Here is a 57,243-nt window from a genome sequence, read left to right on the forward strand (position 1 = left end):
ATCTCGGCGAGCAGGTGACCGTAATCGGGCTCGTCCACGCCCATCATCTGCTGCATCGCCTTCGACGACAGACCCACCTTGTGCCCGACCACCTTCGCGCCGTTGTGGATCCGGTCCCGGATATTGAGCAGCTGGATCTCATACGCGTCGACCACATCGATCCCCGGATACCGGTCGACGAGCGGGGACACCGCCACCCGATCCCGCTCCGCCCGCGCCAAATCGGCGGCGACCTCGGCGCGCACACTGGCTGTCAGCATCCTGAATTCCTCTTCTCCTCTGATGTGCTCGTCCCATGCTCGCTGTCGAGAGGGGTGGACAAGTCGTGGTCTCCCGCTGGATGGACGGGAAATCGGGATCGCCCCGGAATCGTGGCGCACACCACGACCAACACGACGGTCATCGCCGCGATGCTCACGAACACCAGATGCACAGCGGCGGACAGATTCTCCGGTGAGGGCGCCCCGGCGCCGTCGAGGCGGGCGTTGACGAGCGCACCGAACACCGCCAGCCCCACCGCGCTGCCCAGCGACCGCGCGAACAGGTTGGCCGAGGTGACGACGCCGCGTTCGGTCCACGCCGCGCTCGTCTGCGCAGCGATCAAGGTCGGCGTGGCCACCAAGCCCATGCCGGCGCCGACCACGAAACACGAGGCCGCGACCTGCCACAGCGGCGAACCCTCGTCCAGCAGCAGGGTCGTCGCCGTGCCGAGCGCCGCGACACCACTGCCGAGCACGGCGCAGGTGCGGAACCCGAAGCGCAGGTACACCTTTCCCGCCTGCGCGGCACTCAACGGCCAGCCGAGGGTGAGCGCGCCGGTGACGATGCCCGCCACCAGCGCGCTGGTCCCGAGCACGCCCTGATTGAACATCGGCACATACGTCGTGAACCCGAACAGCAGCGCGCCGCCGAGCATCGAGGCCACACTGCCGGCGATCACCACCCGCCGGGTGAACAACCACAGCGGCAGGATCGGCCGCGCCGCCCGTGCCTCGACCGCCACGAAGAGCGCGAGCGACACGGCGGCACAGGCGAACACGCCCAGCCCGGTCGGCGAACCCCACGCCCACGCCCGGCCGCCCTCCAGTAGCCCGAGCACCAGGGCCCCCGCGCCGAGCGTCAGCAACACCGCGCCCGCGTAGTCGACACGATGACGCCGCCGCGGCACCGATTCGTGGAAGTGGCGGACCAGCATCCACCCGGCCAGCACCGCGACGGGCAGGTTCACCAGGAAGATCCACCGCCAGCCCAGATAGTCGGCGAAGACACCGCCGAGCAGCGGCCCGGTCACCGAGGCCACCGCCCACACCCCGGCCAGATAGCCCTGCACCGTGGCCCGTTCGGACAGCGTGTAGAGATCACCCGCGATGACCATGGTGGTCGGCTGGATGGCGCCCGCCCCGATGCCCTGGATCGCGCGGAACACGATCAACGCCACCATGCTGGTGGCCAGCCCGCACAGCAGCGAACCGAGCGCGAACACCACGACCCCGAACAGCATCACCGGCTTGCGGCCGAACGTGTCGGCCAGCGCGCCGTAGATCGGCACCGTCACGGCCTGCCCGAGCAGATAGATCGTGAACAGCCACGGGAACAGCGCGAAATCGCCGAGGCTGTCGGTGATCGAGAGCACCGCCGTCGCCAGGATCGTCGAATCGAGGGCGACCAGGGCGGTGGCGAGCATGAGCGAGGCCAGCACGGGTCCGCGTTCGGAGCCGAAGCCGACCTCGGCGCGCACGGTATCGGTTGCCACGGCACACCTTCCGGGTCAGAAGCGGATGCGGACGCTGTCGGTGCGCGGGCGGGCCTGGCAGGCGAGGGTGTATCCGGCGTCGATGTCGTCCTGGTCGAGGACCCCGGTGCTGTCCATGGCGACCTCCCCGTCGAGCACGGTGCACGCACACGACCCGCACTCGCCCTCGCGGCACGAATAGGGCACGTCGAGGCCGTCGGAGAGCATCACGTCGACCAGGGTGCGCGAGCGCGGCCAGCGCAGGGCGTGCACCTCGCCGTCGAGCTCCACCTCGACCTCGGCCGCGTCAGCGTCCTCGGCCGGGTCGAGGGGCTCGGGCTCGGCGAACGGGTCGCCGGTCAGTGACACGAACACCTCGGTGGTGACGCGCTCACGTGGCCAGCCCGCACCGGCCAGCGCCTCGGTCACCGCGGCCATGAACGGCGCGGGACCGCAGACGAACGACTCGAACGACGCGTACGGCGCGGCGAACGCGGCCAGCCGGGCCGTCGAGGGCAGGCCCTGCAGGGACTCGAGCCAATGCGTCACCTGGAGCCGCTCCGGGTACTGCTCGGCCAGCTCGCGCAGCGCGTCGGCGAAGATCACCGAATCCGCGCCCCGGTTGGCGTAGAACAGCACCACCCGGCCGGTCCCACCGGCCAGGGCCGAGCGCAGGATCGACATGACCGGCGTGATGCCGCTGCCGCCGGCCCACAGCAGCAGATCGGTGTCGAGCGAGGCCGGGGTGAAGGTGCCCAGCGGCGGCAGCACGTCGATGGTGTCGCCGGCGGAGATGTTGTCGCACAACCAGTTCGAGCCGTAACCGTCGGCGGTGCGCTTGATCGTCACCCGCGGCGGCTCACCCGTCAGCGGGGAACTGGCCAGCGAATAGCACCGGGCGACCGGGGCGGACCGGTCACTCGGGATGCGCAGCGTGAGGAACTGGCCGGGCCGGTAGGCGAAACGATCGGCGGCGTCGGCGGGCACGTCGAAGACCAGCGAACGGGCGTCCGCGGTCTCCTCGATCACCTCCGCCACGCGCAGCGTCACCACCCGCGAGCCCCGCGAGACCTCGGCAGTCGCACTCGTCACTGGTGTCCTCCTCCGTCACAGAACCGGTGTTCGGCCCACCGTCGCAGGGGAGCGGCGGCGGTGGCGGTGTCGATCCCGGTGGACGGGAGACGGTCACGGACCGCCCGCTGACCGGGAAGACGCGGCGGACCGCACCGGCGCCGGCCCTAGCGTCGGCCCCGTGGACACTCGAACCTCCGGGGGCGCCCGATGAACCGCATGCAGAACACAGTCGCCCTGGTGACCGGCGCCGCCGGGGGCATGGGCCGCGCCCACTGCCGCCGGCTGGCCGAGGAAGGCGCCGACATCATCGCCGTCGACATCGAGGCCGCCGCCGCGGGCCTGGCGCAGACGGCCGCCGAGGTCGAGGCACTGGGCAGGCAGTGTGTGACGGCGACGGCCGACGTGCGTGACCAGGCCGCGCTGGACGTCGCCGTCGCCGACGGCGTCGCCGCGCTCGGCCGCCTCGACGTGATCGTGGCCAACGCGGGCGTCTACCGCGACCACGCCCTGTCCTGGGAGATGCCCGAGGAGGACTGGAAGCTCACGATCGACATCAATCTCACCGGCGTGTGGCACACGGTGCGCGCCGCGGTGCCCGCCCTCTCCGACGGCGGCTCGGTGGTGATCGTCAGCTCCATCAACGGCATCCTCGGCGCGGCGAACTCGGCGCACTACGCCACGAGCAAGCACGCCGTGGTCGGCCTGGCCCGGACCCTGACCAACGAGCTCGGACCGCGCGGCATCCGGGTGAACACCGTGCATCCCGGCTCGGTGGCGACGCCGATGATCCTCAACGACGCCGTCTACGCCAAGCTGCGTCCGGACCTGCCGAACCCGACCCGGCAGGACGCGGCCGAGGTGCTCGCGGCGCGCACGGTGCTGCCGGTGCCGTGGGTGGACCCGGTCGACGTGAGCAACGCCGTGCTCTTCCTCGCATCCGACGAATCCCGTTACGTGACGGGAACCCAGGTCGTCGTCGATGCCGGACTTACTCAGAAGGTGTGACATGGGACGGGTATCGAACAAGGTCGCGCTGGTCACCGGCGCGGCCCGCGGCATCGGCCGCGCGCAGGCGATCCGCCTGGCCGAAGAGGGCGCCGACATCATCGCCGTCGACGTGTGCGGCCCCGTCGAGACCGTGGTCTCGCCCGGCGCGACCCCCGCGGACCTCGACGAGACCGTGCGCGCGGTCGAGGCCACCGGCAGGCGGATCGTGCGCGCCGTCGTCGACGTCCGTGACGGCGCCGCACTGCGCACCGCCGTCGACGCCGGCGTCGCCGAGCTCGGCGGACTCGACATCGTCTGCGCGACAGCGGGAATCAGCAACAGCGGCCCGGCGCTGGAACTGACCGAACAGCAGTGGCAGACGATGATCGACGTCAACCTGACCGGCGTGTGGCAGACCTGCAAGGCCTCGGCGCCGCACCTGATCAGCCGTGGCGGCGGCGCGATGATCCTCACCAGCTCCATCGCGGGCCTGCGCGGGCTGGTCGGCGTCGCCCATTACACCGCCGCCAAGCACGGTGTCGTCGGGCTGATGCGTTCGCTCGCCAAGGAACTCGCGCCGCACCATGTCCGCGTGAACTCGGTGCATCCCACCAACGTGGACACTCCGATGATCCAGAACGACATGGTGCGCAAGGTGTTCCGGCCCGACCGGGAGAACCCCACCCGGGAGGAGTTCGCCGAGGCGGCCGTGACGATGAACATGCTGCCCATCCCGTGGGTGGAGCCGATCGACATCGCCAACGCCACCCTGTTCCTCGGCTCCGACGAGGGCCGCTACGTCACCGCGGTCACCCTCCCCATCGACGCGGGCTCGACGCAGCGCTGACGCGTGTCGGCGGTGCCGCCCCGGAGGTGGGGAATACGCTGGTGAGCGCCGTTCATCGGAGCGGTTCGGGACCGTCGTTCGCACGAGAAGCCCGCAGGGGCGGAACGGAGCACGATGAACACCCACAGCAACCCCGGCACGCGCCTCGCCGCGGCGGCGGCGCTCGCGCTCGGCATGACAGTCCTGGGCGGAGCGAGCGCACTCGCCCAGGACTGCCAGCCCTCCACGGACAGCTATTCCACCGAGGGCGCCCCGCAGGAGGGGCCCAACGGCGGGCAGCCCGAGAACCAGCAGTCAGAAGATCCGTACCGGGCCGAGAACACCTGCTAGTCACGTCCGATCGGGTGGCACGCGCGCGGACGACCGATCCCGGCGGTCCGCGCCCGTGTTTCGCCCGGGGATCAGCGGGCCGGGACGGCGGGACCGAGGTCGGCCAGGACCTGGGGGAGTGGGTGCTGGTGCAGGATGCCCAGTCTCTGGGTGGCGCGGGTGAGGGCCACGTAGAGCTCGGCCGCGCCGCGGGGACCGTCGGCCAGGATGTGGGCGGGCTCGACGACGAGGACGGCGTCGTACTCGAGGCCCTTGGTCTCCGACGCGGTCACCGTACCGGGGACGCCGGGCGGCCCGATGACCACGCTGGTGCCCGGCTTGCCGGCCTCGGCGCGCACGAACTCCGCGATGGCCGTGCCGAGATCGTCGTCGTCGACCTGGCGTGACCACGGCTGGACACCGCACGCGCGGACCGACTCCGGTGGTCGCACCTCCGGCGCGAATGCCGCGAGGACCGCGGCCGCGACGGCCATGATCTCCGCGGGCGTGCGATAGTTCACGGTCAGCGCGCGGTAGGCCCAGCGGCCCGGCACATAGCGCTCCATCACGGCGGCCCAGGACGTGGCGCCCGCCGCCGAACGTCGCTGCGCCAGATCGCCCACCACGGTGAACGACTTGCCGGGGCACCGGCGCATCAGGACGCGCCAGTCCATCTCCGAGAGCTCCTGCGCCTCGTCGACCACCACGTGGCGGTAGGTCCACTCCCGGTCCGTGGCGGCGCGTTCGGCGAGTTCCCTGGTGTCGCGCTCGAGGAAGCGTTCGGCCAGGTCCTCGCCGAAGAGCATGTCCTGGGCGAAGAGGTGGTCCTCGTCGTCCATGTGATCCGCGCGGGCGACCATGGTCTCCTCGAGCACCCGGGCGGCGTAGGCGGCCTCGGCTCTGCGCTCACGCTCCGCGGTGTCGTCGACGGGCTCGTGCGGGCCGAGCAGGTCGACGAGTTCGTCCAGCAGCGGCACGTCCGACACCGTCCAGGCGGCGCCGTCGGCACGGTACAGCGACTCGTCGGCGCCTGCGGCGCGCAGCCGCTCCCGCGACGAATACAGCTGCGCCAGCAGTGTTTCCGGTGTCAGGATCGGCCAGAGGTCGTCCAGCGCCGCGGTGAAGGCGCTGTTGTCGGCGAGCTCGGCGATCAGGTCCTCCCGCAACTGCTCCCACGCCTCGCGGTCGTCCCTGGTGAGCCAGCCCTTGCCGATACGGCCGATGGCGCGCTCGGTGAGGACATAGGTGATGATCTCGCGGAACACCGCGCGGGCCTCGTTGTGCGGTGTGCCCGAAGCCCGCGCCTCCTCGGTCGCCCACTGCGCGGTCTCGGCGTCGATCCGCACGGTGACATCGGCGAGTTCGATCGGCATCGGCTCCGCAGGCAGGCTTCGCCGATCGGCGACCGCCGCCGCGAGCACGTCGAGGATCTCCAGCGACCCCTTGTGGCGCGCCGCCGCGGGGGTGTCCTCGGCGGTCACCCGCAGTCCGGGCAGTAGCTCACCCGCGGTCGTGAACACCACGTTGGTCTCGCCCAGTGACGGCAGCACGTGCGAGATGTGGTTCAGGAAGGCCGGATTGGGCCCGACGACGAGAACGCCCTGACGTTCCATCCGTGCCCGCTGGGTGTAGAGGAGGTAGGCCACGCGGTGCAGGGCGACGACGGTCTTCCCGGTCCCTGGCCCACCCTCGATCACCAGGACACCGGGGTGATCGAGACGGATGATCTCGTCCTGCTCGGCCTGAATGGTCGCGACGATGTCGCGCATCCCCGCGCCGCGTGGCGCGTTCACCGCGGCGAGCAGCGCCGCGTCGCCCCGCGCCTCGCCGTCGGGCCTGCCCAGCACCTCGTCGGTGAAGCCGGTCACCTGCCGCCCGCGCGTGTGGAACTGGCGGCGCCCGCGCATGCCCTCCGGCGAGGCGCCGGTCGCCACGTAGAACGGACGCGCGGCGGGCGCGCGCCAGTCGAGCAGCAGCGGATCGAACTCGTCGGTCTCGTCGAACAGGCCGATGCGGCCGATGTAGCTGGTTTCCCCCGAGAGCGCGTCCAGCCGGCCGAAACACAGCCCGTTGTCGGCCACATCCAGCCGCTTGGCCTCCTTGGCCAGCGCGCGGACCTCGAAATCCCGTTCCATCGCCGAGACACCCTTGCCGCGCAAGGCCGCCTCGTAGCGCCCGCGCACCCGCGCGCGCTCGGCGTCGAGCCGCGCGTAGAGGCCGACCACGTACTGCTGCTCGGACCGTAGCTCGTCCTGATATCCCTGAGTTGACACATGCCCTCACTTTCCCGGTTCGTCCATCCCGGCGGAGCGCGACGATCACACCCGTTTCCGCAGCTCATGGGCTACGGCGGACGATTATGCGGCACGAAGGGGGCCTTGCGGCAAGGCCCCCTGTGCGCTATATGTTGGAAAGGGAAGGGAGTGTGTGTCCTCCCTCAGCTCGCCGAGTCGAGATCCTTCCGTGTCAGGAACGCCAGCACCGCCGACTCGAACTCGTCCTTGCGTTCGATCATCGCCCAGTGCCCGCAGTTCGGGAACACGTGCAGTTCGGCGCGCGGGATCGTGCGCATCGGGATCAGTGCCATGTCGAGCGGGCTCACCCGGTCGTCGCGGCCCCAGGTGATCAGCGTCGGCGCCTGCACCTTGTGCAGCATCGCCCACGGCGGCGGGGCGTCGGAGGCCTCCATCGCCTTGACCATCATCGCGAAGGCGGCCTTGCTGTACATGCGGCGGGCGCTGTCGAGGGTCGCCGGGTCGGTGGCCTGGGTCCAGCGCTCCTCGATCAGCTCCTCGGTGACCATCGCCGGATCGAACACCATCGAGTGCAGCCACTGGATCAGCCGCTCGCGGGTGGGCTCCTCGGTGAACTCCTGCAGCAGCTTGATGCCCTCACCGGGACCGGGACTGAACAGGTTGCGCCCGATCCCGCCGATGGTGACCAGCTTGCCCACCCGCTCCGGATGCGCGATCGCGTAGTTCAGCGCGACACCGCCGCCCATCGAATTGCCGATGATGTCGACCCGGTCCAGGCCGAGCGCGTCGACGAACCGGGTGACCGCGTCGAGCGCGGTGACCATCGGATGGCCACCGAAATCGTCGCTCACCCCGAAACCGGGGAATTCCAGCACCAGGCAACGGAATCGGTCGGCGAAGGTGGCCAGGTTGCCGCGGAAGTTGCGCCACCCGGTGACGCCGGGCCCCGAGCCGTGCAGCAGCAGCAGCGGGGGACCCTCGCCGGCCTCGTGATAGCGCAGCACACCGGCGTCGGTGCGGATCTCGCGCAGGGTGGCCTCGTAGCTCAGTTCGCTCATGCGTGGGTGCCCCCGTCGATACGGATCTCGGTGCCGGTGATGAACGCGCCGTCCTCGGAGACGAGCATGGCGATGACGCCGGCGACCGCGTTCGGGTCACCCATGCCCGCGCCGCCGGACTCACGCTCGGTCGGCAGCACCGGCGAGAGCTTCGAGAACAGCGCCCAGTCGGCGTCGGCGGGCACGTAACCGCCGGTGGCGTCGGTGATTCCGGACTTGATGCTGCCCGGCGCCACACACACCGCGCGCAGGCCCTTGCCGCCGTACTCGAGCGCGATGGCGTGGGTGAAGGACTGGATGCCGCCCTTGCTCGCCGCGTAGGCCGCCATGTACGGGTGCGCGAACGCCGCCGAGGTGGAGCTGAAGTTCACGATGGTCGCGCTCGGGTTGGCCAGCAGCGTGGGCAGCGCCTCGCGGACCACCAGGAAGGTGCCGGTGAGGTTCACCCGGATGATGGTGTCCCACAGGTCGAGCGAGGTCTGGTCGGTGTGCGCGGCGCGCAGGATGCCCGCCGCGTTCACCAGCGAGTCCAGCCCGCCGAGGGTGTCGACGGCCGAGCGCACGCCCGCGACCACCGACTGCTCGTCGCCGATGTCGATGATCAGGGTGGTGAGGCGGTCGGCGGTGCCGCGCTCGGCGGCCTGGGCCCGGGTGGCGGCCAGGCCGTCGGACGAGACGTCGGCGGCGACCACGCGCGCGCCCTCGTCGAGCAGTCGCAGCGCGGTGGCCTGGCCGATGCCGGAGGCGGCGCCGGTCACCAGCGTGCGGTGATTGTCGAGTCGGTTCATGGAATTCTCCTGGGGATGTGTCAGCCGAGCTGTCCGGGGACCGGCTCGTGGCGCAGCTGATCGGTGGCCAAGGTGCCCGCGCGCACGGCGTCCTCGATGGAGTCGCGCAGCGCGGAGCAGGTGGGGATCCAGCTGCTCGGCTCGCCCAGTGCCGCGCGGCGCGCGAACTCCGGGCACGCCGACTCGGCGTCGTCGAGCCACTGGACGCTGGTGTGGCTGGGGCTGAACTTCTCGGCGAGGACCTTGTTACCGCAGGTCGCGCACTGGACGGGTTGCATGGCGCACCTCACTGTTCGCCCGCGGCGTGCCGGGCGCCGAGGTAGCCGAAGACCATCGCGGGTCCGATGGTGGCGCCGGCGCCCGCGTAGTCGTTGCCCATCACCGCGGCCGAGGTGTTGCCCGCGGCGTAGAGGCCGGGGATCACCGAGCCGTCGGCGCGCAGCACCTGGGCGTCGGCGTTGTAGACCAGGCCGCCCTTGGTGCCGAGGTCGCCGATGCGCACGCGCAGCGCGTAGTACGGGCCCTTGTCGATCTCGTCGAGCGCGGGCGTCGACAGCGTCGGGTCGCCGTAGTAGTTGTCGTAGGCGCTGACGCCGCGACCGAAGTCGGCGTCGTGCCCGTCGCGGGCGAACCCGTTGAAGCGGGCGACGGTGTCGCGCAACGACTCCGGTGCGACGCCGATCGCCGCGGCCAGACCCTCGACGGTGTCGGAGACCTGCACCAGCCCGCTGCTGAGCCAGGTGTCGGGGAACTTCTGGCCCGGCACGATGCCACCGATGGGGTAGCGGCTCTTGGCCTTCGCGTCGAACACCAGCCACGCCGGATCGTGGCTGCCCGCCAGCTGGGCGTGCACGAACGTCACGTACGGCGACGCCTCGTTGGTGAAGCGCTTGCCCGTGCTGTCGACGATGATCGAGCGGGGGATCGAGCGCTCCGAGACGAGCACCTGGTTGATCCCCTCGGGGCGCTGGAACGACGGCATCCACCAGGCGTCGTCCATGAGATCGACCGCGGCACCGACCTTCTCGCCCGCGATGATGCCGTCACCGGTGTTGTCGGCGGAGGCGGCGCTGAAATTGTCGCGCCCGCCCTCGGGCAGGTACTGCTTGCGCATCGCCTGGTTGTACTCGAAGCCGCCGGTGGCCAGCAGCACGCCGTGACGCGCCCTGATCCGGAACTCGCGGCCCCCGCGCTCGGCGAGGACACCGATCACCGCGCCGGACTCGTCGGTGATGAGCGAGCGCAGCGGGGTGTCGAGCCACAGCGGCACCCCGGCATCGCGCAGGGCCAGCCGCAGCCGGGCGATCAGGGCCCGGCCGAGGGTGTCCATGTGCCTGCGCAGCAGGATCGCCTTGACGGCGCGCAGGCCGGTCAGCAGCGCCGTCCAGCGCGCCTTCCAGGTGCGGGTCACCATGTTGAGCTGCACGAAGTCCTTGGACGTGATGAACAGCCCCGGCGGCGTCGCCAAGGCGGCGGGACGCAGCAGGTGCTCGTCGGGGCCCAGTTCCTTGAGGTTCACCGGCAGCGGCTCGATGGAGCGGCCCGCCGGACGCCCGCCCGGCGCCTCCGGATGATAGTCGGAATAGCCGGTGCACCACTGGAATCGCAGGTGCGGGCTGGTCTCGAGGAACTGGAGCATGCGCGGGCCCGCGTCGATGAACGCGTCGAGGTTGGCCGAGGGCACCCGGTCACCGACGACGGCGTCGAGGTAGGCGCGCACGTCGGCGCGGGAATCGCCGAGGCCCTCGCGCAGCAACGTCGGATTGTTCGGCACCCAGATCCCGCCGCCGGAGAGGGCGGTGCTGCCGCCGAACACCGAGGCCTTCTCGATGACGAGGGTGTCCAGGCCGCGGTCGGCGGCGGCGAGCGCACCGGTCAACCCGCCGGCGCCGGAGCCGACGACGAGGAAACCGACTTCATGATCCCAATGGTGTTCGGTCGCAGTCATTCTCGCCTCGCTCAGCCGATGACCATGTCGTCCTGCGACCAGAACGCGCGCATGCTGACGATGCGGGCGTCCTCGTCGAAGGTCATGACATCGATCGGGTCCAGGGTGAAGGTCTGGTCACCGAACTCGGTGACCACGCGGAAGCTGAACGCCGCGCTGTCGCCGGCCACGCGCAGGCTGAACAGCTCGGTCGAGCGCTCCATCGGCTCGATGGCCTCGTAGAACTTGCGGATCGCCGCGACGCCGACATGCGGCTCGCTGCCGACCGGGTCCTCCACCGTCGCGTCCTCGCGGTAGAGGGCGACGATATCGGCGGCCGTGCCGCTGCCGACGGCCTCCACATATTTCCGGACCGTCGCGCGAATGTCGTCGGCTGAAGCCATCGTGTTGCTCCTGAGATGTCGAAAGGTTGGTCTGTGAACCGTGCCACATCGGGTGGCCCGGCCGGGGGCTGCCTCCCGGCCAGCGGGAAGGGTCATCCCTCCAGGATGTGGCGCACGGCGAGGTGGCTGAACAGCATGGACGCGCCGATCGGATTGCCGCCGCCGGGGTAGACGGTGCCGCTCACCGCGGCCATGGTGTTGCCCGCCGCGTAGAGGCCGGGGATCGGCTCGCCGTCGCGGCCGAGCACCCTGGCCGCGGCGTCGGTGCGCAGGCCGCCCTTGGTGCCCAGATCGGAGATCCCGAACGCGGCCGCGTGGTAGGGGCCCTGGTCGATCGCCACCAGCGGCGGCTCGCCATTCGAGAAGGCGCGGTCGTAGGCTTCGTCGCCGCGCCCGAAATCGGGGTCGACGCCGGTGGGCACCATCGCGTTGAACCGCGCCACGGTGGCCTCGAGCGCCGCGGCGGGCACGCCGATCTTCGTGGCCAGTTCGGCGAGGGTGTCGGCGGTGTGCCACAGGCCCGCCGCGACGTACTTCTCGGTCTCGACCATGGAGACGTTGGTGGCCTTGATCGGCGGCACCTCACCCTCCTTGTCGTCGTAGATCATCCAGAACGGCAGGCTCAGCCCGCGCTCGTCCATCTGCCGGATGATGTCGCGGCCGAGCCGGTCGTAGGGCGCGGACTCGTTGACGAACCGGTTGCCCTCCTGGTCGACGAAGATGCCGCCGGTGAACCACAGCGCGAACGCCGAGCGTCCGTCCGGGTGGGTCAGGCCCGGCGACCACCACGCCTGATCCATCAGATCGGTGTCGGCGCCCGCCGCGATGCCCGCCTGATGCGCCAGGCCCTGATTTCCCCAGGGCCCCATGGTGTCCCTGGCCTCGCCGGGCACCCCGTAGTGCGCGCGCAGCTCGTCGTTCTGCTCGAAGCCGCCCGCGGCCAGCACCACACCGCGGCGGGCGCGGATCGCGACCCTGGCTCCGTCGCGTTCGACGATCGCGCCGGTCACCGCGCCGTCCTCGACCACCAGTTCCACCAGCGGGGAGTTCAGGTGCAGCTGGACGTGCGGGTAACTGGACAGCGCGCGCAGCATCCGCCCGATCAGCGCCTGGCCGCCGATGAGCAGCTCGGGCAGGGGCGCGCCGAGCCGATCGGTGTCGAGCGGGCCACGCAGCGATTCGCGCAGCGGGCCCAGCTCGGCGGCGGGCAGCGGCGTCGGCATGATGTGGCGCTGCCCGTCGAGCCTGGCCTTGGGTGCCTTGCCGAAGTAATCCGGCCACGGCAGCATCTCGAACGCGAAATGATCGTCGGCTTCGAGGTATTCGATGAGGTCGCGCCCGCGCGTCACATAGGTGCGCTGCAGGTCCTCCGGCGTGCGGTCGCCCACGACGGCCCGGTAGTAGGTGAGCGCGTCCTCGAGCGTGTCGTCGGTGCCCGCCCGTTCCAGCACGGGGTTGCACGGGAACCACACCCCGCCGCCGCCCGAATACGCCGTCGTGCCGCCGAACTTGTCGGTCGCCTCGACCACCGCCACGCTGAGTCCCTCGCGCGCGGCCGTATAGGCCCCGGCCAGGCCGCCGCCCGAGCCCGCGACCAGCACGTCCACTTCGTCGTTCCAGATCACCACTGTCTCCTCCTGGTGCCACCGCACATCGCCGACGACGGTAGGGCCGGACCGGGCCGACGTGATGTGGATCATCCCGATCACCGGGACGACATCGCCGCGGCGAATGTGCCGGTCAGCGGGAAGGGGTCCTGCGCCGCGGGGCCGCGCGTCTTTAGCGTCGCCCGCAGAGAAACCGGTCTCCAGCGAAAGGCAGACACTGTGAACCCCGAGACCCCATCGGCAGCAGCGAACGACCCGGCCGACGTCGACGTGGTCGTCGTCGGCGCGGGCATCGCCGGACTGTATGCCCTGCACCGCTTCCGCCGCAGCGGGCTCACGGTGCGGGTGTTCGAGGCAGGCGCAGGCGTGGGCGGCGTCTGGTACTGGAACCGTTACCCGGGCGCGCGCTGCGACGTCGAGAGCGTCGACTACTCGTATTCCTTCGACGACGCACTACAGCAGGACTGGGACTGGAGCGAGAAGTACGCCACCCAACCCGAGATCCTCGCCTATCTCGAACACGTCGCCGACCGCTACGACCTGCGCCGCGACATCGAATTCGAAACCAGGGTCACCGATATCGTGCTCGACGAGACGACCCTGCGCTGGCGGGTCGGCACCGACACCGGCCGCGCGGTCTCGGCGCGCTTCGTGGTGCTGGCGACGGGGCCGCTGTCGAACGCCAACACCCCGGACATCGCGGGCCTGGACACCTTCGCCGGCCGGATCCTGCACACCTCGCACTGGCCGCACGAGGGCGTCGACCTCACCGGTCAGCGGGTCGGCGTGATCGGCACTGGCTCCTCCGGCATCCAGACCATCCCGTGCCTGGCCGAGCAGGCCGAGCGGCTCACCGTGTTCCAGCGCACCGCCAATTACAGTGTGCCCGCGGGCAACACGCCGCTGACCGAGCAGGATCGGCAGGCGCAGAAGGCCGGCTACCCCGAGCGCAGGCGGTTGTCGATGCTCAGCGGCGGCGGTTCCCCGCATCAGGCGCATCCGGAATCGGCGCTGGCGGTCGACGAGCGGGAGCGCCGCGAGGCCTACGAGAAGCGCTGGGCGCTGGGCGGTGTGCTGTTCAGCAAGACCTTCCCCGACCAGCTCACCGATCTCGCCGCCAACGACACCGCCAGGGAGTTCTGGGAGGAGAAGGTGCGCGCGGTCATCGCCGACCCGCGCGTCGCCGATCTGCTGATCCCGCGCGACCATCCCATCGGCACCAAGCGGATCTGCACGGACACGAACTACTACCAGACCTACAACCGCGACAACGTCGAGCTCGTCGACCTGCGCGCGACCCCCATCAGCCGCATCGACGCCGAGGGCGTGCACACCACCGACACCCATCACCCGATCGACACGCTGGTGCTCGCCACCGGTTTCGACGCCATGACCGGCTCGGTCGCGAAGATGAACATCGTCGGGCGCGGCGGGCAGACCCTCAACGAGGCGTGGCGCGAGGGGCCGAAAACCTATCTCGGACTGGGGGTCACCGGTTTCCCCAACCTGTTCAATCTCACCGGGCCGGGCAGCCCGTCGGTGCTGGCGAACATGGTGCTGCACTCGGAACTGCACGTCGACTGGGTGGCCGAGGCCATCGAGTTCCTCGACGGCAGGGGAGCGGTGGCGCTGGAGGCGCGGCCCGACGCGGTGGCCGACTGGGTGCGTGAGTGCGCCGACCGGGCGGCGGGAACCCTGATGACGCAGGCGAATTCGTGGTATCTGGGCGCCAACATCGAGGGCAGGCCGCGGGTGTTCATGCCTTTCGTCGGTGGTTTCGGGGTCTACGGCCAGATCATCGCCGAGGTCGCCGCCGCCGGGTACAAGGGATTCGACGTGATCGAGCCGTGAGGGTGAACGACGACGGGGTGGTCCGCAAGGGACCACCCCGTCGTCGTGTGTCGTCAGGCCGCGAAGCCGCCGAACCCGCCGCGATAGAACAGCAGCGGCCGCGCCCCCTCGACGGCGCGCAGCGCGCCGATCCGGGCCAGGACCACGGTGTGGTCGCCCGCGTCGTGCTCGAGCTCGACGGTCACCTCGATCGTGGCCAGCGCGCCGGCCAGCGCGGGCGCGCCGTTACCGGCCCGCTCCCAGTCGATCCCGGCGAACTTGTCCGCGCCGCTCACCGCGAACTGACGGCACAGCACGCCCTGGTCCTCGGCCAGCACGTTGACGCACAGCGTGCCCACCTCGCGCAGCCGCGGCCAGCTGGTGGAGGTCTTGGCCGGGCAGAACGAGAGCAGCGGCGGATCCAGGGAGACCGACACCACCGACTGGCAGGCGAAACCCAGCGGCCCCGTCCCGTCGTGGGCGGTGATCACCGCGACACCGGTCGCGAAATGCCCGAGCACTCTGCGCAGCTCGGCGGGGGCGGGGATGTCCGCGTCGACGACGACGTGGTCTGCATTCATGGGGGATCCTCCCGGACGGAATTCGATGCTTCCCACCATCGGTGCTGCCCGGCGCCCGGCTCAAGACGTCCTCCCGGTCAGCGGTTGCCGCGTGGACTGGACCACTGCCCAGGCTTGCTACCATGCACCGATGGCGACTCCCGACCCCGACTCCGGCGTGCCCAATCTGCCGCCGACCAGCTGGGCGGTCCTCGCCATGCTCTCCTACGAGGAAGAGGTCTCCGGCTACGACCTGAAGAAGTGGGCCGACTGGAGTCTGCGCTACATCTACTGGACGCCGTCCTACAGCCAGATCTACGCCGAACTGAAGAAGCTCGAACAGCACGGGTTCGCGACCTCGCGGCTGGATCGCGACAACGCGACCCGCGGCAGGCGGCTCTACCAGATCACCGACGCCGGGCGCGGCGCCGTCACCACCTGGTGGAACAACGCGCCCGTCGACCCGTCGGTGCTCAAACACCATGTGCTGCTGCGGGTCATGTTCGGCCACCTCGGCTCGCCCGATCGGCTCAAGCAGATCCTGCGCGACCACATCGCCGATGTCGACCGGCTGCAGAAGCACGCCGCGGTCGACGCCGAGGCCGCCAAATCCGAACCGGGCTGGGCGTACTCGCAGATCGTGCTGCAGTGGGCGCAGCGCCACTACGAGACCGAACGCGACCTCGCCGAGCAGCTGATCGACGAGATCGACGCCGCAGCGACCGTGCTGGCCGGCGCCGAGCACGACGACCGCGCCGAGTACCCGCACCCCACGCCGGGACGGTGGCGCGAGATCGAGCAGCGCGTCAACGAAGAGGGCGGGCACCCCAACGGCGACTGAGCGGGTGGGGGCAGGTGCGTGCCCCCACCCCGGCTCACTTCGTGGCGAGCCGCTCGATGTCGTCGATGATCTTGTTCGCGCCGAGCACACCGATGCCGAGCATCCAGGTGTCGTCGGCGACCTCGTAGGCACGGCCACCGGCCACCGCGGGCAGCGAACCCCACAGCGCGGTCACCCTGGCCTTGGTGGTACCGGTCGAGGAGCCCGTGTAGTCGGCGTGGAACACCACGTCACCGTTGATCTGCTCGTACTGCTCGGGATCGAGCTCGGCCATCGAGTACTTGTTCCACTCCCGCGCCGGATGCCGGAAACCGACCTGGGCCAGCAGCGAACCGGAGAACGTCTCCGGGCCGTACAGGCGGAACCGGTCCTCGGTGAAGCGGACCATCGACACCGTCTTGCCCGGCGCGCCGATCCGCTGGCCGACCGCCTTCGCGCGGGTGTCGAGCTGGGTGAGCAGCTCGGTCATCTCGGCCGACTTGCCGACCGCGGCGGCCGTCAGATTCGCCTGCTCGTGCCAGTTGGTGCCCGAGTTCTCCGAGAACACCGTCGGCGCGATGCCGCTGAGCTGGGTGTAGAGCGGTTCGTGGCGCACCTTGGTGCCGATGATCAGATCGGGGGCCAGGTTGGCGATGGCGTCCACGTCGGGGTCCTGGATGGTGCCCACCGTCGGTACCCCGGACAGCTTGTCGGCCAGATATTTCGGCGCGCCGTAGCCCATCGCGCGTTCGGTCACCGCGGCGGGCGTGATGCCCAGCGCGACGAGCGCGTCGAGGTGCGGTGAGTCGAGGACCACGATGCGCTGCGGGTTTGCCGGTACCTTCGTCTCGCCCATCGCGTGGGTGACGACCTGACCGTCGGCGACCTCGGAATCGGCCGAACCACAACCGGTCAGCGCCAGGCTCGTCGCCGCGACCAGCGCGCCGAGGGCGGTCAGCAGCCGTCGGCTTCTGCTCTTGTTGATCTCCACCCCAGTGACATTAGCCTAACCTAACCAAGGTTGCCCTCGCTTCTCGGCGGCGGGTACAGTCCCGCCGGTGCGTTCGAGTCCCTCCGCCGTGACGGCCCGCCCCGGCGCCACCCCGCTCGCGCGCGGCGGTGTCGTGCTGCTGATCTCGGCCGTGCTGCTGTTCGGCGTGTGCGTGGCCAGTCTGGCGATCGGCGCGAAATCGATCCCGATGGGCGAGGTGGTCGCCGCGCTGTTCGGGCGGGGCGACGGCAGCGTGCGGGTGATCATCGGGGACTGGCGGTTGAGCCGCACTGTCGTCGGCCTGGTCTGCGGTGTCGCGCTCGGCGCGGCCGGCGTGGTGATCGGCGCGCTCACCCGCAACCCGATCGCCGACCCGGGCCTGCTCGGGGTGAACGCGGGCGCGGCACTGGGCGTGGTGGTGGGGCTCAGCCTCACCGGCGGTCTCGGCGTCACCGGCTACACCTGGTTCGCCTTCGCCGGGGCCGGGGCCGCGGCGATCGTCGTGTATCTGCTGTCGATGATCGGGCAGGCGACGGCGTCACCCTTGCGCCTGGCGCTGTCGGGGGTGGCGCTGGCGGCGGTGCTGTCGGGGGTGACGCAGCTGCTGGTGTTCATGGACGAGGACGTCCTGGATTCCTTCCGCTTCTGGCGGATCGGTTCCCTGGCCGCGCGCGATCTCGCCGACATCGTGCCGCTGCTGCCGTACGTGATCGGCGCCGCGCTGCTGGCGTTGCTGCTGTGCCGGGCGCTCAACGCCCTGAGCCTCGGGGACCGGACCGCCGCGGCGCTCGGGGTGAACCTGGGGCGGGTGCGCTTTCTCGGCTTCGTCGTGGTCACCGTGCTGTGCGGGGCCGCCACCGCGCTGGCCGGCCCGATCGCGTTCGTCGGTCTGCTGGTCTATCACATCGCGCGCTACCTCGTCGGCGCCGATTACCGCCTGCTCGTGCCGCTGTCGATGCTGCTGGCCCCCGTGCTGCTGCTGGCCGCCGACGTGCTCGGCCGGATCGTCGCCGGGGGCGAACCCGTGCCGGTGGGCGTGATGACCGCCTTCCTCGGCAGTCCCGCGCTCATCGCGCTCATCGTCTTCAGCCCGCGGATGGGGGCCGAGTCGTGACGCTCACCCAGCTGTCCGGGCCCGGATCGCGCAGGCTCACCGCCACCGGGATCACCCCGACCGATATGGTGCTGCGGCTCGGGCGCGCCACCGTGCGGTTCGATCGGCGCGCGAGCCTGGTCACCGCCGGGCTGGTGCTCGCGGTGCTGGTGCTGGTCGCGGTCTCGCTCATGGTGGGCGAGTACACGATCGGGCCCGGCGCGCTGTGGGACGTGCTCACCGGGCAGCCGCGGCGCAGGCTCGACCAGTTCTTCGTCGTCGACCGGCGGCTTCCCCGCGTGCTCGTCGCGGTCGGCGTGGGCGGTGGGCTCGCCGCCGCGGGCGCGATCTTCCAACGGCTGTACCGCAATCCGCTGGCCAGCCCCGACATCATCGGCTTCACCGACGGGTCGGCGGTCGGCGCCGTCCTGGTGCTGATCACCTTCGGCGGCACGCTCGGTATGGGCGCGCTCGGGGCCGCGCTCGGCGCGCTGGTCACGCTGGCGGTCATGGCCGTGCTCACCGTGCTCGGTGGGCTGCGCGGGACCCGGCTGGTGCTGGTCGGCATCGCGCTCGGCGCGCTGTCGACCTCGGCGACGTACTACCTGCTCAGTCAGGCGTACCTGCCCTCGGCCGCGGTGGCCAACGCCTGGCTGATCGGCTCGCTCAGCGGCCGGGGATGGGGGCAGGTGCTGGTCATCGGCATCGGCCTCGCGGTGGTGACCCCGGTGCTCGTCGTGCTCGACCGGACGTTCCACGCCCTCGACCTCGGCGACACCGTCGCCACCACGCTGGGCGTGCGCGGCGGCCGCGCGCGGATGGGGCTGATGGCCGGGGCGACCGTGCTCGTCGGCCTGTCGGTGGCCGCGGCCGGGCCGATCGCGTTCATCGCCCTGGCCGCACCGCATCTCGCGCGCGGACTCACCCGTACCTCCGGCGCCGCGATCTTCGCCGCCGCGTGCGTCGGTGCGCTGTTGCTCGGGGTGAGTGATCTGGTGGCCGAACACGCCTTTCCCGCCCCCGTGCCCGTCGGCGTGATCACGGTGAGCATCGGCGGGGTCTTCCTCATCTGGCTGCTGGTACGAGAGGGTCTGCGCCATCGTGTCTGAAACATCCACCGGGACGGTCGAATCCACCGGCGACGAGCAGGGGCGGGCCCGGCTGCGCGGCGCGTCGGTGCGGGTCGCCTACGGCGAGCGGACTGTGCTGCACGAGGTGGACATCGCCGTGCCCGACGGGCGGTTCACCGTCATCATCGGGCCCAACGCCTGTGGGAAGTCGACCCTGCTCGCGGCCCTCGGGCGGATCCTGCGTCCCGGCGCCGGCTCGGTGATCCTGGACGGCAAGGACATCCACCGCTATTCGACCAAGGAGACCGCGCGCAGGCTCAGCCTGCTGCCGCAGACGCCGGGCGCGCCGGACGGGATCGTCGTCGGCGACCTCGTCGCCCGCGGCCGCTACCCGCACCAGGGGCTGCTGCGCCAGTGGTCCGACGAGGACGCCGCCGCGGTCGAGGAGGCGCTGGCCGCGACCGGCACCACCGACCTGCGGCACCGCCGGGTCGACGAGCTGTCCGGCGGGCAGCGCCAACGGGTCTGGATCGCCATGGTGCTGGCCCAGGCGACCTCGATCGTGCTGCTCGACGAGCCGACCACCTACCTCGACATCAGCCACCAGATCGACGTCCTCGACCTGTGCGAACGGCTGTACCGCGACCACGGCCGGACCGTCGTCGCCGTCCTGCACGACCTGAACCTGGCCTGCCGCTACGCCACCGACCTCATCGCCATGCGCGACGGCCGGATCATCGGCCGGGGCGCGCCCCGCGAGCTGGTCACCCCGGAACTCGTGCGCGAGGTCTTCGATCTGGACTGTGTGGTCGTCGACGACCCGATCACGGGATCGCCGATGATCGTGCCGGGTCGGCGCGGCGCCTCCTAGGCGGGTCCGCCGACAGCGTCGGCTCCGCGACGGCAGGCTCGGCGCCGAACCCGGCGCGAGCGGTCGGGCGAGTTCGATGGTGAACGGGCGCAGGAGATCTGGGCTTGCGTTGGAGTGAACTCCAACTCCTACAGTTCGTCCCATGACCACAACTCAGCAGCTCAACGACATCGACGACCGGTTCGAGCGCGGCTCCGCGCTGCTCCGGCACATCGGCGGACCGGACGGGGCCGCCGTGCTGGACAGCCTGGCCGACATCGCCCCCGACGTGGGCAGGCTCACCGTCGAGTTCGGCTACGGCGACATTCTCGCCCGCCCCGGGCTGCCCCTGCGGGAACGGCAGCTGGCGACCGTCGGCGCGCTGGCCGCGCTCGGCCACGCCGCCCCGCAGCTGCGCTGGCACATCGACGGCGCGCTCAATGTCGGCGCCACCCGCACCGAGATCGTCGAGGTGCTGATCCACGCCAGCGTCTACGCCGGTTTCCCCGCCGCGCTGAACGGGCTGCGCGTCGCCGAGGAGGTCTTCGCGGCCCGCGTCGACCCGGCCGAGGAGCCGGCCGCCGCCGTCCCCGAGGGCGACCGCTTCGCGCGCGGGAGCGCGGCACTGACCGCCATCGACGGCCACGCCGGCGAGCAGGTGGTCGCCTCGCTGGCCGACATCGCCCCCGACTTCGCCCGCTACGTGGTCGAATTCGCCTTCGGCGACATCTACTCCCGGCCCGGACTCGACTTGCGGACCCGCGAGCTGGTGACGATCGCGATGTGCACCGTCCTCGGCGTCGCACCCCAGCTCGGTGTGCACATCCACGGTGCCCTCAACGTGGGCGCGACCAGGGCCGAGATCGTCGAGGTACTGATCCAGATGATCGGCTACGCGGGCTTCCCCGCCGCGCTCAACGGCATCGCGGTGGCGCGCGCCGTCTTCGCCGAGCGCTAGCCCACCCGCTGGTCGAGGACGTCGCGGATCATCGCCCAGACCTGGGTGCGGGCGGTGGCGGTGGCTTTCAGGGACGGGATGGTGAGGAAGCCGTGGAACAGGCCGTTGTAGCGGCGGTGCCGGACCGGGACGCCGTCGCTCGCGAGGCGCTGCGCGTAGGCGTCGCCCGCCGAGCACGGCGGGTCCAGTTCGGCCGTGATCACCACCGCGGGCGGTAGCTCGGCCAGGGTGGCGGCGCGGGTGGGGACCAGGCGGACGTCGTCGGTGCCGTCGGGCGCGTAGTTGCGCCAGTACCAGCGCATGGCGCTGGTCGTGTTGTAGTGGCCGGTGCCGAAGCGCCGGTAGGACTCGGTGTCGAAGTCGTCGTCGATCACCGGGTAGATCAGGATCTGGGCCGCGACCGGCGGGCCGCCGCCGTCGCGCACCGCGATCGCGACCGTCGCCGCGAGATTGCCGCCCGCGCTGTCCCCGGCCAGCGCGATCCGCGTCGGATCACCGCCGTACTCGCCCGCGTGCTCGGCCGTCCAGCGCAGCGCCGCGAGCACGTCGTCGTGCGCGGCCGGTGCCGGATGTTCCGGCGCGAGACGGTAATCCACCGACACCACCACCGCGCCGACGCCCGCCGCCATCGACCGGCAGAACTCGTCGTGGCTGTCCAGATCGCAGAACACGAAGCCGCCACCGTGCGCGAACACGATCACCGGGAGCGCGGTCTCCGGGCCGTGCGGCCGGTACACCCGCACCGGCAGGTCACCGCCGGGCCCCTCGATCGTGAGATCGCGCGCCAGGCGCATGTCGGGAAGCCGCTGCAGCGGCGCCCTGCGGCCCAGGATCGCGGCCCGCACCTCGGCCGCCGTCATCGTCGCCACATCGGGGAACCCCGCGTCGAGCGTGGCGAGCATGGCCGCCACTTCCGGATCGGGAACCGCACCGGGCCCACTGGTCGGGAATTCGCGCACAGTCACTGGTCCTCCTGGCAATCGGCGACGGAATCGGCGTCGAGGCACGTCGTCCGGCCACCGTAGGTGCCCCTGTCCCCACCTGAACCGCGTTCTCCCACTGGGCGGAAACCCGGCCGTGGTCACAGCACTGTCATGCGTGCCGCCCGCGGCGGCGGGTATTCCTCGGTGATGGCGGCATCGCAGCGATCCGGCCGGATCCCGGCGTCCGGTGCCGCCGGTCGAGAAGGGAAATGCGTTGCCGATTTCCACCGATGAATCGAAAACCCGAGACCCGAACAAAGGCTACGTCGCCCTGCTGGGCTGGAGTCTCAACGCCGTGGAAGCCGTCGATCGCTTCGATCGACGCTATCTCGTCGTCGCTCCGGACTGGGCGGAGCCCTATTGCAGAGAACACGACATCCCTTACATCCCCTGGGATTTCGAGCGGCTCAACGATCGCTCGATGGAGATCGCGGAGACCCTGCGCGACGAAGGCGTCGATGTCGCCATTCCGATCTTCGAGGAGACGGTGGAATGGGCGGGCGCGATCAACTCCGTGCTGCTCGACAATCCGCGCCTGCTCGGGCAGTCCATGCTGCTGCGCGACAAATCGCTGATGAAGCGGCGGGCACAACTCGGCGGCATCCGCGTCGGCATCTTCGAGGAGGCGCACGAACGTGACGACGTGATCCGCTTCCTCAAAAGGGTGAATCAAACCCTGCTCAAACTCGACGGCGATCCCAACGATCCCATCCACCTCAAGGCGTTCGACAAGGCGGGCTGCCTCGGGCACCGGATCATCCGGACCCCGGACGAGGTCGACACCATCCCCGACGACGAGTTCCCCATGCTGATGGAATCGCACCTGGACGGCTGGGAGTTCGCGGTGGAAGCGTGGGTGCACAACGGCCGCATCTGCTTTCTGAACATCTCGGAATACGTGACGCTCGGGTACTCGGTGTTCGTCCCCGCGACGCCGGAACTGGAGAAGTACCGGCCCGAGATCACCCGGCAGGTCGAAAAGCTGATCAAGACCTTCGACATCGACTTCGGATTCCTGCACCCCGAGTACTTCGTGACCAGCGACGGCGAGATGTATTTCGGTGAGGTGGCCTATCGTCCGCCGGGTTTCAAGGTGTTCGAGCTGCTGGAGCGGACCTACGGTTTCAACGCCTATCACGCGCTGGTGCTGGCGTTCGACCCGAAGACGACCGAGGAGGAGATCGCGGCGTTCTTCCCGAAAGAGGTGGTGGACGCCACCGGGCACGCGGGGTGCTTCGGCGTCTATCCGCGCCGACGCGTGGTGAGCCGGTTGTCGGTGCCGGAGGAGACCGAGGACCACGACTACTTCGAATCGCACGAACTGACCGCCCCGCTGACCGAGAAGGTCACCAAACGCACGGCGTACGGCAATCACTGGGGTCTGCTCTATTTCTTCGGCGAGGATCCGTACACGTTGCGGGATCTGCTCAAACGACAAGAAGAACTCGATTTCTACGTCTGATCGGTCGCGGCAGCGGCGGTGCACAGGGAAGGCTCGGCGATGAGTCCACAGAGCGGCAGCGAGGCGGCGCTCGACAAACGCCTCACCACGTTGGATCAGGCCACACGAGCCCTCTCGGATGCCGGCGATTTCGGCAAGCAGGTCAAACTGCCCAGGGTGCTGGACGCGTTGCGGCGGGTGTTGCTGCTGCCCGGCGGGTGCGCGGCACTGCGCGCCCGCGCCGAGCAGCTCGAGGCGGCGGGCTTCTACCTCGGTACGGACTGGGCGCAGCCGCAGTTCCTCATCCCGGCGCTGAGCACCGGCTCGCTGCGCAGCGCCAACGCCGACACCGTCGTGCTGGAGGCGGTGAGTGACCTGCGCCTGCTCGCCGTCGCCCAGGGGGACTACCGGCATCCGCTGATCTCCGCCGAACAGGCCGCCGACCATCTGTCCCAGGTGCTCGCGGTGAATCTGTCGCTGCTGTTCGTCCCGCCCACCGAAGCCGAACGCGCGCAACTGGGCCGGATGGCGCAGGTGTCGCGCGAGCTGCTGGTCTTCCTCGTCGGCGAGATCGGGTACGAGAAGGTGCTCGAGAACCTGGTCGACGAGATCTGGCGGATCCTGCGCCAGCGGCCCATCCAGGTCGACGCGGTCAAGCGGATGATCACCCAGATCGCTGTCGCGCGCGCCGATCCCGACGTGGACCTCGGCGCGAGTGGGCTCGGCGCGGACCGGCTGATCAGCAGCCTCTACGGCACCACCGAGGGGTGCAGGGAGGACCCCGGCGTCGAGGTCTACCGCACGCGCCTGGAATCGATGGACGACAGCGCGCTGCAGTACGAGGCGACCGGCTTCGCCCGGTCGATGCACGACACCGGACTCGTCTCGCCGTATCACGCTGTCCTGCTGCGGTTCCTGTTGACCAAGGGGGAGTACCTGCTCGGCGAGGCGATGGGGCTGTCCAGTACCGGTCGCGACAGTCTGCTGTGCTACCACGAACTGGTGCGCGCGCTGATCGAGCAGGCCGTGCACGTCGAAACCGCCCAGTGCGTCTACGGACTCGCGCTGCTGCTCGAACGCCAGATCCTCGCGCAACCGCCGGTCGCCCCGGCGCTGTGGCGGCAGCTGGCGCTGCGCCTGTCCGAGCATTCGCGGCAGCGGTTGACCGAGGTGTTCGGCCCGGCGCCGGATGCCAGGGCGTGGCTGGTGTCGGGTGTGCTGTCGGTGCTCGGCCTGCCGCTGGGGATCGGCCAGGGCGACAATCCCACCTGTCAGTCGGCGCGGGCGCTGTCGATGTGGGCCTACAACGATCCCGACTACCTCTTGCAGACGGTGGTGTGGGCGGCGCGCGACGACGAGATCGTCATGCATTTCGAGGGGCAGCCGATCTCCTCGCGCGCGGGCGGCGACGGCCTCGCCGCCGCGGTGCAGCACGATCTGGACCCGGTCTCCCTGCTCGTGGTCCCGCACCTGGACCGCATCTACGCCGAGATGGGGCGGCGCTGCCTCGGCCGCGACGGTGATCCGCACCGGTGGATCAATCCCGAGTTCCACGGGTGGTGGTCCGGCCGGGGCTTCCGGATCAATGTCGACGTCGCGACCGGTCAGCTCGTCGAACTCGAGGAGTTCCAGCGCCACTTCTACGCCAGCTACCACCCCTACTACAACGGCAACCAGCCGGTGATCCACCCGCAGCCGGCCGGCATCGCGGTGACCGACAGCGCCGCGCGGTTCGTCGGCTGGCACGCGATCACCGTGCTGCGGGTGGCGCTCGACCCGCAGCAGCAGATGCGGGTGTACTTCTACAACCCCAACAACGACAGCGGGCAGGACTGGGGCGACGGCGTCGTCGTCGGCACGGCCGGGCACGGCGAGCGCTTCGGTGAGGCGTCACTGCCGTTCGAACAGTTCGCCTCACGGCTCTACATCTTCCACTTCGATCCGCTGGAGCCCGGCGAACTCGCGGCCGTCGACCGCGCGGAACTCGACCGGGTGACCGGCTACGTCCACCGCAGCTGGGGCGCCGATCGTCTGCCCGCGCGGCCGGGTGGCGCCGAGTAGGTCTAGTGCCGCGCGGGTACTCCCGCCGCGCGGGTACTCCCGCCGGGGTCGTCACGCCGGTGGCGGTTCACCCTCGAGTCGCCGAGCGCGGCGTGTGCGACTCGGCTGCACGAGCCGGACGTACGCGCCGCCGAGTCCTCGTGCGCGCGTTCGGCTTCGTTCGTCGAGGTCCAGGACAGCCGCCACCGTCGCCGGGCCGAGCACAGCCGTCATCCGGTGGTCGACGTCGTAGACGATGCGCCGGGACCGCACGGCATGGACCGCGAGCAGGGTGAGTGCGCCCGGCACCAGCGCGAAGACGGTGGCCTGCCAGCTCGGAGTGCCGAACGGCAAACCGAGCATCGTCGTCGAGAGACCCCAGGCGAACAATGCGGCGATGATGGGCTGGAACCGTCCCGCGTCGTGCAGGTCCAGGGCCAGGACTGCCTGGCCGAGGGCGCCGCGCCGCTCCTCGGGCTCGAGCGTTTCGTAGGCGGAACCGACGATCAGGACGGTGCCCTCCGCACGCACCTGCGGCCGCATCCCGTCCGCGCACCACGACGGCACCGGGCCGAGCTCGACGCGCGGCGCCGCCACCCCGAAGCGCGACGCGAGTTCGGCCGTCCGCGTGCCGATTTCCTCTGGATCCACCGGAACATGATGTACCAGGAGGTCGCCGTGTGCTCGGCGAGCGTGCGGCGGTGGGTCCGGGGCGGCCGGGGACGGTCTCCCGCTGGGCGGGCACGGCCCGACGGGACCGGCGCGGGCGTGCCTACCGTCGGTGGATGGATGACGTGAAGGTCTATGTGATCGATACGGTGGTGACGAAACCGGGGCGGGGCAAGGACTTCGTCGACGCCTATCTGCGGGACTACGCGCCCGGTGCCAGGGAGCGGGGGATGGTGCTCGAGCGGGTCGTGGTGAGTCCGCCGATGTGGCTGACGGGGGAGTCGAACACCGTGACCGCGACGTGGGCGCTCGACGGTGCCGCCGGCTGGTGGGCGATGACGTGGCGCGGGCGCGGGGACGAGGCGGTGCGCCGGTGGTGGGCCGACGCGGCGAAGTTCGTGGTCGAACGCACCAGGTCGACGGCCGCGGCCGTCGCCGATATCGAGAGGCTCGCCGATGTATGAGGTGGTCCGGCTGATCCATTTCGCCCCGGGTGCCGACCCGGCGACAGCCGAGCGGTGGACGAGCGCGCTCCGTACCCTGCTGCCCGGGGCCGCGCGCACCCTGGTCGAGCCGACGTTGACCGGAGTCCGCAACGGCGGTGATGTGCTGGCGCACTGGTGGTTCGAGGAGGCCGGGGACTGGGCACCCGGCGCCGGACAGGTCGCCGCCGCGCTCGAGGATCCCGTGGTGGCCCATGTCGACGGGGTCGAATACCTCGGCGGGACACGCGGTCTCGCCGAACCCGGCGCCACCGGCACGGTGCACCGGGTGCTGCTACTGCGCGTCGCGCCGGAGACCTCGGGGCCGATCGTGCGGCGCTTCGAAGCGGACCTGCTACGCATGCCCGAGCATATCCCGACCATCCGCACCTGGCAGTTGAGTCCCGTTCTCCGGGCCACCGGAACCTCGCCCTGGACGCACGTCTGGGAGCAGGAGTTCACCGACCTGGACGGCCTGAACGGGCCCTACCTGATGCATCCGGTGCACTGGGCGCTCGTGGACCGGTGGTTCGATCCCGAATGCCCGGAGATGATCGTGCGCGACCGGGTCTGTCACAGCTTCTGCCGCAACGCCCCACGGTCCTGATCGCCGCCGTCGGCCCCCGGTCGACGGCGACGCCGGAATCACGCGGAGTGCGAGACCCGCTGCTCGGGGTGCGGCCGGGTGGTCGGGCCGACGCCGAGCGGGCGGGCGTGCTGCAGCGTGGGATGCACGCGCACCCGGCCGTCGTCGACGTGGCGCCAGATGTTGAGCGCGGTCGTGCGCACGGCGGCGGCCAGGCGGTGATCGATGACCATCCGGTCCACCGGCCCGCACACCGACACCGCCGCGACCGCGACCTCGCCGGGATCGCCGATCGGCGCGGCCAGACAGCCGAATCCGGGCAGCGACTCCTCGCGCTCGACCGCGACGCCGTGCGCGCGCACCTTGTCCAGGGCGGCGTCGAGCTGGGCCCTGGTGGTGAGCGAATAGCGGGTGCGCGTGCCGGTGAGCCCGCCCATCACCTCGCCGACCCGGCGCTCGTCGGCGTAGGCCAGGATCGCCTTGCCGACCGCGGTGTAGGCGGCGGGACGGCGACCGCCCACGCGGGTCGGCACCGAGAGGTCGCCGCCGATCTTGTCCAGGTACACCACGTCCGGACCGTCGAGGACGGCCAGGTGCACGACGAACCCGGTGACCCGGTGCAGCTCGTGCAGGAACGGCATCGCCGCGCGATGCATCCGGTCCTGGTGCACCGCGAGCGAGCCGAGCTCCATCAGGCGGATGCCCAGCTCGTAGTCGCGCCCTTCCCGGCGTAGCCACCGGAGTTGCACGAGCCGTTCCAGCATGCGATGCGCCGAGGACCGGGGGAGACCGGTGCGCCGGACGATCTGGGCGAGCGTGAGCCGGCCCGGACCGTCGAAGGCGTCGAGCAGCAGGGACGCGCGATCCAGGATCGCGCTCGGGGTTGTGGCCTCGGCCTGGATGACCATGAGATCTCCATTTCGGATCTACGTGCTGATGCCCACTCGCATATTTCGATTAGGCATATGACTATTCATACCATCTGTTGTGGTCGTTGTCACATGAATGGGCGTGTCGATCATGAAAACGGCCCCCGGCCCGAGCGGTGAGGCTCGGGCCGGGGGCCGTGGCAGAGGTGCGCGGAACTACATCGCCGCGAGCGGCTCGCTCCCGGACCAGTCGTGGCCCCAGTAGCTGTCGGCGGTGATTTCCTCAGCGGTGTAATAGGTTTCGTCGACCCGCATGCCTTCGGTGCCGAACTCGATGTCCCAGCCGCCGGGCGCGCGGACGTAGAACGAGACCATCTTGTCGTTGGTGTGCCTGCCCAGGGTGGACGAGACGGAGAAGCCGTCCTTGGTCACCCGGTCCAGCGCCTGGCCGACGGCGTCGAGGCTGTCGACCTCCACCATGATGTGCACCAGGCCCGGCGCGCCGCCGTGCGGCGCGGGACACAGCGCCAGGCTGTGATGGCGCTCGTTGACGCCGAGGAAGCGCACCCGCATCGGCCCGAACTCCGGCGGCGCCGGGATCCGGAACGCGCCGCGCGGCAGGAACCCGAGTACCTCGGTGTAGAAGCCGAACGCGCCGTTGGGGTCCATCGTCGGCAGCACGACATGGCCGAGGCCCTGGGCCCCGGTGACGAACTTCGCGCCGAACGGTGTCACCACCGGGCTGTGGTCGAGGACCGCGCCGTGGAAGATCTCGAGAGTCGCCCCGGTCGGATCCTCGAAGGTGATGACCTCCTCGACCCGGCGGGCGTCGGCCTCCTCCACCGAGAGCGGCTTGACCGCGATGCCGGCCGCCGTGACGGCCTCCTGCACCCGCACCAGCGCCGCGTGGTCGCGCACCTCCCAGCCGATCGTCACGATCGCGTCGGTGTCGCCCGGCACGACCGTGATGCGTGCCGCGCGCTCGTCCATGCGCAGGTAGAGCGCGTTCTCGTCCGGTCCGCTGCCCTCGGCGAAGCCGAGGACGTCGAAGGCGAAGGTGCGCCAGCGGTCCATGTCGGCCGTCTGGATCTTGACGTAGCCGAGGCCCTTGATGTCAGTCATTGTCGGTGTGTCCTTCGTGGTGTTCGGTCAGATCATCGAGCGCAGGTTGTCGGCGGGCTCGATGCCGAGGGAGCTGAGTGCCGCGGCGTGGTACACGGTGCTGGGCACGTGGATGGCGTGGGCCAGGCCCACGTGCGCGTCGCGCCAGAAGCGCTGCAGCGGCTTGTCCATCCGCATGGCGTTGCCGCCGGAGCGGGCGAAGATCTGGTCGACCGCGGTGACCGCGCGCCAGGCCGCGCGGACCTGGGTGCGCCGGACCGCGGCCCGCTCGGCGAAGCTGATCTCCTTGCCCGCGTCGACCAGGTCGAAGATCCGGTCGACATTGCTGAGCAGTTCCTGGCGGGCGGCGTTGATGTCGGCGGCCGCCTCGCCGATGGCGAAGAGCACGTACGGGTCGTCCTTGACCGCGGTGCCCTGGGCGCCGACCCGGTCGCGCTGGTAGTCCAGATGCGCGGCCAGCGCGCCCTCGGCGATACCGACCACGGCCGAGCTGATGCCCAGCGGGAACATCGTCGACCACGGCATCTTGAACAGCGTCTCGGTGACGCCGTACTCGCGCTGCGCGGTGCCGTCGATGACGTGATCGCCGTTCATCACCCGGTAGTCGGGCACGAAGGCGTCCTTGACGATGATGTCCTTGGAGCCGGTGCCCTTGAGGCCCACCACATTCCAGGAGTCCTCGACGATGGTGTAGTCCGAGCGCGGCAGGATCATGTGCAGCATGGTCGGCGGCAGCGCCATCTTGCCCTCGGGGTCGCCGAGCATGGCGCCGAGGAAGATCCAGTCGCAGTGATCGGTGCCGGAGCTGAACTGCCAGCGGCCGTTGAAGATGTAGCCGCCCTCGACCGGCCGGGCGATGCCGGTCGGCGCGTACGGCGAGGCGATCCAGGTGTCGTGATCGTCGGACCACACCTCGTCCTGCACCTTCGGATCGGCGAAGGCCAGCTGCCACGGATGCACGCCGACGATGCCGGTGATCCAGCCACTGGCCCCGTCCAGCGCCGCCGTCGCCATCACCGTCTCGGCGAACTCGCGCGGGTGCGCCTCGAACCCGCCGTACTTCTTGGGCTGCAGCAGGCGGATCGGGCCCGCCTCCTTCAGCAGCCGCGCGGTGGCGTCGGGAAGCTGGCCCAGCCGCTCCGCCTCGGGAGCCTGATCGCGCAGCTGATCGGCGATCGCGGCGATGTTGTCGAGAACCTTGGTCATCGCAGGTCGTGCTTTCTGTTCGTGGGGGGGTGGCGGTCAGGACATGGTGTTGATGACGGCGCCGCGGGCGATGTTGTCGGCGACCTCGGCTTCCCAGCTGGTCACCGCGCGCTCGGTGTCGATCTCGAACTCGAAGCGCTTGGTCATGTCCTCGGTGACGTCCTCGACGTCGACGTAGAACTGCTTGTACCAGCGGCGCAGCTGGTAGACGGGGCCGTCTTCCTCCGAGAGCAGCGGATTGTCGATGGGCGCCTTGTTCTTCCAGATCTCGACGTCCTGCTCGAAGCCGTACTCCACGCCCTGGGCGAACTGGGCCGCCATCGCGGTGGCGTCCTCGTCGGACATGCCCTCGGGCTTCTTCACCATCGCGCCGTACTGCAGCACGAAGGCGTTCTCGCTGACGGGGTAGTGGCAGTTGATCAGCACCGTCTCGATCGTCATGCCGTTGGCCTCGCTCCACAGCCAGTCGATCATGTACGACGGGCCGAAGTACGAGGCGTCCGAACGCAGGGTGGAGTTCGGATCGTCGTAGCTGGTGCCGACCTCGATGTCGTGGCGCGGGGTCGACCGCATGTACTGCGTGGCGACGTGGCCCTCGAAGACGTTCTTGAAGTAGCGCGGGAAGGCGTAGTGCACGTAGAAGAAGTGCGCCATGTCGACGACGTTGTCGACGATCTCGCGGCAGTGCGAACCCTCGATGAGCATCGAGTTCCAGGTCCAGTCGGTCCATTCCGGGGTGCCGTAGCCCTCGATCTCGGGGATGGTCACCTCGTCGGTGGGCTTGCTGCCCTGCGGGTCGTGCCAGATGTAGAGCTGGCCGTTGCGCTCGAGCGTCGGCCACGACCGGGTCTTGGCCAGCGGGGGCACGCGGCGCGCGTAGGGGATCGCGGTGCACTTGCCGTTGCCGCCCCAGCGCCAGTCGTGGAACGGGCAGGCGATCGAATCGCCCTTGATGGTGCCGTGGGCGAGGTTGCCGCCCATGTGGCGGCAGAAGCCGTCGAGCACGTGCAGCGCGCCGTCGGTCTCGGACTGGAACACCACCAGGGTGGTGCCGAAGGCCTTCACCTCGTGCGGCTTGCCGTCACGGAACGACGAGAGCAGGCCGAGGCAGTGCCAGCCGCGAGCGAACCGAGTCGGCGCCGCGGCGGCCTCGATCTGCCGGTAGTCGGCGGTGGCGTCCAGCGATCGGCCGTTCGGCGTGTTCTCCGGCATCGAAACCTCCATGTATCGGACGGAGTGGGGATGAGCTGCGCCGATGGTCGCGCTGTCGCGGGGTGGTCGGCGGGCGGAGTTCCCGGTCAGCGGACATGTTTTCGTGCCGAATGCCCGGTGTCCCGATGAGCGGGAGCGGAACCGGTCACACGGCGCCGGCGCGCCCTACCGTGACGGCACCCGCCTGAGAGGAGTGACGATGCACAACGTCGCCGTGGTTCTGGAGACCGAGGCCATCCGGCTGTTCGCGGAGTCGGCGCGCTCCGATCATCCGGCCTACCGGCTCGCCGAGCGGCCCGTGGTGCCGCCGACCTTTCTGCCCGCCGACGCCTCGGGCGCCGCGCGGACCGAGACCGATCACCGGTTCTTCGGGCCGCCGCCGCGCGCGGGCGACCGGCTCACCGCGGTGCGCGCAGGCGGCGATCCGGCGAATCCGGCCGCGATCACCGCGGCGGAGTCGCTGACCCGCTACTTCGACCGCACGGGCGGCCTCGTCGCCGAGTCGTGGGCCGGGGCGGCCCAGGTCGGCGGGCCCGCCTCGCCGCAGGCCGCCGCGCTGCTGGCCACCTACGCCACCGACTGGCTCGGCGCGGAGAACATCCGGCGCTTCCGTACCAGGGTGGTGGGCGAACTGCCGCCCGGCGACGTCATGAGCTGCTCGGGACACATCACGCAGAGCTATGCGCAGGACGGGGAATCACGCGTCGACGTGAGCCTGTGCGGCGTCGATGCCGCGGGCCGGGTGGTCGTGCGGGCGTGGGCGAGCTTCGCGCGCGAGTGACCCGCGTCGACCTGAACCACCGTCCAGATTCTTCGGGGCGAATCCGTGGATTCGCCACCGTGAAGCGGCCGGGGATGGTGTGGTGTTCATAATGCACATCGACGTTCGGAGGTAGTACGACATGACGCGACGCTACGAAGGCAAAGTCGCCTTCATCACCGGCGCGGCCCGCGGACAGGGCCGTGCCGAGGCGGTGCGCTTCGCCCAGGAGGGCGCGAACATCATCGCGATCGACGCGTGCGCGGAATTCGCCAGCACGGCCTACGCGGGCGCCACCGAGGCCGACCTGGCCGAGACGGTGCGGCTGGTCGAGGAGACCGGCGCGAAGATCGCGGCGAGCAAGGTCGACGTGCGCGATTTCGACGCCCTGTCGGCCGCGCTGGCGGCGGGGATCGAGCAGTTCGGGCGCCTCGACGTGGTCGTCGCGAACGCGGGCATCTGCTCGGCCGCGCTGTCGTGGGAGATCACCGCCGAGCAGTGGCAGGAGACGGTCGACGTCAACCTGACCGGTGTCTTCCACACCGCGAAAGCCGCTGTGCCGCACCTGATCGCCCAGGGCGAGGGCGGCGCGATGGTGTTCACCAGCTCGGTGGGCGGGCTCAAGGGTATTCCCTTCACCGGTCACTACGTGGCGACCAAGCACGCCATCACCGGCCTGGCCAAGACCATGGCCAACGAGCTCGGCGCGCATCGCATCCGGGTCAACACGGTGCATCCGGCCGGCGTCGCCTCGGGCATGCAGCCCAACGACATCGGGCCGCTGCTGGAGGAGTACGCGAGCACGCTGGCGCCGATCTTCATGAACTCGCTGCCGGATTACATCATCGAGCCGGAGGAGATCGCCGCGACGGTGGCCTGGCTGTGCTCGGACGACGCCGCGAAGGTCACCGGCGCGCAGATCCCGATCGACATGGGCAATCTGAACCGCTGACCCGATTGGTATTTTTATACCGACGCCGCTAGCCTGGTATGAAAATACCAACTGGAGGCGTGATGGTGGAGTTGAAGTCGCCCGCCGAGCTCGAACGGATGCGGGTGACCGGGCGGTTCGTGGCCGACGTGCTGGCGGGCGTGCACGCGCGCGCCGCCGTCGGCGTGAACCTGCTCGAGCTCGAAGAGTATGTGCGGGAACGGATTCGCGAGCGCGGCGCGGTGTCGTGCTACTGGGACTACGCGCCCTCGTTCGGTCGCGGACCGTTCCGCAACACCGTGTGCCTGGCGGTCAACGACGCGGTGCTGCACGGCCTGCCGCACGACTACATGCTGCGCGACGGCGATGTGCTCACCGCCGATCTGGCCGTGACGATCGACGGCTGGGCCGCCGATTCCGCGGTGACCACCATCGTGGGCACTCCCGATCCCGCGGACGCGCGGCTGGTGCGGGCCGCCGAGGAGGCGCTGGCCGCCGCGATCGCGGTCGCGCGGCCGGGCAACCACATCGGGGACATCTCCGCCGCGATCTCCGCCGTCGCCCGCGCGTACGGCTATCCGGTCAACACCGAATTCGGCGGCCACGGGATCGGCCGGACCATGCACGAGGATCCGCACGTGGCCAATCACGGCCGCGCGGGCCGCGGATTCCGGCTGCGCCCCGGGCTCGCCCTGGCGATCGAGCCGTGGTTCGCGGCGACCACGGACAAGGTGGTCACCGACCCGGACGGCTGGACCATCCGCTCCGCCGACGGTTCCCGCTGCGCGCACAGTGAGCACACCGTGGCGATCACGGACGACGAGCCGATGATCCTGACGCTGCGGGACTGATCAGGCCGATTCGGCGATCCGCTCGGCGCGATAGACCTCGGCGAGCTCGGCGAGCGGGATGTCGAGGGCCTCGGCGAGGCCGACGACGGTGCCGAAGGCGGGCGAGGGCAGGCGCCCGGATTCGATCTTGCGCAGCGTCTCCGGGGAGATGCCGGCGGCCTGGGCCACCGCGGCGAGCTCGCGGTCACCGCGCGCGGACCGCAGGCGGCGCCCGAGGCGGCGACCTGCTTCGACCTGGGCCGGGCTGAGGGGGAGACGCACCATGGCACCGAGCGTAAGGCGGGTATTTAAATACCGCAAGCGGCCGGTAGTGCCGATCCGGTGGAGCGGGCGCTGAGCACGCACGCCTCGCTCGGCAGGTTCTACTGTCACCGAGCGGCGGAGAGGGCGATGTGTGTGGTGCCCGCTCGCCGGGGGCCGAGCTGGTCAGCGGGCGGGCTGGGCGAGGAAGGCGCCCTCGATGAGGACGGGGACCGACGGATCGGCCTCGAGTTCCGACGCGAGCGCGACATCGTCGGCGAAACCGCCGAGGGCCAGCTCGCGTCCGGACGCGCAGTCCCCGATCGCCGCGGGCACGTCCGGCGTCGCGGCGAACGACGCCGCGGCAGTTCGTGCTTCGGGCGAGGGGTCGGTGGCGCCGAGGTCGAGCAGGGCGGCGGCGACGGCTCCGGCGCCGAGCCAGTCCTCCAGGGCGGGGCGCACGACGCCGCTGCCCGGCCAGTGTTCGCCGGCCGCGACGATCGCCACCGGTCGCGCGGGCGTGCCCCAGCCCCGAGCGCGAAGCCAGGCGGCGACCGCGCGATGGTTGCGCAGGCAGCCCGCGACCACCGGCACCCCCGTGACCCCGGCGGCGATGGTGGAACCGTTGGGGGAGGGGAGTACGAGCCGCTCGGTGAACGGCGCGCGTCGCAGCGTCGCCGGGGACAGCGACCAGGGGTTCTCAGCGCCGACCTCGCGACGGCCGACGGCGAGCGCGGCATCGTGCAGCGCGGCGAAGGTTCGAGCCGAATCATCGCGCCACCGATAGGGGAACACGACCGTGCCCGCGCCGGTCGCGATCGATACCGAGGTGGTGAACGACAACACGTCGATCACCACCACGGCGGCGGCTCCCGGCCCGATCGCGGCAGCGCCCGTCGCGCCCCACTCGACTCTGATCCCGAATCCCCGCTGCCGCGACCACTCCGGTACCGACATCGAACCCCCCACCCTCTCGGTCGACCGCGGTCGGTCCACTCCGTACAGCATGGCCGACCTCCGGTCCGTTCGCCGAGGGGCGATCCTCGGCGGCGGTCCGATTGCGACGTCGGCCGCATGCCGGTCGCTCCGATCCCGAGTTCCCGCCGCCGCGACCGCGCCGGTGTAGACGGCATCCGACCTCGTTGTCGGAGAACGGCCTTGGGGGAAGGGACTTCAGTCCGTAGGGGTGGTGGCGGTGAGCCAGGTGGTGAGGAGGTCGGAGGCGGCGGCGTCGGTGGACAGGGCGGCGCGTTCCGCTGGTGTGAGGTCGACAGTGTCGAGCTCGGACTTCCAGTGGGCGAGGCGCTCGGGGTTCTCCGTCGCCACCGCCAGTTCGGCCAGGGCGGCGTAGGCGCGGGCGCGATCGATCGCGGCGGCCGAGGCGCCGAACCGGCGCAGGCCCGCTTCGAGGGCGCGGGTGGCGGCGCGGTCGTCGTTCTTGAAATCGCGCAGGATGCGGGCGTTGTCGAGGACGCGAGCCAGGCCCGCCAGTGCGCGTGAGCCGCCGTACTCGACGTCGTCGGGTTCGCCGCGCTGGATCACCAGCAGGGTGTTGCCGACCGGATCGACCAGGGAGAACCGCGACTGACCGGGCCGGAACCGCGTGATGCGAGGACAGCCCTTGGCGGGGACCTTGCCGTAGTGGGCGCGCAGCGCCGCGGTGAACTCGGCGTGCCGGGCGGCGACGTCGTCGACCAGCAGCAGGGCGCCCACGTGCTCGGTCGGCAGGTCGAGACCCGGGGGTGCCGGCGCGAAGTGCAGTGCGCACCCGTGCCCCTCGATCGCGCCGTAGACATAGGGCCGGGTCTGCTCGTCGACGACGGTGTAGCCCAGCGCCCGGTAGAAGTCGAGGGTGCTGGGCAGATCACCGGCCCACAGCAGTGGTACGGCGGTGTCGGTCATGGCTGGCCTTCCGGAGAACGGGTCGGACGGCTCCGAGGTTAAGAAGAATTCCGCGTATCCGCCCGTACTGTTTTCGGCGTCCCGAGCAACCGTGCGATCGCCACGTCCGCACCGTCGGTCCCGATCCGCGGGCCGACCGCACGGGCCGTGGCCGCCGTCGCCGGTGTCAGGGCGCGGGCGAGCGCCGTGCCCAGCTCCGACACCCGGGCGGCCGTCTCGCCGAGGTCCAGTTCCCGCACGCGGCGGGCGTAGTAGAACTGGTCGAACATCTGTGGCACCACCACCTGCGGAACGCCGGCGCGGGCCGCGGCCGTGGTGGTCCCGGCGCCACCGTGCTGGATCACCGCCGCGACCCGGGGCAGCAGCGCCTGATGGGACACCTCCCCGATGGACAGACAATCCGGCTGATCGTCGAGGGGGCTCAGGTCCGCCCAACCGCGGCTCACGATCACCCGTCGGCCGAGTGCGCGGGCGGCCTGGATCGCCTCGCGAGCCAGGCCTTCCGGGGCCCGGGCGCTGCCGAACCCGAGGTAGACGGGTGGATCACCGGCATCGAGGAACGCCTCGAGCCCGGGATCGAGCGGTCGGGTGTCGTCGACCAGCCAGGCCCCTGGCTGGAACACCGTGAGATCGGGGCCGCCCGGCCATGGCGCCAGCACGGGATCGGCGGCCAGCCAGGGATGATCGGTGAACAGATGATCGCGGACGTCGTCGACCTCGCCGAGCCCGCGCCGGGCGCGCGCGGCATTCAACGGCGCCCGCCACACCCCGTTCCACATCGCGCGATCCCGCTCCCACGCGGTGGCGTTGTCGCCGTCGCCGACGGCGTCGCCGAAGACCGGCGGCGCGTGCTGGGGCGACGGCAGGGTCATCGGCGCGAACGCCACATAGACGTAGGGCACGGCCAGCGATTCCGCGATCGACCGCGCGGCGATCGCCAGCCCGCCGCCGCCGACCACCACGTCACACCCGGTGGCCGCCCCCACCGCCTCGAACTGCGCGGCCACCGTGCCCTCCACCAGCAGGCGGCGCTGCTCCGGCGTCGGCTCCGCACCGGGCCGGGCGGTGCTGCGCAGGGTGGGTCCGACCGGCACGTACTCGACGCCCAGCGCCGACGCCCGGCCCGCGAAGTCCGGCGGCGCGCACAGCACCGCAGTATGGCCGAACTCGCGCAGCCGCCCGGCCAGCGCGAGCATCGGCTGCGCCTCGCCACGTGAGCCGATGGTCGTCAGGAGAACCCGCATGTCACGCCCCGTTCTGCGCCCGGATCTCGGCGCGCGGACAGCGATTCTGCCCGCTACCCCCGGCCTTGCGGCAAGCCCCGGTGCCCGGTAGACGATGAAAGGGGAAACACCGCCGGGCCGAGATCCCGCGCGAGCGCTAGGCTGCGGGCATGACGAACCGACTCGGCGAACTGCAAACAGCGAACTACGTGCTGCTCACCACTTTTCGCAAAGACGGCTCGCCCGTCGGCACTCCCGTCTGGGCGGTCGCGCACGACGACAAGCTGTTCGTCTGGACCGTCACCGACAGCTGGAAGGTCAAGCGCATCCGGCGCAATCCAGAGGTGACATTGCAACCGTGCAACGCGCGCGGAGTGGCACACGGTGCCATTGTCGGCGGCACCGCGCGGATCCTCGACGGCGCCGAGACCGAACAGGTGCGGTCGTGGCTGCGCCGCAAGTACTGGCTGACCGGCCCCTTGGTGATCCTCGGCAGCAACCTGCGCCGCGGCAAGGACGGCACCATCGGCATCGAGATCACTCCCGCCTGAGGCGCCGGGATCGCCGAAGCAGTATCCAGTACCGAGGGTATCGGATAACGTGGGGCTCAGCGGACTCTCCGAAGGGACTCACATGGCCAAGAATCGCGCCGTCATCGTCGCGGGCGCGCGCACCCCGTTCGTGCGCGCCTTCACCGACTTCACCCGCCTCGACAGCATTGATCTCGCGGGCGCCGCGGTGCGTGGCCTGCTCGAACGGACCGGGATCGCGCCGGGCGAGATCCAGTCCATCGTCTGGGGCGGGGTCGTCCTGCCCAGCCACGCGCCCAACATCGCGCGCGAGGTGGCGCTGGACCTGAACCTGGATTTCGGGTGCGAGGGCTACACGGTGACCAGGGCGTGCGCGTCGGGCCTGCAGGCCGTCACCTCCGCGGCCGCCGCGATCGAACGCGGCGAATACGACATCATGATCGCCGGCGGCAGCGACTCCACCAGCAACGCCGAGATCAAGCTGCCGCAGAAGGTCGTCCACGCCGTGGCCCCGGTGGCGCTGGGCAAGCCCAAGCCCAAGGACTACCTCGACGTGGTCCGCCAGCTGGCGCCGTTCACCGACATCCTGCCGCGCCAGCCCAAGATCTCCGAGCGCACCACCGGCGAGGTGATGGGGGAGTCGGCCGAGAAGATGGCCAGGATCAACGGCATCTCCCGTGCCGACCAGGACGAGTTCGCCGCCCGCTCGCACCACCGCGCCGCGGCCGCGATCGCCTCCGGCCGCTTCGACGACGAGGTGGTCCCGCTGACCACCCCCGCGGGCACCCGGATCGAGACCGACGGCCTGGTGCGCGCCAACACCAGCGTCGACAAGCTCGCCGGCCTGAACCCGGTGTTCGCCAAGGGCGGCACGGTCACCGCGGGCAACGCCAGCCCGCTCACCGACGGCGCCTCCGCGGTGCTGCTGATGAGCGAGGAGAAGGCGCGCGCCCTCGGGTTCACCCCGCTGGCCGCCTTCCGCTCGTGGAGCTTCGTCAGCGTCGACCCCGCCGACCAGGTGCTCATCGGTCCCGCCATCTCGATGCCCCGCGCGCTGGACAAGGCCGGGATGTCGCTGGCCGACATCGATCTCGTCGACATCCACGAGGCGTTCGCCGCCCAGACCCTGTCGGTGCTCCGCATGCTCGAGAGCACGGAGTGGGCCAAGACCCGCCTCGACCGCGACGAGGCCGTCGGCTCGGTCGACCTCGACAAGCTCAACGTGCACGGCGGGTCGATCTCGCTCGGCCACCCCTTCGGCGCGACCGGCGCCCGCATGGTGACCACCATGGCCAACGAACTGGCCCGTACGGGCAAGGAAACCGCCCTGCTGGGGATCTGCGCGGCCGGTGGCATCGGTGCCTCGGCGGTGCTCGAACGCGTGTGAGCCGGCACCGGGCAGGCCACGCGCCTGCCCGGGGACCGTGCCCTAGGTCGCCTGGCTCACCGACGACATGTGGAAGTCCGGGATCCGCAGCGGCGGCATCGCGGTGCGGGTGAACCAGTCCTTCCACTCGCGCGGCAGCGTGATCTCGGTGGCGCCCGCCTCCGTGGCCCGGCGCAGCAGATCGAGCGGGCTCTCGTTGAAGCGGAAGTTGTTGACCGCCGCGGTGACCCGGCCGTCCTCCACGAGGTAGACCCCGTCGCGGGTGAGGCCGGTGAGCAGCAGGGTCGCCGGGTCGACCTCGCGGATGTACCACAGGCAGGTCAGCAGCAGGCCGCGTTCGGTGCGGGCGATCATGTCGTCCAGCGTCGCGTCGGAGCCGCCGGTGAGCAGCAGGTTCTCGCCGGGAAGGGTGGCGGGCGCGTCGAATTCGGCCGCGGTGGCGCGGGGATAGACCAGCGACTCGATGACGCCGGAACCGATCCAGTCGACCCGCCGGGCGGACAGGCCGTTGTCGAAGACCGACAGCGACTCCGATGACGAGGGGGTCGCCACGAACGGCCGGTACTCGAGCCCGCTCGCGGACGGATCCGAGTACAGCGTCAACGGAATGTCGTTGAGCCGCTCACCGATCCGGGTGCCGCCCGCGCGGGCGAAGGCCGTGTGGCCCTCGTGCGCGCCGCGCCCCTCCATCGACCAGGCCAGATAGATCATCAGATCGGCCACCGCCGAGGGCGGCAGCAGCGTCTCGTAGCGCCCCGCGGGCAGGTCGACGCGGGTGGCCGACCAATCCAGGCGGCGCGACAGTTCGGCCAGCAGGCCCGGGGTGTCGACATCGGTGAAGTCGGCGGTGCCGACGCCCACCCAGGCGCTCGCGAGATCCTTTCCGGCGCCGCGCTTTCCGTTGATCTCGACCGATCCGGTGGGCTGGGTGAAGCGGCGGCGGATGCCGGTCGAGGTGCCCAGCCAGGTGGTGTGCACCTGGTGGTGGGCGAAGCCGTAGAGCCGGTCGGCGCCGTCGAAACCGGTCGACAGGTCACGGGCCAGCCCGGTGAACACCTCGATCTCGGTGGCGCCCGGCGCGTGCTCCCAGGTCGCCGAGTCGTCTTCGGCCGGCGAGAGCAGCGGCATCGCGTCGCGCGCGGGCGTCGCGGTGCGGGCGGCCTCCTCGCTCGCGCGGACCACGGCCTCGATGTCGTCCGGATCGACGCTGGTGGAGCTGATGCTGCCGACCCGCGCGGCGTTCGGGCCGTCGCGGAACACCGAGATCACCGCCCAGTCCCGCGACACCGAGGATCCGTTGGTGGTCATCGAGTTCCCGGCCCAGCGCAGCGAGGCCTCGTGCGCGTCGGTGACGATCACGATCGCCTCGTCGGCCTTCGACGCGGCCAGTGCCCGTTCGACCACCGCGCCCGCGGGGAACACACCCGATTCGCTCACTGACCGGCCTCCGTCCGGGTGTTGAGAACATTGACCCCGCGCACCAGCACCGACGGGCAGCCGTGGCTGACGGCCGCGACCTGCCCGGGTTGGGCCTTGCCGCAGTTGAACGCGCCGCCCAGCTGCCAGGTGCTCGGCCCGCCGACCGCCTCCATCGACCCCCAGAAGTCGGTGGTGGTGGCCTGGTAGGCGACATCGCGTACCTGCCCGGCCAGTTCGCCGTCGCGGATGCGGAAGAACCGCTGCCCGGTGAACTGGAAGTTGTAGCGCTGCATGTCGATCGACCACGATTTGTCGCCGACGATGTAGAGGCCGTCCTCCACTCGCGAGATCAGCTCGGCGGTGCTCGTGTCGCGCTCGGGGTCCGGTTGCAGCGACACGTTGGCCATCCGCTGGATCGGCACGTGATGGGGGGAGTCGGCGTAGGAGCAGCCGTTGGAGCGGTCCAGGCCGAGCCGGGGCGCGAAGACGCGGTCGAGCTGATAGCCCACCAGCACACCGTCGCGGACCAGGTCCCACTGCTGCCCGGCCACGCCCTCGTCGTCGTAGCCGACCGTGGCCAGGCCGTTGACCTGCGTGCGATCCCCGGTGACGTGCATGATCGGCGTGCCGTAACGCAGCGTCCCCAGCTGGTCCGGCGTCGCGAACGAGGTTCCCGCGTAGGCGGATTCGTAGCCGATGGCCCGGTCGTACTCGGTCGCGTGGCCGATGGACTCGTGGATGGTGAGCCACAGGTTGGTCGGATCGATCACCAGATCGGTGGGCCCGGCGACCACCCCGGGCGCCTTCACCTTCTCCGCCAGCCAGCCGGGGATCCGCGCGAGTTCGTCGGCCCAGTCCCAGATTCCGTCGGCGCCGGTCACGTACTCCCAGCCGCGCCCCGCCGGCGCGGCCAGCGTGCGCATGGTCTCGAACACCCCCGACGCGGAGTCGACGGTGATCGCCTCGAGCTGCGGATGCAGGCGCACCCGCTGCTGGGTGATCGCCGATCCGGCGGTGTCGGCGTAGAAGACCTGCTCCTTGACCTGCAGCACCGAGGCCGTGACGTGGTCGACCCCGTCGGCGGCGGAGAGCCGCTCCGAATAGTCCTGCAGCAGCGCCACTTTGTCGGCCGTCGGCACCGCGAACGGATCGCGCTCGTAGGCCGAGACCCAGGAGACGTCGGCGTAGCGCGGCTCGTCGGCCAGCTCCACCCGCTCCCGGTTGAGCGCGCGCAGGGCCGTCGCGACGGTGACCGCGCGCCGCGCCACCTCGGCCGCGGTGTCGGGCGTGAGCGCGGCGTGCGAGGCGAAACCCCAGGTGCCGTCGACGATCACGCGCACGGCCAACCCGAGCTCGGTGGAATCGGTGACAGCCTCCACCCGGCCGTCCCGCAGCCGGATCGACTGGGTGAGCAAGCGATGCACGCGCAGATCGGCGTGCTCGGCGCCCGCCGCCCGCGCCGCGGTCAGCGCCGCGTCGGCCAGCGCGCGCAATCCGAGCGCGCGGAACTCGTCGTCCACTTCCCTGGAAGTCGTGGTGGTCACCCGGCCTACGCTAGCGTGAAACACCGGTTCCGGCAGTCACAACCGTGACGCGCTGACGCGGTCCTCCCGCGGCGGGCCGCGCCGATGCCGTAGGGTGCCCGCCGTGCCGCCATCCGCCCTCCGCGATCGAAAAAGGGAACGAACCCGCCGTGCGATCCTGCTCGCCGCCGTCGGATTGTTCGAGGCCAGAGGCTATGAGGAGACGACGGTGGCGGAGATCGCCGCCGAGGCCGAGGTCGGCACGCGGACCTTCTTCAACTACTTCGCCAGCAAGGAAGAACTGCTCTTTCCCGAACCCGACGAGCGGGTGCGCGCGGCCGTGGCCGCCATCGCCACGCGGCGGCCGGGGGAGCGTCCGGTGGAGGTGCTGCTGCGGGCTCTGCGCGCCGCGGGCGACAACCCCGGCGAGCATCTGGTCGACGACCTGAACGGCCGCATCGCCGCGCTGCGCGCGCAGGTCTCGCGGACCGTGCCCGCGGTGAGCGGCCGCGCCGCGCACGCCCAGCTGGTGGCCCAGCGCGAGATCGCCAGGCAGTTGCACGCCGCGTTCCCGCACGAACTCGACGAGGTCGGCGCCGCGGCACTGGTCGGCGCCGTCGTCGGCGCGGTCTCGGGGGCGCTCACGGTGCTGTTCCAGCAGCCCCACCACGGGATCGAGGACGGCGAGCGCCTGCACCGCAAGATCCACGAGACCACCTCGCGGGTCCTGCAACCGTGGCTGGCCGCCTCCGCCGAATCGCGGAACTAGCCGAACTGCTGCCAGCCCAGCCGGACGACCATCACCACGACCACGACGAGCAGCACGATCCGCACGAACCCGGCGCCCTTGGCCAGCGCCATGCGCGAACCGACGAGCGCGCCCGCCACATTCGCCACCGCCATCGCGGCGCCGAGGCCCCACAGCACGTGCCCGGTGGTGCCGAGGAACAGCAGCGCGCCGACATTCGATCCGCAGTTGATCACCTTGGCCATCGCCGCGGCGCGCACGAACTCGGTGCCGAGCAGGGTGGCGAAGGTGATGATCAGGAAGGTGCCGGTGCCCGGCCCGAGCAGGCCGTCGTAGAGGCCGATCAGTCCCGCCGCGAGCGCGACCACGAGGATCACCTTGCGCCGCGTCGGCGGGTGGGTCGCCATCGTCATCCCGACCGAGGGACGCAGCGTCACGAACACCGCCACCGCGACCAGCACCACCATGACCAGCGGAATGAACAGGTCCCGATCGATGAGCGAGACCGCAGCCGCGCCGCACGCCGCGGTGATCGCCGCGATCACCGCGCCCGGGATCAGCACCTTCCACTGCATCGGCACCTTGCGGGCGAAGGTCAGCACGGCCGTCGCCGTGCCGGAGAGCGCGGCCAGCTTGTTGGTGCCGAGCGCGGTCTGGGGGGCGATGCCCGGCGCCACCAGGAACAGCGTGGGCAGGATGATCAACCCGCCACCGCCGACGACCGCGTCGACCCACCCGGCCGCGGCCGCGGCCACCAACAGGACCGCCCAGTCTCCTAGTTGCATCGGCCAAGAGAATCAAGATCGCGGCCGGAAAGCCAGTTCATTCATGTCGGGACGGGCTCACGCGAGCCTCTCGTGCCAAGCTGGTCGGGTGCGCCGGTTCAGTCTGTGGCTCCGCGGACGGCCCATCGTCGCCGATTCCGTCCTCGCCGCCTGCCTGCTGATCTTCGACGCCGCCGGCGTGGGCGACGAACCACACAAGGCCGTCTACCTGGTCTTCTCGGCGATCCTGCCGCTGCCGTTGATCCTGCGCCGGGTGTACCCGCGCGCGGTCGCGGCGGTGATGTTCGCGCTGTCGCAGGTGTGCAGCGTCACCGGCTATGTGCTCGGTCAGGACACCTCCGATCACGTGGCGCTCATCGGGCTGGGTGTGATGCTCTACACCCTGGTCGCCTATGTCGGCAGGCGCGAGGGACTGATCTACCTGGCGTTCCTCGGCGTCGACGTGGTGACCTCGGTACTGTTGCTCGACACCCCCAAGGGCGGCGACCTGATCCTGGTCGCGGTGATCTACGCCCTGTGCTGGACGCTGGCCGAGTTCAACGGCGCCCGCCACGCCTACGACTCGGAGGTCGCGGCCCGCCTTGCCGTCGCCGACTACGACAAGGAGCGCCGCGCGCACGAGGCCGTCGCCGCCGAACGCACCCGCATCGCCCGCGAGCTCCACGACGTGGTCGCGCACGCGGTCAGCGTCATCATCGTGCAGGCCGACGGGGCGAAATACGCCCTGCGCCAGGACCCGGACGCGGCCGAACGCGCGCTGGCCACCATCTCGGGTACCGGCCGCGACGCGCTGCGCGAGCTGCGCCGCACGGTCGCCCTCCTGCGGACCGAGCACGCGCCCGAACTGCTGCCCCAGCACGGCAGTGCCGGGATCGCGCGACTGGCCGAGATGATGCGCGACGCCGGCCTGGCCGTCGAGCTGGAACTGACCGGTGAACTCGACGACATCACTCCCGAGGTCAGCCTCGGCGTGCACCGCATCGTGCAGGAATCGCTCACCAACACCCTGCGGCACGCGGGCGCGACCCCCAAGGCGGTGGTGCGGGTGCACCGGCGCGAGGACGACATCCGGATCGAGATCGTCGACAGCGGCGGCGTCCCCGTGGTGGACACCGGCATTCCCGGCACCGGCATGGGCCTGGTCGGGATGCGCGAACGGGTGGCCGTGCTCGGCGGCACCCTCACCGCGGGCCGCACCGAGGACGGCCGGTGGCGGGTGCGAGCCACCCTCCCGTTGCGCGCCGAGGCCGACTGATCCGCCCGCTAGGGTGAGGCCATGCCGATCAGCGTGCTCGTGGTGGACGATCAGGAACTCATGCGGATGGGTCTGAAGATGGTCCTCGGCGCGCACCCCGACATCGAGGTCGTGGGTGAGGCGGGCAACGGCGACGAGGCGGTGCTGCGCGCGACCCAGCTGCGCCCCGACGTGGTCCTGATGGACGTGCGGATGCCCGTCGTCGACGGCGTCACGGCGACCGGCCGGATCGTCGCGGCGGGCGACGGCGTGCGCGTCCTCGTGATGACCACCTTCGACCTGGACGAACACGCCCTGGGCGCGCTGCGCGCCGGCGCCAGCGGGTTCCTGCTCAAGGACACCCCGCCCGAGGACCTCGTCTCCGCCATCCGCAGCGTCGCCGCCGGGGACGCCGTGGTCTCCCCGAAGGTCACCAAGCGCCTGCTGGACCGGCTCGTCGCCGAGGACCCGGCCGGGCTGCGCGATCCCGGCGTCCTCGACGTGCTGACCGCGCGCGAACGCGAGGTCCTCGAACAGATCGCGGCGGGCCGCTCCAACGCCGAGATCGCGGCCGCGCTGTTCCTGTCGGAGGCGACCGTGAAGACCCACGTCGGCCGGGTGCTCACCAAACTCGGGCTGCGCGATCGGGTGCAGGCGGTGGTGCTGGCCTACGAGACCGGCTTGGTCCGTCCCGGCGGCTGAGCGCGCCCCGGGAGAAAAATCGGGCGCTCGCGCGTTGAGTGGAGTAGATCGTCCGAAAGGATCGCCATGACCGCCCTGCTGTTCGTGCTCTACCTCGTCGTCGAGATCGCCGCGTTCGTCGGCCTCGCCCAGCTGATCGGCGCGGGCTGGGCGCTGCTGGTGCTGATCGCGATCTCCGGCGTCGGCCTGCTGCTGCTCGGCGCGCAGGGCAGGCGCGTCTTCGACCGGTTCCGCCGGGCCGCGCGCGGCGAGGTCACCGCGGAGAGCGCGGTCGCCGACGGGCTGCTCGTCGCCACGGGCTCGGTGCTGCTGTTCGTGCCCGGCCTGGTCACCGGCGTCGTCGGGCTGCTGGCGCTGTTCCCGCCGACGAGGGCGCTGCTGCGGCCGGTGCTGGAGAAGCTCGGCACCCGCCGCTTCGGCCCGCTGCCCTCCTTCGCGCCCTCGCCGTACCGCGGTGTCGTGGTCGATGCCGACGGCGACGTGGTCGACGGTGACGTCGTCGGCCAGTGGTACGACGACGGCCACACCGGCCTGCGGCCCGCCCTCGGACCGGGCAGGCCGCAGGATGCCGCGCCCTGGCGGTGAAAGGTCTACAGTGTGCCGATGGCCACCGAGCAAGTCACCATCGAGGTGAGCGCGGAACTGGCCGACGCGGTACGTAGGGCGAGTGCCGCTGCCGGACAGTCCATGTCGGATTTCACGGTCGCCGCGTGGCGACTCGAGCTGATCGCCGTCGAAGCGGGCGGGCACGCCCCGGCGGGGCTGCGCGAGGCGGACCTACGCGCCGTCCTGTCCCTGCCGACCTGACGATCGGCCGATACGGCAGACTGGGTGACCGTGAGTACCCAGTTGCTGATCGGCGGTCGTTTCTACAGTTCCAGCTCTCTGGACGCGACCGCGATGGCGGTCACCGACGGCACCGTGGTGTGGCTCGGCGCCGAGGCGCCGGGACGGGCGATGCATCCCGACGCCGAGATCGTCGACCTCGACGGCGCGTTCGTCGCGCCCGCGTTCGTCGACCCGCACGTGCACGTCACCGCGCTGGGTCTGCAGCTCATCGGGCTCGATGTGCGCGGCGCCGCGTCGCTGGGCGAGTTGCTCGCCGCGGTGCGCGCGTACGCGGCCGCACACCCGGACGGCGTGATCGTCGGGGAGGGCTGGGACGACACCGCCTGGCCCGAACAGCGCCCGCCCACGCTCGCCGAACTCGACGAGGCCGCCGGGCCCGGCCGCCTGGTGTACCTCGCCCGCGTCGACGCGCACTCGGCCGTGGCCTCCTCCGCCCTGCTCGACGCGGCGGGCAACCTCGGCCAGGGATACCGCCGCGGCGAACCGCTCCGCGCCGACGCGCATCATCGGGTGCGCGGCGTCGCGCTGGCGAAACTCGATGTCGCGCACCGTGACCGGGCCCGCGCCGCGGCGCTCGACGCCGCCGCCGCGCACGGCATCGTCGCCGTGCACGAATGCGCGGGGCCCGACATCTCCGGACGCGACGACCTGCGCGAACTGCTCGCCTTCGAGCACGGCGTCGAGGTGCGCGCCTACTGGGGCGAGGCCGTGCGCACCGCCGAGCAGGCCCGCGCGCTGGTCGACGAACTCGGCGTCGCCGCCCTCGGCGGTGACCTGTTCGTCGACGGCTCGCTCGGTTCGCACACCGCGCTGCTGCGCGAGCCCTACGCCGACGGCAGCGGCTGCGGCAAGAACTTCCTCGACGGCGACGCGATCACCGCGCACGTGCGGGCCTGCACCGAGGCGGGCATCCAGGCAGGCTTCCACGCCATCGGCGACGCCGCCATGGACCTGGTCGTCGCCGGATTCGCCGCCGTCGCCGCCGAACTCGGCGGACCGGCCGTCGCCGCGCGCGGGCACCGGATCGAGCACGCGGAGATGACCGACGCCGCCGCCATCGAGCAGCTCGGCGCGCTCGGGGTGATCGCGTCGGTACAGCCCGCTTTCGACGCCGCCTGGGGCGGCGCGGACGGCATGTACGCTGCCCGCCTCGGCGCCGAGCGGGCTGCCACCCTGAATCCGTTCGCCGCGATGGCCGCCGCGGGCGTCTCCCTCGCCATCGGCTCGGACGCGCCGGTCACCACGCTGAACCCGTGGGAGCAGGTCAGGGCGGCGGTGCACCACCGGACCCCCGGCCACGGGCTGTCCCCGCGTGCCGCCTTCGCCGCCGCCACCAGGGGTGCCTGGCGGGCGGGTGGCGTGCGCGACGGCGTCGCGGGCACCCTGGTCCCCGGCGCCCCCGCCTCCTACGCGGTCTGGGACGCGGGCGACCTCGTGGTCGCGGCGGCCGCCGACACCGTCCAGCGCTGGTCCACCGACCCACGCTCGCGGGTCCCCGGCCTGCCCCGGCTCGACCCCGGCGCGGACCTGCCCACCTGCCTGCGCACGGTGCGCAGCGGCACCACGATCTACTCGGCCTGACGCCGTGCCCCTCGCCCGTGCCGCGGGTCCGGCGTCTTTCCACCCGATCGCGAGACCCGTGGTCTGTGTACCCGACGCGATGTCCGGCCGGTCCGGCCCGCGACGAGTGCCGGCCCAGGGAGAACGCGGCACGATCGGTGGGTGCCGGACCGGCTGCCGGGACCGGCGGCTCCGGTCCGACCGCCGGAAGCCGGTCGCTGGCGGCGACCTCATCAGCCGGCCGCACCCTAGCCAGCACGTCGACGAAATACGGAGTCCGACATCATGATCCACCCCGCCACCGAGCCAGGTTCCGGCTCGGCGACCGCCGATTCGGTGGACCGGTCACGGGCACTCGGCGCCCGCGGCTCCGGCATCCTGTGGCGGATGCTCGCGGCCACCGTCGGTGGGCTGCTGCTGTTCGCGAGCTTCCCGCCCCGGCCGTGGTGGTTCCTGGCGCCGGTCGCCGTCGCGCTGCTGACGGTCGCCGTGCGCGGACCGGGCAGGCTCCGTGGCGGGTTCGGCTACGGCATGCTCGGCGGGCTCGCGTTCTTCGTGCCGCTGCTGCCGTGGACCGGCATCTACGTCGGGCCGCTGCCCTGGCTGGCGCTCTCGACCACCTGCGCGGTGTACTTCGGGCTGTGGGGCGTGCTGGCCCGCCGGCTGGGTGAGCTGCCCGGCTGGCCGGTCTGGGTCGCCCTCGCCTGGACCGCGACGGAGTGGGCGCGCTCGAGCTTCCCGTTCGGCGGATTCCCCTGGGGCCGTATCGCTTTCGGTCAGGCCGACGGCTGGTACCTGCCGCTGGCCGCCTACGGCGGCGCACCGCTGGTCGGTTTCGCCGTGGCACTGACCGGCACCGCGCTCGCCGCGCTCGCGCTGCGCGTGCGGGCCTGGGCCAGGACACCCGCGCCGCGCCCGCGCGACCGCGCCACCCGGGTCGGATTTGCCACGGCCGCCGCCGCTGTGGCTATCATGCCCCTCGCCGGAGTGATCCTCCGGCCGACGCTGCCCGCCCCGGACGACGGCACCCGGACGATCACGGTCGCCGCGATCCAGGGCAGCGTGCCGCGGCTCGGTCTCGACTTCAACGCGCAGCGGCGCGCCGTGCTGGACAACCACGTCCGGCGCACCGAGGAACTCGCCGCCGCCGTCGACCGCGGCGCAGCGGCCCGGCCGGATGTGGTGATCTGGCCGGAGAACTCCTCCGATATCGATCCACTGCGCAACGCCGACGCCGCCGCCGAGATCACCGAGGCCTCGGAGCGGATCGGCGCGCCGATCCTGGTCGGCGCAGTCCTGGTGAACGGTGACCGCACCACCACGAACTCGGTGATGGTGTGGAACGGCGCGCAAGGCCCGGCCGACCGGCACGACAAGAAAATCATCCAGCCCTTCGGTGAGTATTTGCCGATGCGGAGTTTCTTTCGGTTGTTCTCGTCCTATGCCGATCAAGCCGGACATTTCGTCCCGGGAAATGGTGACGGTTCGGTAACGGCCGCCGGAATTCCGATCGGTGTCGCCACCTGTTACGAGGTCGCGTTCGATCGCGCGTTCCGGCAATCGATGGACTCGGGCGCTCAGTTGCTCACCGTGCCGACCAACAACGCGACCTTCGGGATGAGCGAGATGACCTACCAGCAACTCGCGATGTCACGGGTCAGGGCGGTCGAACACGGCCGAGCTCTCGTGGTCGCGGCAACCACCGGGGTCAGCGGAATCATCACCGCGGACGGCACGCTCACGCAGCGGACCCGGCAACTCGACCCCGCCGCGCTGGTCGCCCAGCTACCATTGCGCGACACGACGACGATCGCGACACGGATCGGCGCGGCGCCCGAAGTGGCGTCCGTTATCCTGACCGCGATCGGCGTGGCGCTGACGTTTTTCCGGCGTCGCCGAGTGAATCAGGCGCAGGTTTCGCGAAGCTCGCCGAATTCTGAATAAGCGGTTTGTTTCAACCCGGGGGAAGCGGCCGAAAGTTGCCGTCATAGGGGTCCGATCCACAGCGCTCGAAACAAATCCACATCGGTAGCCATCCGGCTGCCTCAGTACTCCGAATCAATGGGCGTGGATAGCCACGCCCTGGGCCGTCGTGTGCCCGGGCGCTGCTCGGGGAGTTGTGACACAAGGCAGAACGGAGTGCTTGATGAGTTCATTGGCCACCGACCGCGTCAGCTCCAGCGTCACCGACGACGATCCGGGCCAACCGTTCGCTCTCTCGCCCGGTCAGACGGCCTTGTGGTACGCGCAACGGATCAGGCCCGACATCCCGCTCACCATCGCCCATTACGTCGAGCTGCACGGTGATCTCGACGTCGGTCGGCTGCTGTACGCGGTCGAACGCTACGGCGCGGAATCGCAAGTGGGACACGTGCGTCTCCTCGAGATCGACGGCGTCCCGCATCAGCGCGTCGACCTGGGCTGGCGGCCGGGCTGGGCCCGCATCGACCTGCGCGACGAGCCCGACCCGCGCGCGGCCGCGCTGCGCTGGATGAACGACCACGCCAGCACGCCCATCGACATGGAGCGCGAACCGCTCACCGTCAATGTCGTGTTGCGAGTCGGTGACAGGGACTGGTTCTGGTACGAGCGCGGTCACCACATCGTGATCGACGGTTACGGTGCGATGAACGCCCTCTCCCGGACCGCCGAGATCTACACCGCCGTCGGCGAACAGCGCGAACCGTCGGTCTCCCGCGCCGCCGCGCTCGTCGATCTCTACGCCGACGAGTCCCGCTATCGCGAGTCCAGCCGGTTCCTGGCCGACCGCGAGTACTGGATGACCCAGCTCGACGGCGTCGGCGAGCCGATGACCCTGTCCTCGGTCACCGCCACCGGCGACACCCACGATCCGGGCCGCCACCGCGCCACCGCGGTGCTCGACCCCGACCTCGACTCGCTGCTCACCGAGGCGATCACCACCCACGGCTCCGCCAATTCGGCGCTCATCGTCGCCGCGCTGGCCGCTTACGTGCGCACCGTCACCGGCGACCCGGACGTCGTCCTGAGCCTTCCGGTCTCCGCGCGTACCACCGTGGCGCTGCGCCGCTCGGCGGGCGTGGTCTCGAACGTGGTCCCGCTGCGTGTGCGCTTCGACGAGCACACCACCGTCGCCGACGTGGTCCGCCAGACCGAACTGCAGATCACCGGCGCGCTGCGGCACCAGCGCTACCGATCCGACGACATCCGCCGCGACTGCGGCTACTCCCGCGACGCTCGCGGCTTCTTCGGCCCGATGGTCAACATCATGCTGTTCCACGACGAGCTGAAGTTCGGCGACATCGCGGGCCAGCTGCACGTGCTCGCCACCGGACCCGTCGAGGACCTCTCGATCAACATCTACAACGGCGACGGCGGACGCATCCAGCTCGACTTCGAGGCCAACCCCAAGCTCTACGGCGAGGCCGAGGTGGCCGCGCACCACGGTCGCTACCTCGACTTCCTCGCCCGTTTCCTGGCCGCCGAACCCACCACCCCCACCCGCGCGCTGGCCGCGATCACCGAGGCCGAACGCGCGACCGTGCTGCGGGAGTGGAACGCCACCGAGATGCCGGTGCCCGAGGGCACCCTGGTCTCGCTGTTCACCGACCAGGTGCGCCGTGGTCCGGGCGCCGTCGCGCTCGAATTCGGCGACAGCGTCGTGGAATACGCCGAACTCGACCGCCGGGTGAACCGGCTGGCGCGCGAACTCGTCGCGCGCGGCGCCGGCCCGGAGACCACCGTCGGGCTGTGCCTGCACCGCAGCATCGAGCTGGTCGTGGGCATGTACGCGGTGCTGGCCACCGGCGCCGCCTATCTGCCGCTCGATCCCGAACACCCGGCCGACCGGATCGAGGCGGTCGTGTCGCAGGCCCGCCCGGTGTGCGTGCTCACCGCCGCGCGCGATCAGGTGCGCCTGCCCGGCGGGGTGCCGCGGATCGATCTCGACACCCTCGATGTCAGCGGACGCGACGCGGGCCCGCTGACCGATGCCGACCGGCGCGCGCCGCTGCGCCCCGAGCAGCTGGCCTACGTCATCTTCACCTCCGGGTCGACGGGCAAGCCCAAGGGCGTCGGCGTCACCCACGCGGCGATCGTCAACCGGTTGCGCTGGATGCAGGCCGAGTACCCGCTCGACCGGACCGACGCCGTGCTGCAGAAGACCCCCGCCACCTTCGACGTGTCGGTCTGGGAGTTCTTCTGGCCGCTGCAGGTGGGCGCCCGCCTGGTGATCGCCGCGCCCGACGGGCACCGCGATCCGGCCTACCTGGCCCGGGTCATCACCGAGAAGTCCGTCACCACCGCGCATTTCGTGCCGTCGATGCTCTCGCTGTTCGTCACCGACCCGCGGGTCGCGGGCGGCGCCGGGCTGCGCCGGGTGTTCTGCAGTGGCGAGGCGCTGCCCGGCGCCACCGTCGCCGACTTCCACGCCGCGCTGCACGGCCCCGACGGCGGCCCGGAGCTGCACAACCTGTACGGCCCCACGGAGGCGGCGGTCGACGTCACCTACTGGCCGTGCCCGGCCGGGGCGACCACGGTCCCGATCGGCTCCCCGGTCTGGAACACCCAGACCTACGTCCTGGACCCGCAGCTGCGGCCCGTGCCGCCGGGTGTCGTCGGTGAGCTCTACCTGGCCGGCGCGCAGCTCGCCCGCGGGTACCTCGGCCGTCCCGATCTGACCGCCGACCGGTTCGTCGCCAACCCGTTCACCCCGGGTCAGCGGATGTACCGCACCGGCGACCTGGCGCGCTGGCAACTCGACGACGGCGTCCTGGAATACCTGGGGCGCACCGACTTCCAGGTGAAGGTCCGCGGGCTGCGCATCGAGCTCGGCGAGATCGAGTCGGCGCTGCTGGCCCAGGACGGTATCGCCCGCGCGGTGTGCGTCGCCAGGACGGGCCGCACCGGCGACGACGAACTGGTGGCCTATGTGGTGGCCGCGCCCGGTACGCGCGCGCCCGAACCCGCCGCGCTGCTCTCGGCGCTGCGGCGCGGCCTGCCGTCCTACATGGTCCCCTCGGCGCTGGTCGTCCTCGACGAGCTGCCCCTCAGCGCCAACGGCAAGGTCGACCGCAAGGCGCTCCCGGAACCCGAGATCGGCGTCCGGGTCACCACCGGCGCCGCCGCCCCGCAGACCGAGCTGGAATGCGCCCTCGCCGAGATCTTCACCGAGGTGCTGGCGCTGGACGGGACCGCGATCGGCGTGGAGGACAGCTTCTTCGACCTCGGCGGCAACTCACTCGTCGCCGCCCGCGCAGTCGCGCGGATCAACACCATCCTCGACGCGAACCTCACCATCCGCGAGCTGTTCGAGGCCTCGACCATCGCCGCGCTCGCCGGGTACCTCAGCACCCACCGGTCCGAAACGCCCACGCCCAAGCTGGTTCCCGCGGTGCGCCCCGAACGTGTCCCGCTGTCGCTGGCCCAGCAGCGGCTGTGGATCCTCAACCGCTTCGCCGAACACGCCGCCGCGTACAACATGCCGCTGGCCCTGCGGCTGACCGGCCGCCTCGATCTCGCGGCCCTGCGAGCGGGCCTGCGCGACGTCCTCGACCGCCACGAGAGCCTGCGCACGAGTTTCCCCGAGGGCCCGGACGGCGCCTACCAACTCATCCACCCGGCCGCCGCGGTGGCGCCGGAGCTGGCGCCGATCGACGTGGCCGCCGCCGATCTCCCCGCGCTGATCGGCGAGGTCACCGGCCGCGGCTTCGACCTGCGCACCGAGACCCCGCTGCGCGTGGCCCTGTACCGGGTCGGCGCCGAGGACCACCTGCTGCTGGTCGTGCTGCACCACATCAGCGGTGACGGCTGGTCGGTGGCGCCGCTGGCGCGCGACCTCATGACCGCCGTCGCCGCCCGCGCCGAGGGCGCCGCGCCCGCGTGGACGCCGCTGCCGGTGCAGTACGCCGACTTCGCGCTGTGGCAGCGCGAGCTGCTGGGTGAGGAGACCGATCCCGACGCGCCGCTGGGCAAACAGCTCGGCCACTGGCGCGACACCCTGGCCGGGTTGCCCGATCAGCTCGACCTGCCGCTGGACCGGCCGCGGCCGCTGCAGCGCGGAACCCACGGCGACACCGTGGAATTCACCATCGACGCCGAGCTGCGCCGGGCCGCCGGGGAGCTCGCGACCAGTCGCGGGGTCAGCATGTTCATGGTGCTGCACGCCACGCTGGCGACACTGCTGTCGCGGCTGTGCGCCGGCGGCGACGTCACCATCGGCACGCCCATCGCCGGTCGCTCCGATCCGGCGCTGGACGACCTCGTCGGCATGTTCGTCAACACGCTGGTGCTGCGCACCGAGGTCGACCTCGGCGCCGGCTTCGACCGGATGCTCGACCTGGTGCGCGAGACCGACCTCGACGCGTTCGCCAATCCCGACGTACCGTTCGAGCGGCTCGTCGACCTGGTGAACCCCGAACGCTCGACCGCGCGGCACCCGCTGTTCCAGGTGATGCTGTCCTACGACCGCACCCCCGACCTGCGCATCGACCTGCCCGGGGTCGCCGCCGAGCTGGTGCCGATCGAGGCGGGCGTCGCCAAGTTCGACCTGCAGCTCGAGGTCCGCGACAACCACGACGACGGCCCGCTGCACGCCGAATTCGGTTTCGCCACCGACGTTTTCGATCGCGCCACGGTCGAGGCGATCGCCCGCCGCTTCACCGCGCTGCTGGCCGCCGCGGTGGCCGACCCGACCACGCCGACCGGTGACCTGAACCTGCTCGACCGCCGCGAGATCGCGCGGCTGGTGCCGGTCGCCGGCGCGCCCGCCGAACCGGCGGGCACCCTGGCCCGCCTGCTGGGGGACACCGCGCAGCGGCTCCCGGACTCGGTCGCGGTGCGCTACCTCGGTTTCGACACCACCTACCGCGAGCTCGACGAACGCTCGAACCGGGTGGCGCGCAGCCTCATCGCGCACGGCGCGGGCCCGGAGACGGTGGTCGCGGTGGCGCTGCCGCGCAGTCTGGAATCGATCGTCGCGATCTGGGCGGTGGCCAAGACCGGCGCCGCCTACGTCCCGGTCGACCCGGCCTACCCGGCCGAGCGCATCGCGCACATGATCGGCGACTCCGGCGCGATCCTCGGGCTCACCCTGCCCGAGCACCTCGCCGCGCTGCCCACCACCACGGGTAAGCACCGCAGGGCGCCGGAATGGCTGGTGTTCGGCACCGCCGACTTCGAATCGGACTGCGCGCGCCGCTCGGCGACCCCGGTCACCGACACCGACCGCAGGCACCCGATGCGGCCGGGCCAGCCCGCCTACCTGATCTACACCTCCGGCTCCACGGGGACGCCGAAGGCCGTCGTCGTCACGCACGCGGGCATCGCCTCGCTCGCCAGCGAGCAGACCCAGCTGTACAAGGTCACCGATGCCGCGCGGACCATGCACTTCTCCTCGCCGAGCTTCGACGCCTCGGTGCTGGAACTGCTGCTCGGCTTCGCCGCGGGCGCCACCGTCGTGGTCGCCCCCGCCGACCTGTACGGCGGCGCGGAACTGGCCGCGTTCCTGCGCTCGGAGCGGATCACCCACGCGTTCATCACCCCGGCCGCGCTGGCCACCGTGCCCGCGGGCGAGTTCCCCGAGCTGGGAACGGTGATCGTCGGCGGCGAGGCCTGCTCGGACGAGCTGGTCGCGGCGTGGGCGCCGAAGTACCGGATGCACAACATGTACGGCCCCTCCGAGGCGACCGTCGCGGTCACCGCCAGCGCCGCCATGGTGGCGGGGGAGCCGGTGCCGCTGGGCGCGCCGGTGCGCGGCATGCGGCTGTTCGTACTCGACGCCCGGCTCCGGCCGACGCCGCCGGGCACACCGGGCGAACTGTACGTCTCCGGGCCGGGTCTGGCCCGCGGCTACCTCGGCAAGTCCGCGCTGACCGCGCAGCGGTTCGTCGCCAACCCGCACGGCCGGGTCGGCGAACGGATGTACCGCACCGGCGATCTCGTGGTCTCCGACGCCACCGGCAGGCTGCGCTTCCTCGGTCGCGCCGACGACCAGATCAAGATCCGCGGCTTCCGGATCGAGCTGCGCGAGATCGACCACGTGCTGCGCGAACATCCGGGCGTGCGCTCCGCGCTGACCGTCGTGCACGTCGACGAGCAGGGCCAGCAGCGACTCGCCTCCTACGTGACCGCCGATCGGCCGGTCGAACCGGCCGCGGTCCTCGACACCGCGCGCGGCAGGCTGCCCGGGTACATGGTGCCCGCCGCGCTCGCCGTGCTCGACCGGATGCCGGTGACCCCGGCGGGCAAGCTGGACCGCAAGGCGCTGCCCGCACCGGAATTCACCGTGACCACCACGACCAGGGCGCCGCGCACCCACCTCGAGATGCGGGTGGCGGCGGTGTTCACCGAGATCCTCGGCAGGCCGGTGCCCGGCGCGGAGGACAGCTTCTTCGAGATCGGCGGCAATTCGCTGCTGGCGACCAGGCTCGCCGCGGCGCTGCACGCGGACTTCAGCGTCGACCTGCCGGTCCGGCAGATCTTCGAGGCGCCGACCGTGGCCGGGATCGCCCAGCTGATCACGGAAGCGCCCCGGACGCAGCGGGTGGCGCTGGCGGTACACACCCCACGCCCGGGACGCATACCACTGTCGCTGCCGCAGCAGCGGCTGTGGTTCCTCAACCGATTGTCCCCCGAATCGAGCGCCTACAACATCGCATTCGTCTTGCGAATCGGCGGAGATCTGAACGTCTCGGCCCTGCGCGCCGCCCTGGCCGACCTGGTGGAGCGGCACGAGGTGCTGCGCACCGTGTTCCCGGAGGACCTGTCCGGTCCGCAGCAGGTGGTGCTGCCCGCGCCGGGGAACGTGCCGCCGCTCGAACTCGTCGACAGCGATCCCGACCGGGCCCGCGC

Annotated in this window: 50 protein-coding genes and 1 pseudogene (1 of these 51 only partly in view); 26 read left to right on the plus strand and 25 right to left on the minus strand. The window is 71.1% G+C overall.

Features of this window, described 5'->3' with window-relative positions; genetic code table 11:
* The 3 genes and pseudogenes from DFR69_RS27505 to DFR69_RS27515 form a co-directional block, all read right to left on the minus strand.
* A pseudogene (locus tag DFR69_RS27505) lies at positions 1–260 on the minus strand (2-keto-4-pentenoate hydratase); the annotation flags it as partial.
* Entirely contained in the window at positions 254–1,753 is a 1,500-nt protein-coding gene (locus tag DFR69_RS27510; protein WP_110040567.1) for an MDR family MFS transporter, read from the minus strand. The pseudogene DFR69_RS27505 and the gene DFR69_RS27510, both read right to left, overlap by 7 nt.
* A gap of 15 nt (positions 1,754–1,768) precedes the next feature.
* Positions 1,769–2,824, minus strand: coding sequence for a ferredoxin--NADP reductase (locus tag DFR69_RS27515; protein WP_110040568.1), 1,056 nt, complete (start codon positions 2,822–2,824; stop codon positions 1,769–1,771).
* Between the two features lie 189 nt (positions 2,825–3,013).
* On the opposite strand from DFR69_RS27515, the gene DFR69_RS27520 reads away from it, so the two are divergent.
* From DFR69_RS27520 to DFR69_RS27530, 3 genes are all read left to right on the plus strand, one after another.
* Positions 3,014–3,811 carry a mycofactocin-coupled SDR family oxidoreductase gene (locus DFR69_RS27520; protein WP_110040569.1) on the plus strand — a complete coding sequence of 266 codons (798 nt, stop codon included), beginning with the start codon at positions 3,014–3,016 and terminating at the stop codon, positions 3,809–3,811.
* A gap of 1 nt (position 3,812) precedes the next feature.
* Entirely contained in the window at positions 3,813–4,640 is an 828-nt protein-coding gene (locus tag DFR69_RS27525) for a mycofactocin-coupled SDR family oxidoreductase (RefSeq protein ID WP_110040570.1), read from the plus strand.
* Positions 4,641–4,754: 114 nt separating this feature from the next.
* Positions 4,755–4,970, plus strand: coding sequence for a hypothetical protein (locus DFR69_RS27530; RefSeq protein WP_110040571.1), 216 nt, complete (start codon positions 4,755–4,757; stop codon positions 4,968–4,970).
* A 71-nt stretch (positions 4,971–5,041) separates the two neighbouring features.
* Here DFR69_RS27530 and helR read toward each other — a convergent pair whose 3' ends face one another.
* The 7 genes from helR to DFR69_RS27565 all read right to left on the minus strand — a co-directional run bounded on the left by helR (position 5,042) and on the right by DFR69_RS27565 (position 13,009).
* Positions 5,042–7,222 (minus strand): RNA polymerase recycling motor ATPase HelR, encoded by a 2,181-nt coding sequence (helR, locus tag DFR69_RS27535; RefSeq protein ID WP_110040572.1) that lies wholly within the window; start codon positions 7,220–7,222, stop codon positions 5,042–5,044.
* A 164-nt stretch (positions 7,223–7,386) separates the two neighbouring features.
* Positions 7,387–8,262, minus strand: coding sequence for an alpha/beta fold hydrolase (locus DFR69_RS27540; protein ID WP_110040573.1), 876 nt, complete (start codon positions 8,260–8,262; stop codon positions 7,387–7,389).
* Positions 8,259–9,050 (minus strand): SDR family NAD(P)-dependent oxidoreductase, encoded by a 792-nt coding sequence (locus tag DFR69_RS27545; RefSeq protein ID WP_110040574.1) that lies wholly within the window; start codon positions 9,048–9,050, stop codon positions 8,259–8,261. Before DFR69_RS27545 ends, DFR69_RS27540 begins: the two co-directional genes overlap by 4 nt.
* 20 nt (positions 9,051–9,070) lie before the next feature.
* Complete coding sequence (locus tag DFR69_RS27550) at positions 9,071–9,328, minus strand: hypothetical protein (protein ID WP_110040719.1); 258 nt, start codon at positions 9,326–9,328, stop codon at positions 9,071–9,073.
* A gap of 8 nt (positions 9,329–9,336) precedes the next feature.
* Complete coding sequence (locus tag DFR69_RS27555; RefSeq protein ID WP_110040575.1) at positions 9,337–10,998, minus strand: FAD-binding protein; 1,662 nt, start codon at positions 10,996–10,998, stop codon at positions 9,337–9,339.
* An 11-nt stretch (positions 10,999–11,009) separates the two neighbouring features.
* Positions 11,010–11,381 (minus strand): nuclear transport factor 2 family protein, encoded by a 372-nt coding sequence (locus DFR69_RS27560; RefSeq protein ID WP_110040576.1) that lies wholly within the window; start codon positions 11,379–11,381, stop codon positions 11,010–11,012.
* 92 nt (positions 11,382–11,473) lie between these two features.
* Positions 11,474–13,009, minus strand: a complete 1,536-nt coding sequence (locus DFR69_RS27565; protein ID WP_110040720.1) for an FAD-binding protein — start codon at positions 13,007–13,009, stop codon at positions 11,474–11,476.
* A gap of 198 nt (positions 13,010–13,207) precedes the next feature.
* Between DFR69_RS27565 and DFR69_RS27570 the strand changes: the two genes are divergently transcribed.
* Complete coding sequence (locus DFR69_RS27570; protein ID WP_110040577.1) at positions 13,208–14,839, plus strand: flavin-containing monooxygenase; 1,632 nt, start codon at positions 13,208–13,210, stop codon at positions 14,837–14,839.
* A gap of 53 nt (positions 14,840–14,892) precedes the next feature.
* Here the strand turns inward: DFR69_RS27570 and DFR69_RS27575 are convergent, their stop codons facing one another.
* Entirely contained in the window at positions 14,893–15,399 is a 507-nt protein-coding gene (locus DFR69_RS27575) for a flavin reductase family protein (RefSeq protein WP_110040578.1), read from the minus strand.
* 130 nt (positions 15,400–15,529) lie between these two features.
* Here DFR69_RS27575 and DFR69_RS27580 point away from each other — a divergent pair, with 130 nt between their 5' ends.
* A complete protein-coding gene (locus tag DFR69_RS27580) occupies positions 15,530–16,219 on the plus strand; it encodes a PadR family transcriptional regulator (protein WP_110040579.1) in 690 nt (229 codons plus the stop codon).
* 34 nt (positions 16,220–16,253) lie between these two features.
* Here DFR69_RS27580 and DFR69_RS27585 read toward each other — a convergent pair whose 3' ends face one another.
* Positions 16,254–17,189 carry an ABC transporter substrate-binding protein gene (locus tag DFR69_RS27585; protein WP_244198488.1) on the minus strand — a complete coding sequence of 312 codons (936 nt, stop codon included), beginning with the start codon at positions 17,187–17,189 and terminating at the stop codon, positions 16,254–16,256.
* A gap of 67 nt (positions 17,190–17,256) precedes the next feature.
* Here DFR69_RS27585 and DFR69_RS27590 point away from each other — a divergent pair, with 67 nt between their 5' ends.
* The 4 genes from DFR69_RS27590 (at position 17,257) to DFR69_RS27605 (ending at position 21,160) form a co-directional block, all read left to right on the plus strand.
* Positions 17,257–18,303: a FecCD family ABC transporter permease gene (locus DFR69_RS27590; RefSeq protein WP_167456429.1), complete on the plus strand. Its 1,047-nt coding sequence runs from the start codon at positions 17,257–17,259 to the stop codon at positions 18,301–18,303.
* Positions 18,300–19,391: a FecCD family ABC transporter permease gene (locus DFR69_RS27595; RefSeq protein ID WP_244198489.1), complete on the plus strand. Its 1,092-nt coding sequence runs from the start codon at positions 18,300–18,302 to the stop codon at positions 19,389–19,391. The genes DFR69_RS27590 and DFR69_RS27595 overlap by 4 nt, the downstream gene beginning before the upstream one ends.
* Positions 19,384–20,223: an ABC transporter ATP-binding protein gene (locus DFR69_RS27600; RefSeq protein ID WP_110040581.1), complete on the plus strand. Its 840-nt coding sequence runs from the start codon at positions 19,384–19,386 to the stop codon at positions 20,221–20,223. Before DFR69_RS27595 ends, DFR69_RS27600 begins: the two co-directional genes overlap by 8 nt.
* A gap of 142 nt (positions 20,224–20,365) precedes the next feature.
* The gene (locus tag DFR69_RS27605) at positions 20,366–21,160 is read left to right on the plus strand and encodes a carboxymuconolactone decarboxylase family protein (RefSeq protein WP_110040582.1); all 795 of its coding nucleotides are present in this window, start codon (positions 20,366–20,368) and stop codon (positions 21,158–21,160) included.
* Here DFR69_RS27605 and DFR69_RS27610 read toward each other — a convergent pair.
* The gene (locus tag DFR69_RS27610; RefSeq protein WP_110040723.1) at positions 21,157–22,062 is read right to left on the minus strand and encodes an alpha/beta hydrolase; all 906 of its coding nucleotides are present in this window, start codon (positions 22,060–22,062) and stop codon (positions 21,157–21,159) included. The genes DFR69_RS27605 and DFR69_RS27610 overlap by 4 nt on opposite strands.
* A 502-nt stretch (positions 22,063–22,564) precedes the next feature.
* On the opposite strand from DFR69_RS27610, the gene DFR69_RS27615 reads away from it, so the two are divergent.
* On the plus strand, positions 22,565–23,605 hold the full coding sequence (locus tag DFR69_RS27615; RefSeq protein WP_373867037.1) for an ATP-grasp domain-containing protein: 1,041 nt from the start codon (positions 22,565–22,567) through the stop codon (positions 23,603–23,605).
* 39 nt (positions 23,606–23,644) lie between these two features.
* Positions 23,645–25,645: a hypothetical protein gene (locus DFR69_RS27620; protein WP_110040583.1), complete on the plus strand. Its 2,001-nt coding sequence runs from the start codon at positions 23,645–23,647 to the stop codon at positions 25,643–25,645.
* Between the two features lie 51 nt (positions 25,646–25,696).
* On the opposite strand, the gene DFR69_RS27625 is transcribed toward DFR69_RS27620, so the two are convergent.
* Positions 25,697–26,275: a hypothetical protein gene (locus DFR69_RS27625; protein ID WP_110040584.1), complete on the minus strand. Its 579-nt coding sequence runs from the start codon at positions 26,273–26,275 to the stop codon at positions 25,697–25,699.
* 134 nt (positions 26,276–26,409) lie between these two features.
* On the opposite strand from DFR69_RS27625, the gene DFR69_RS27630 reads away from it, so the two are divergent.
* Positions 26,410–26,757, plus strand: coding sequence for a hypothetical protein (locus DFR69_RS27630; RefSeq protein WP_110040585.1), 348 nt, complete (start codon positions 26,410–26,412; stop codon positions 26,755–26,757).
* A complete protein-coding gene (locus DFR69_RS27635; protein ID WP_110040586.1) occupies positions 26,750–27,382 on the plus strand; it encodes a Dabb family protein in 633 nt (210 codons plus the stop codon). Before DFR69_RS27630 ends, DFR69_RS27635 begins: the two co-directional genes overlap by 8 nt.
* A 38-nt stretch (positions 27,383–27,420) precedes the next feature.
* On the opposite strand, the gene DFR69_RS27640 is transcribed toward DFR69_RS27635, so the two are convergent.
* The 4 genes from DFR69_RS27640 to DFR69_RS27655 all read right to left on the minus strand — a co-directional run bounded on the left by DFR69_RS27640 (position 27,421) and on the right by DFR69_RS27655 (position 31,770).
* The gene (locus tag DFR69_RS27640) at positions 27,421–28,269 is read right to left on the minus strand and encodes an IclR family transcriptional regulator (RefSeq protein ID WP_110040587.1); all 849 of its coding nucleotides are present in this window, start codon (positions 28,267–28,269) and stop codon (positions 27,421–27,423) included.
* A 177-nt stretch (positions 28,270–28,446) separates the two neighbouring features.
* A complete protein-coding gene (gene bphC, locus DFR69_RS27645; protein WP_110040588.1) occupies positions 28,447–29,352 on the minus strand; it encodes a biphenyl-2,3-diol 1,2-dioxygenase in 906 nt (301 codons plus the stop codon).
* A gap of 27 nt (positions 29,353–29,379) precedes the next feature.
* Positions 29,380–30,558, minus strand: coding sequence for an acyl-CoA dehydrogenase family protein (locus DFR69_RS27650; RefSeq protein WP_110040589.1), 1,179 nt, complete (start codon positions 30,556–30,558; stop codon positions 29,380–29,382).
* Between the two features lie 36 nt (positions 30,559–30,594).
* On the minus strand, positions 30,595–31,770 hold the full coding sequence (locus tag DFR69_RS27655) for a 3-ketosteroid-9-alpha-monooxygenase, oxygenase component (RefSeq protein WP_167456430.1): 1,176 nt from the start codon (positions 31,768–31,770) through the stop codon (positions 30,595–30,597).
* A gap of 199 nt (positions 31,771–31,969) precedes the next feature.
* On the opposite strand from DFR69_RS27655, the gene DFR69_RS34905 reads away from it, so the two are divergent.
* The 3 genes from DFR69_RS34905 (at position 31,970) to map (ending at position 34,312) form a co-directional block, all read left to right on the plus strand.
* Entirely contained in the window at positions 31,970–32,551 is a 582-nt protein-coding gene (locus DFR69_RS34905) for a hypothetical protein (RefSeq protein ID WP_186817377.1), read from the plus strand.
* A 121-nt stretch (positions 32,552–32,672) separates the two neighbouring features.
* A complete protein-coding gene (locus DFR69_RS27665; protein WP_110040591.1) occupies positions 32,673–33,482 on the plus strand; it encodes a mycofactocin-coupled SDR family oxidoreductase in 810 nt (269 codons plus the stop codon).
* Between the two features lie 62 nt (positions 33,483–33,544).
* Positions 33,545–34,312 carry a type I methionyl aminopeptidase gene (gene map, locus DFR69_RS27670; protein WP_110040592.1) on the plus strand — a complete coding sequence of 256 codons (768 nt, stop codon included), beginning with the start codon at positions 33,545–33,547 and terminating at the stop codon, positions 34,310–34,312.
* Here the strand turns inward: map and DFR69_RS27675 are convergent, their stop codons facing one another.
* The 4 genes from DFR69_RS27675 to DFR69_RS27690 form a co-directional block, all read right to left on the minus strand.
* On the minus strand, positions 34,313–34,576 hold the full coding sequence (locus DFR69_RS27675) for a helix-turn-helix domain-containing protein (RefSeq protein ID WP_110040593.1): 264 nt from the start codon (positions 34,574–34,576) through the stop codon (positions 34,313–34,315).
* A gap of 162 nt (positions 34,577–34,738) precedes the next feature.
* Positions 34,739–35,509: a 2-phosphosulfolactate phosphatase gene (locus tag DFR69_RS27680; protein WP_110040594.1), complete on the minus strand. Its 771-nt coding sequence runs from the start codon at positions 35,507–35,509 to the stop codon at positions 34,739–34,741.
* A 216-nt stretch (positions 35,510–35,725) separates the two neighbouring features.
* Positions 35,726–36,454, minus strand: a complete 729-nt coding sequence (locus DFR69_RS27685) for a VOC family protein (protein WP_110040595.1) — start codon at positions 36,452–36,454, stop codon at positions 35,726–35,728.
* A 38-nt stretch (positions 36,455–36,492) separates the two neighbouring features.
* Positions 36,493–37,698, minus strand: coding sequence for a glycosyltransferase (locus DFR69_RS27690; protein WP_110040596.1), 1,206 nt, complete (start codon positions 37,696–37,698; stop codon positions 36,493–36,495).
* A gap of 149 nt (positions 37,699–37,847) precedes the next feature.
* Here DFR69_RS27690 and DFR69_RS27695 point away from each other — a divergent pair, with 149 nt between their 5' ends.
* Entirely contained in the window at positions 37,848–38,228 is a 381-nt protein-coding gene (locus tag DFR69_RS27695) for a PPOX class F420-dependent oxidoreductase (RefSeq protein ID WP_110040597.1), read from the plus strand.
* Between the two features lie 82 nt (positions 38,229–38,310).
* Positions 38,311–39,594: an acetyl-CoA C-acyltransferase gene (locus DFR69_RS27700; protein ID WP_110040598.1), complete on the plus strand. Its 1,284-nt coding sequence runs from the start codon at positions 38,311–38,313 to the stop codon at positions 39,592–39,594.
* 42 nt (positions 39,595–39,636) lie between these two features.
* On the opposite strand, the gene DFR69_RS27705 is transcribed toward DFR69_RS27700, so the two are convergent.
* Positions 39,637–41,031, minus strand: coding sequence for a metallopeptidase TldD-related protein (locus tag DFR69_RS27705; protein ID WP_425271610.1), 1,395 nt, complete (start codon positions 41,029–41,031; stop codon positions 39,637–39,639).
* Positions 41,028–42,557: a TldD/PmbA family protein gene (locus DFR69_RS27710; protein ID WP_110040599.1), complete on the minus strand. Its 1,530-nt coding sequence runs from the start codon at positions 42,555–42,557 to the stop codon at positions 41,028–41,030. The genes DFR69_RS27705 and DFR69_RS27710 overlap by 4 nt, the downstream gene beginning before the upstream one ends.
* Before the next feature lie 103 nt (positions 42,558–42,660).
* Between DFR69_RS27710 and DFR69_RS27715 the strand changes: the two genes are divergently transcribed.
* Positions 42,661–43,305, plus strand: coding sequence for a TetR/AcrR family transcriptional regulator (locus DFR69_RS27715; protein ID WP_373867033.1), 645 nt, complete (start codon positions 42,661–42,663; stop codon positions 43,303–43,305).
* Here DFR69_RS27715 and DFR69_RS27720 read toward each other — a convergent pair.
* Positions 43,302–44,069 (minus strand): TSUP family transporter, encoded by a 768-nt coding sequence (locus tag DFR69_RS27720; protein ID WP_110040600.1) that lies wholly within the window; start codon positions 44,067–44,069, stop codon positions 43,302–43,304. The two genes, DFR69_RS27715 and DFR69_RS27720, sit on opposite strands and share 4 nt — an antisense overlap.
* Positions 44,070–44,157: 88 nt before the next feature.
* Between DFR69_RS27720 and DFR69_RS27725 the strand changes: the two genes are divergently transcribed.
* The 7 genes from DFR69_RS27725 to DFR69_RS27755 form a co-directional block, all read left to right on the plus strand.
* Positions 44,158–45,324 (plus strand): sensor histidine kinase, encoded by a 1,167-nt coding sequence (locus DFR69_RS27725; RefSeq protein ID WP_110040601.1) that lies wholly within the window; start codon positions 44,158–44,160, stop codon positions 45,322–45,324.
* A 21-nt stretch (positions 45,325–45,345) separates the two neighbouring features.
* Positions 45,346–46,005, plus strand: a complete 660-nt coding sequence (locus tag DFR69_RS27730; RefSeq protein WP_110040602.1) for a response regulator — start codon at positions 45,346–45,348, stop codon at positions 46,003–46,005.
* A gap of 66 nt (positions 46,006–46,071) precedes the next feature.
* The gene (locus tag DFR69_RS27735; protein ID WP_110040603.1) at positions 46,072–46,590 is read left to right on the plus strand and encodes an FxsA family protein; all 519 of its coding nucleotides are present in this window, start codon (positions 46,072–46,074) and stop codon (positions 46,588–46,590) included.
* 18 nt (positions 46,591–46,608) lie between these two features.
* Positions 46,609–46,812, plus strand: a complete 204-nt coding sequence (locus DFR69_RS27740) for a hypothetical protein (protein ID WP_167456431.1) — start codon at positions 46,609–46,611, stop codon at positions 46,810–46,812.
* A 30-nt stretch (positions 46,813–46,842) separates the two neighbouring features.
* The gene (locus tag DFR69_RS27745) at positions 46,843–48,435 is read left to right on the plus strand and encodes an amidohydrolase (protein ID WP_186817376.1); all 1,593 of its coding nucleotides are present in this window, start codon (positions 46,843–46,845) and stop codon (positions 48,433–48,435) included.
* A 264-nt stretch (positions 48,436–48,699) separates the two neighbouring features.
* The gene (lnt, locus tag DFR69_RS27750; protein ID WP_110040606.1) at positions 48,700–50,358 is read left to right on the plus strand and encodes an apolipoprotein N-acyltransferase; all 1,659 of its coding nucleotides are present in this window, start codon (positions 48,700–48,702) and stop codon (positions 50,356–50,358) included.
* 202 nt (positions 50,359–50,560) lie between these two features.
* Positions 50,561–57,243 carry the 5' portion of an amino acid adenylation domain-containing protein gene (locus DFR69_RS27755; protein WP_244198490.1) on the plus strand. The gene runs 6,982 nt beyond the window's last position, so the window shows 6,683 of its 13,665 coding nt (coding positions 1–6,683); its start codon is at positions 50,561–50,563; the stop codon falls past the right edge of the window.

The organism is Nocardia neocaledoniensis (assembly GCF_003182135.1).
GTDB lineage: Bacteria > Actinomycetota > Actinomycetes > Mycobacteriales > Mycobacteriaceae > Nocardia > Nocardia neocaledoniensis.

What these genes read in the sequence shown, in the direction of transcription:
- DFR69_RS27735 (WP_110040603.1), top strand. Translation starts at nt 46,072, where the DNA reads ATGACCGCCCTGCTGTTCGTGCTCTACCTCGTCGTCGAGATCGCCGCG.
- DFR69_RS27690 (WP_110040596.1), bottom strand. Translation starts at nt 37,698, where the DNA reads ATGCGGGTTCTCCTGACGACCATCGGCTCACGTGGCGAGGCGCAGCCG.
- DFR69_RS27540 (WP_110040573.1), bottom strand. Translation starts at nt 8,262, where the DNA reads ATGAGCGAACTGAGCTACGAGGCCACCCTGCGCGAGATCCGCACCGAC.
- DFR69_RS27640 (WP_110040587.1), bottom strand. Translation starts at nt 28,269, where the DNA reads ATGGTCATCCAGGCCGAGGCCACAACCCCGAGCGCGATCCTGGATCGC.
- DFR69_RS27720 (WP_110040600.1), bottom strand. Translation starts at nt 44,069, where the DNA reads ATGCAACTAGGAGACTGGGCGGTCCTGTTGGTGGCCGCGGCCGCGGCC.
- DFR69_RS27700 (WP_110040598.1), top strand. Translation starts at nt 38,311, where the DNA reads ATGGCCAAGAATCGCGCCGTCATCGTCGCGGGCGCGCGCACCCCGTTC.
- DFR69_RS27575 (WP_110040578.1), bottom strand. Translation starts at nt 15,399, where the DNA reads ATGAATGCAGACCACGTCGTCGTCGACGCGGACATCCCCGCCCCCGCC.
- DFR69_RS27695 (WP_110040597.1), top strand. Translation starts at nt 37,848, where the DNA reads ATGACGAACCGACTCGGCGAACTGCAAACAGCGAACTACGTGCTGCTC.
- DFR69_RS27675 (WP_110040593.1), bottom strand. Translation starts at nt 34,576, where the DNA reads ATGGTGCGTCTCCCCCTCAGCCCGGCCCAGGTCGAAGCAGGTCGCCGC.
- DFR69_RS27530 (WP_110040571.1), top strand. Translation starts at nt 4,755, where the DNA reads ATGAACACCCACAGCAACCCCGGCACGCGCCTCGCCGCGGCGGCGGCG.
- DFR69_RS27615 (WP_373867037.1), top strand. Translation starts at nt 22,565, where the DNA reads ATGGAGATCGCGGAGACCCTGCGCGACGAAGGCGTCGATGTCGCCATT.
- DFR69_RS27550 (WP_110040719.1), bottom strand. Translation starts at nt 9,328, where the DNA reads ATGCAACCCGTCCAGTGCGCGACCTGCGGTAACAAGGTCCTCGCCGAG.
- DFR69_RS27665 (WP_110040591.1), top strand. Translation starts at nt 32,673, where the DNA reads ATGACGCGACGCTACGAAGGCAAAGTCGCCTTCATCACCGGCGCGGCC.
- DFR69_RS27580 (WP_110040579.1), top strand. Translation starts at nt 15,530, where the DNA reads ATGGCGACTCCCGACCCCGACTCCGGCGTGCCCAATCTGCCGCCGACC.
- DFR69_RS27630 (WP_110040585.1), top strand. Translation starts at nt 26,410, where the DNA reads ATGGATGACGTGAAGGTCTATGTGATCGATACGGTGGTGACGAAACCG.
- DFR69_RS27520 (WP_110040569.1), top strand. Translation starts at nt 3,014, where the DNA reads ATGAACCGCATGCAGAACACAGTCGCCCTGGTGACCGGCGCCGCCGGG.
- bphC (WP_110040588.1), bottom strand. Translation starts at nt 29,352, where the DNA reads ATGACTGACATCAAGGGCCTCGGCTACGTCAAGATCCAGACGGCCGAC.
- DFR69_RS27605 (WP_110040582.1), top strand. Translation starts at nt 20,366, where the DNA reads ATGACCACAACTCAGCAGCTCAACGACATCGACGACCGGTTCGAGCGC.
- map (WP_110040592.1), top strand. Translation starts at nt 33,545, where the DNA reads ATGGTGGAGTTGAAGTCGCCCGCCGAGCTCGAACGGATGCGGGTGACC.
- DFR69_RS27620 (WP_110040583.1), top strand. Translation starts at nt 23,645, where the DNA reads ATGAGTCCACAGAGCGGCAGCGAGGCGGCGCTCGACAAACGCCTCACC.
- DFR69_RS27730 (WP_110040602.1), top strand. Translation starts at nt 45,346, where the DNA reads ATGCCGATCAGCGTGCTCGTGGTGGACGATCAGGAACTCATGCGGATG.
- DFR69_RS27655 (WP_167456430.1), bottom strand. Translation starts at nt 31,770, where the DNA reads ATGCCGGAGAACACGCCGAACGGCCGATCGCTGGACGCCACCGCCGAC.
- DFR69_RS27635 (WP_110040586.1), top strand. Translation starts at nt 26,750, where the DNA reads ATGTATGAGGTGGTCCGGCTGATCCATTTCGCCCCGGGTGCCGACCCG.
- DFR69_RS27650 (WP_110040589.1), bottom strand. Translation starts at nt 30,558, where the DNA reads ATGACCAAGGTTCTCGACAACATCGCCGCGATCGCCGATCAGCTGCGC.
- DFR69_RS27685 (WP_110040595.1), bottom strand. Translation starts at nt 36,454, where the DNA reads ATGACCGACACCGCCGTACCACTGCTGTGGGCCGGTGATCTGCCCAGC.
- DFR69_RS27555 (WP_110040575.1), bottom strand. Translation starts at nt 10,998, where the DNA reads ATGACTGCGACCGAACACCATTGGGATCATGAAGTCGGTTTCCTCGTC.
- DFR69_RS27525 (WP_110040570.1), top strand. Translation starts at nt 3,813, where the DNA reads ATGGGACGGGTATCGAACAAGGTCGCGCTGGTCACCGGCGCGGCCCGC.
- DFR69_RS34905 (WP_186817377.1), top strand. Translation starts at nt 31,970, where the DNA reads ATGCACAACGTCGCCGTGGTTCTGGAGACCGAGGCCATCCGGCTGTTC.
- DFR69_RS27560 (WP_110040576.1), bottom strand. Translation starts at nt 11,381, where the DNA reads ATGGCTTCAGCCGACGACATTCGCGCGACGGTCCGGAAATATGTGGAG.
- DFR69_RS27610 (WP_110040723.1), bottom strand. Translation starts at nt 22,062, where the DNA reads ATGCTCGCCACGCTCGACGCGGGGTTCCCCGATGTGGCGACGATGACG.
- lnt (WP_110040606.1), top strand. Translation starts at nt 48,700, where the DNA reads ATGATCCACCCCGCCACCGAGCCAGGTTCCGGCTCGGCGACCGCCGAT.
- DFR69_RS27740 (WP_167456431.1), top strand. Translation starts at nt 46,609, where the DNA reads ATGGCCACCGAGCAAGTCACCATCGAGGTGAGCGCGGAACTGGCCGAC.
- DFR69_RS27680 (WP_110040594.1), bottom strand. Translation starts at nt 35,509, where the DNA reads ATGTCGGTACCGGAGTGGTCGCGGCAGCGGGGATTCGGGATCAGAGTC.
- DFR69_RS27545 (WP_110040574.1), bottom strand. Translation starts at nt 9,050, where the DNA reads ATGAACCGACTCGACAATCACCGCACGCTGGTGACCGGCGCCGCCTCC.